56 protein-coding genes, 1 pseudogene and 1 riboswitch (1 of these 58 cut by a window edge) are annotated in these 54,254 nt (G+C 73.4%); of the genes and pseudogenes, 32 read left to right on the top strand and 25 right to left on the bottom strand.

What is annotated here, in order from left to right:
• Positions 1–70: 70 nt before the first annotated feature.
• From ACFRAC_RS04140 to ACFRAC_RS04130, 3 genes are all read right to left on the bottom strand, one after another.
• A complete protein-coding gene (locus tag ACFRAC_RS04140; RefSeq protein WP_382920329.1) occupies positions 71–256 on the bottom strand; it encodes a hypothetical protein in 186 nt (61 codons plus the stop codon).
• A gap of 58 nt (positions 257–314) precedes the next feature.
• Entirely contained in the window at positions 315–749 is a 435-nt protein-coding gene (locus ACFRAC_RS04135; protein WP_382920327.1) for a substrate-binding domain-containing protein, read from the bottom strand.
• 204 nt (positions 750–953) lie between these two features.
• Positions 954–3,461, bottom strand: coding sequence for a SpoIIE family protein phosphatase (locus tag ACFRAC_RS04130; RefSeq protein WP_382920324.1), 2,508 nt, complete (start codon positions 3,459–3,461; stop codon positions 954–956).
• 416 nt (positions 3,462–3,877) lie between these two features.
• On the opposite strand from ACFRAC_RS04130, the gene ACFRAC_RS04125 reads away from it, so the two are divergent.
• From ACFRAC_RS04125 to ACFRAC_RS04100, 6 genes are all read left to right on the top strand, one after another.
• On the top strand, positions 3,878–4,972 hold the full coding sequence (locus ACFRAC_RS04125) for a substrate-binding domain-containing protein (RefSeq protein ID WP_382920321.1): 1,095 nt from the start codon (positions 3,878–3,880) through the stop codon (positions 4,970–4,972).
• A 51-nt stretch (positions 4,973–5,023) separates the two neighbouring features.
• A complete protein-coding gene (locus tag ACFRAC_RS04120; RefSeq protein ID WP_382920318.1) occupies positions 5,024–5,797 on the top strand; it encodes an ATP-binding cassette domain-containing protein in 774 nt (257 codons plus the stop codon).
• Positions 5,791–7,074 carry a sugar ABC transporter permease gene (locus ACFRAC_RS04115; RefSeq protein WP_382920315.1) on the top strand — a complete coding sequence of 428 codons (1,284 nt, stop codon included), beginning with the start codon at positions 5,791–5,793 and terminating at the stop codon, positions 7,072–7,074. The genes ACFRAC_RS04120 and ACFRAC_RS04115 overlap by 7 nt, the downstream gene beginning before the upstream one ends.
• Before the next feature lie 40 nt (positions 7,075–7,114).
• Positions 7,115–7,747, top strand: a complete 633-nt coding sequence (locus ACFRAC_RS04110; RefSeq protein ID WP_382920312.1) for a DedA family protein — start codon at positions 7,115–7,117, stop codon at positions 7,745–7,747.
• Between the two features lie 56 nt (positions 7,748–7,803).
• Positions 7,804–8,166 carry a DUF779 domain-containing protein gene (locus ACFRAC_RS04105; protein ID WP_382920309.1) on the top strand — a complete coding sequence of 121 codons (363 nt, stop codon included), beginning with the start codon at positions 7,804–7,806 and terminating at the stop codon, positions 8,164–8,166.
• 72 nt (positions 8,167–8,238) lie between these two features.
• Positions 8,239–9,477 (top strand): phosphodiester glycosidase family protein, encoded by a 1,239-nt coding sequence (locus ACFRAC_RS04100; protein WP_382920307.1) that lies wholly within the window; start codon positions 8,239–8,241, stop codon positions 9,475–9,477.
• A gap of 3 nt (positions 9,478–9,480) precedes the next feature.
• Here the strand turns inward: ACFRAC_RS04100 and ACFRAC_RS04095 are convergent, their stop codons facing one another.
• The 6 genes from ACFRAC_RS04095 to ACFRAC_RS04070 form a co-directional block, all read right to left on the bottom strand.
• Positions 9,481–9,675, bottom strand: coding sequence for a hypothetical protein (locus ACFRAC_RS04095; RefSeq protein WP_361346019.1), 195 nt, complete (start codon positions 9,673–9,675; stop codon positions 9,481–9,483).
• A gap of 125 nt (positions 9,676–9,800) precedes the next feature.
• Positions 9,801–10,664: a phosphatidylinositol-specific phospholipase C/glycerophosphodiester phosphodiesterase family protein gene (locus ACFRAC_RS04090; RefSeq protein ID WP_382920304.1), complete on the bottom strand. Its 864-nt coding sequence runs from the start codon at positions 10,662–10,664 to the stop codon at positions 9,801–9,803.
• A 183-nt stretch (positions 10,665–10,847) separates the two neighbouring features.
• Complete coding sequence (locus ACFRAC_RS04085) at positions 10,848–11,930, bottom strand: acyl-CoA dehydrogenase family protein (RefSeq protein ID WP_382920301.1); 1,083 nt, start codon at positions 11,928–11,930, stop codon at positions 10,848–10,850.
• On the bottom strand, positions 11,927–13,144 hold the full coding sequence (locus ACFRAC_RS04080; RefSeq protein WP_382920299.1) for an acyl-CoA dehydrogenase family protein: 1,218 nt from the start codon (positions 13,142–13,144) through the stop codon (positions 11,927–11,929). The genes ACFRAC_RS04085 and ACFRAC_RS04080 overlap by 4 nt, the downstream gene beginning before the upstream one ends.
• Positions 13,141–14,118, bottom strand: coding sequence for an NADPH:quinone oxidoreductase family protein (locus tag ACFRAC_RS04075; RefSeq protein WP_382920296.1), 978 nt, complete (start codon positions 14,116–14,118; stop codon positions 13,141–13,143). The genes ACFRAC_RS04080 and ACFRAC_RS04075 overlap by 4 nt, the downstream gene beginning before the upstream one ends.
• A gap of 88 nt (positions 14,119–14,206) precedes the next feature.
• Positions 14,207–14,782, bottom strand: coding sequence for a helix-turn-helix domain-containing protein (locus ACFRAC_RS04070; RefSeq protein WP_382921120.1), 576 nt, complete (start codon positions 14,780–14,782; stop codon positions 14,207–14,209).
• A 92-nt stretch (positions 14,783–14,874) separates the two neighbouring features.
• Here ACFRAC_RS04070 and ACFRAC_RS04065 point away from each other — a divergent pair, with 92 nt between their 5' ends.
• From ACFRAC_RS04065 to ACFRAC_RS04045, 5 genes are all read left to right on the top strand, one after another.
• A complete protein-coding gene (locus tag ACFRAC_RS04065) occupies positions 14,875–15,807 on the top strand; it encodes an NAD(P)/FAD-dependent oxidoreductase (RefSeq protein WP_382920293.1) in 933 nt (310 codons plus the stop codon).
• Positions 15,808–15,913: 106 nt separating this feature from the next.
• Positions 15,914–17,452, top strand: coding sequence for an ATP-dependent DNA ligase (locus ACFRAC_RS04060; RefSeq protein ID WP_382920291.1), 1,539 nt, complete (start codon positions 15,914–15,916; stop codon positions 17,450–17,452).
• Complete coding sequence (locus ACFRAC_RS04055; protein WP_382920288.1) at positions 17,449–17,922, top strand: NUDIX domain-containing protein; 474 nt, start codon at positions 17,449–17,451, stop codon at positions 17,920–17,922. The genes ACFRAC_RS04060 and ACFRAC_RS04055 overlap by 4 nt, the downstream gene beginning before the upstream one ends.
• A 75-nt stretch (positions 17,923–17,997) precedes the next feature.
• Positions 17,998–19,392: an NADP-dependent succinic semialdehyde dehydrogenase gene (locus tag ACFRAC_RS04050; protein ID WP_382920286.1), complete on the top strand. Its 1,395-nt coding sequence runs from the start codon at positions 17,998–18,000 to the stop codon at positions 19,390–19,392.
• Between the two features lie 25 nt (positions 19,393–19,417).
• The gene (locus ACFRAC_RS04045) at positions 19,418–19,654 is read left to right on the top strand and encodes a DUF6213 family protein (RefSeq protein WP_382920283.1); all 237 of its coding nucleotides are present in this window, start codon (positions 19,418–19,420) and stop codon (positions 19,652–19,654) included.
• A gap of 97 nt (positions 19,655–19,751) precedes the next feature.
• Here the strand turns inward: ACFRAC_RS04045 and ACFRAC_RS04040 are convergent, their stop codons facing one another.
• Positions 19,752–20,978: an acyl-CoA dehydrogenase family protein gene (locus ACFRAC_RS04040; protein ID WP_382920280.1), complete on the bottom strand. Its 1,227-nt coding sequence runs from the start codon at positions 20,976–20,978 to the stop codon at positions 19,752–19,754.
• Positions 20,979–21,162: 184 nt separating this feature from the next.
• Between ACFRAC_RS04040 and ACFRAC_RS04035 the strand changes: the two genes are divergently transcribed.
• Positions 21,163–21,807, top strand: a complete 645-nt coding sequence (locus ACFRAC_RS04035) for a TetR family transcriptional regulator (RefSeq protein WP_151782850.1) — start codon at positions 21,163–21,165, stop codon at positions 21,805–21,807.
• Between the two features lie 20 nt (positions 21,808–21,827).
• Here ACFRAC_RS04035 and def read toward each other — a convergent pair whose 3' ends face one another.
• The gene (gene def, locus ACFRAC_RS04030) at positions 21,828–22,373 is read right to left on the bottom strand and encodes a peptide deformylase (RefSeq protein ID WP_382920277.1); all 546 of its coding nucleotides are present in this window, start codon (positions 22,371–22,373) and stop codon (positions 21,828–21,830) included.
• Between the two features lie 113 nt (positions 22,374–22,486).
• Here def and ACFRAC_RS04025 point away from each other — a divergent pair, with 113 nt between their 5' ends.
• The 5 genes from ACFRAC_RS04025 to ACFRAC_RS04005 all read left to right on the top strand — a co-directional run bounded on the left by ACFRAC_RS04025 (position 22,487) and on the right by ACFRAC_RS04005 (position 26,949).
• Positions 22,487–23,725 (top strand): MurT ligase domain-containing protein, encoded by a 1,239-nt coding sequence (locus ACFRAC_RS04025; RefSeq protein WP_382920274.1) that lies wholly within the window; start codon positions 22,487–22,489, stop codon positions 23,723–23,725.
• Positions 23,726–23,750: 25 nt separating this feature from the next.
• Positions 23,751–24,479 carry a type 1 glutamine amidotransferase gene (locus ACFRAC_RS04020; RefSeq protein ID WP_382920272.1) on the top strand — a complete coding sequence of 243 codons (729 nt, stop codon included), beginning with the start codon at positions 23,751–23,753 and terminating at the stop codon, positions 24,477–24,479.
• Between the two features lie 165 nt (positions 24,480–24,644).
• The gene (locus tag ACFRAC_RS04015; RefSeq protein WP_382920269.1) at positions 24,645–25,670 is read left to right on the top strand and encodes a 6-phosphofructokinase; all 1,026 of its coding nucleotides are present in this window, start codon (positions 24,645–24,647) and stop codon (positions 25,668–25,670) included.
• A 112-nt stretch (positions 25,671–25,782) separates the two neighbouring features.
• Positions 25,783–26,733 (top strand): cytochrome c oxidase assembly protein, encoded by a 951-nt coding sequence (locus ACFRAC_RS04010; protein ID WP_382920266.1) that lies wholly within the window; start codon positions 25,783–25,785, stop codon positions 26,731–26,733.
• A 45-nt stretch (positions 26,734–26,778) separates the two neighbouring features.
• On the top strand, positions 26,779–26,949 hold the full coding sequence (locus ACFRAC_RS04005; protein ID WP_382920263.1) for a hypothetical protein: 171 nt from the start codon (positions 26,779–26,781) through the stop codon (positions 26,947–26,949).
• A 3-nt stretch (positions 26,950–26,952) separates the two neighbouring features.
• Here ACFRAC_RS04005 and ACFRAC_RS04000 read toward each other — a convergent pair whose 3' ends face one another.
• Genes ACFRAC_RS04000 through ACFRAC_RS03985 form a run of 4 tightly spaced genes read right to left on the bottom strand, consistent with a single transcriptional unit; the run spans position 26,953 to position 31,054 of the window.
• A complete protein-coding gene (locus tag ACFRAC_RS04000) occupies positions 26,953–28,173 on the bottom strand; it encodes a sensor histidine kinase (protein WP_382920262.1) in 1,221 nt (406 codons plus the stop codon).
• Positions 28,170–29,882 (bottom strand): cation acetate symporter, encoded by a 1,713-nt coding sequence (locus ACFRAC_RS03995; protein ID WP_382920259.1) that lies wholly within the window; start codon positions 29,880–29,882, stop codon positions 28,170–28,172. Before ACFRAC_RS03995 ends, ACFRAC_RS04000 begins: the two co-directional genes overlap by 4 nt.
• 54 nt (positions 29,883–29,936) lie before the next feature.
• A complete protein-coding gene (locus ACFRAC_RS03990) occupies positions 29,937–30,302 on the bottom strand; it encodes a hypothetical protein (protein ID WP_382920256.1) in 366 nt (121 codons plus the stop codon).
• Between the two features lie 2 nt (positions 30,303–30,304).
• Positions 30,305–31,054 (bottom strand): LytTR family DNA-binding domain-containing protein, encoded by a 750-nt coding sequence (locus ACFRAC_RS03985; RefSeq protein ID WP_361346059.1) that lies wholly within the window; start codon positions 31,052–31,054, stop codon positions 30,305–30,307.
• An 88-nt stretch (positions 31,055–31,142) separates the two neighbouring features.
• Between ACFRAC_RS03985 and ACFRAC_RS03980 the strand changes: the two genes are divergently transcribed.
• From ACFRAC_RS03980 to ACFRAC_RS03955, 6 genes are all read left to right on the top strand, one after another.
• On the top strand, positions 31,143–31,655 hold the full coding sequence (locus ACFRAC_RS03980) for an Lrp/AsnC family transcriptional regulator (protein WP_382920251.1): 513 nt from the start codon (positions 31,143–31,145) through the stop codon (positions 31,653–31,655).
• A gap of 117 nt (positions 31,656–31,772) precedes the next feature.
• Positions 31,773–32,585, top strand: coding sequence for a dimethylargininase (gene ddaH / locus ACFRAC_RS03975; RefSeq protein ID WP_382920248.1), 813 nt, complete (start codon positions 31,773–31,775; stop codon positions 32,583–32,585).
• Positions 32,582–33,799 carry an ornithine--oxo-acid transaminase gene (gene rocD / locus ACFRAC_RS03970; protein WP_382920246.1) on the top strand — a complete coding sequence of 406 codons (1,218 nt, stop codon included), beginning with the start codon at positions 32,582–32,584 and terminating at the stop codon, positions 33,797–33,799. Before ddaH ends, rocD begins: the two co-directional genes overlap by 4 nt.
• A 166-nt stretch (positions 33,800–33,965) precedes the next feature.
• Positions 33,966–36,422 carry a SpoIIE family protein phosphatase gene (locus ACFRAC_RS03965; protein ID WP_382920243.1) on the top strand — a complete coding sequence of 819 codons (2,457 nt, stop codon included), beginning with the start codon at positions 33,966–33,968 and terminating at the stop codon, positions 36,420–36,422.
• An 87-nt stretch (positions 36,423–36,509) separates the two neighbouring features.
• Positions 36,510–37,736 carry a PP2C family protein-serine/threonine phosphatase gene (locus ACFRAC_RS03960; RefSeq protein WP_382920240.1) on the top strand — a complete coding sequence of 409 codons (1,227 nt, stop codon included), beginning with the start codon at positions 36,510–36,512 and terminating at the stop codon, positions 37,734–37,736.
• A 305-nt stretch (positions 37,737–38,041) separates the two neighbouring features.
• Positions 38,042–38,767 (top strand): lysophospholipid acyltransferase family protein, encoded by a 726-nt coding sequence (locus ACFRAC_RS03955; RefSeq protein WP_382920238.1) that lies wholly within the window; start codon positions 38,042–38,044, stop codon positions 38,765–38,767.
• Here the strand turns inward: ACFRAC_RS03955 and ACFRAC_RS03950 are convergent.
• The 7 genes from ACFRAC_RS03950 to ACFRAC_RS03920 form a co-directional block, all read right to left on the bottom strand.
• Positions 38,760–39,542 carry an urease accessory protein UreD gene (locus tag ACFRAC_RS03950; RefSeq protein ID WP_382920235.1) on the bottom strand — a complete coding sequence of 261 codons (783 nt, stop codon included), beginning with the start codon at positions 39,540–39,542 and terminating at the stop codon, positions 38,760–38,762. The genes ACFRAC_RS03955 and ACFRAC_RS03950 overlap by 8 nt on opposite strands.
• Positions 39,530–40,207 (bottom strand): urease accessory protein UreG, encoded by a 678-nt coding sequence (gene ureG, locus ACFRAC_RS03945; protein WP_382920232.1) that lies wholly within the window; start codon positions 40,205–40,207, stop codon positions 39,530–39,532. The genes ACFRAC_RS03950 and ureG overlap by 13 nt, the downstream gene beginning before the upstream one ends.
• Positions 40,208–40,245: 38 nt before the next feature.
• Entirely contained in the window at positions 40,246–40,920 is a 675-nt protein-coding gene (locus ACFRAC_RS03940) for an urease accessory protein UreF (RefSeq protein ID WP_382920230.1), read from the bottom strand.
• Between the two features lie 12 nt (positions 40,921–40,932).
• Positions 40,933–42,654 (bottom strand): urease subunit alpha, encoded by a 1,722-nt coding sequence (locus ACFRAC_RS03935; RefSeq protein WP_382920228.1) that lies wholly within the window; start codon positions 42,652–42,654, stop codon positions 40,933–40,935.
• Complete coding sequence (locus ACFRAC_RS03930; RefSeq protein ID WP_062668074.1) at positions 42,647–42,958, bottom strand: urease subunit beta; 312 nt, start codon at positions 42,956–42,958, stop codon at positions 42,647–42,649. The genes ACFRAC_RS03935 and ACFRAC_RS03930 overlap by 8 nt, the downstream gene beginning before the upstream one ends.
• Before the next feature lie 8 nt (positions 42,959–42,966).
• Entirely contained in the window at positions 42,967–43,269 is a 303-nt protein-coding gene (locus ACFRAC_RS03925; RefSeq protein WP_361346079.1) for an urease subunit gamma, read from the bottom strand.
• Between the two features lie 115 nt (positions 43,270–43,384).
• A complete protein-coding gene (locus ACFRAC_RS03920; protein ID WP_382920223.1) occupies positions 43,385–44,032 on the bottom strand; it encodes a TetR/AcrR family transcriptional regulator in 648 nt (215 codons plus the stop codon).
• 107 nt (positions 44,033–44,139) lie between these two features.
• Between ACFRAC_RS03920 and ACFRAC_RS03915 the strand changes: the two genes are divergently transcribed.
• From ACFRAC_RS03915 to ACFRAC_RS03905, 3 genes and pseudogenes are all read left to right on the top strand, one after another.
• Positions 44,140–45,159 (top strand): ABC transporter permease, encoded by a 1,020-nt coding sequence (locus ACFRAC_RS03915; protein ID WP_382920220.1) that lies wholly within the window; start codon positions 44,140–44,142, stop codon positions 45,157–45,159.
• Positions 45,160–45,601: 442 nt separating this feature from the next.
• A pseudogene (locus tag ACFRAC_RS03910) lies at positions 45,602–45,894 on the top strand (hypothetical protein).
• 339 nt (positions 45,895–46,233) lie between these two features.
• A riboswitch (cyclic di-AMP (ydaO/yuaA leader) is annotated at positions 46,234–46,441 on the top strand.
• Between the two features lie 3 nt (positions 46,442–46,444).
• Complete coding sequence (locus ACFRAC_RS03905) at positions 46,445–46,918, top strand: C40 family peptidase (protein ID WP_382920218.1); 474 nt, start codon at positions 46,445–46,447, stop codon at positions 46,916–46,918.
• Between the two features lie 159 nt (positions 46,919–47,077).
• Here ACFRAC_RS03905 and ACFRAC_RS03900 read toward each other — a convergent pair whose 3' ends face one another.
• Positions 47,078–47,536: an ATP-binding protein gene (locus ACFRAC_RS03900; RefSeq protein WP_382920216.1), complete on the bottom strand. Its 459-nt coding sequence runs from the start codon at positions 47,534–47,536 to the stop codon at positions 47,078–47,080.
• Between the two features lie 213 nt (positions 47,537–47,749).
• Here ACFRAC_RS03900 and ACFRAC_RS03895 point away from each other — a divergent pair, with 213 nt between their 5' ends.
• The gene (locus ACFRAC_RS03895) at positions 47,750–48,616 is read left to right on the top strand and encodes a helix-turn-helix domain-containing protein (RefSeq protein ID WP_382920213.1); all 867 of its coding nucleotides are present in this window, start codon (positions 47,750–47,752) and stop codon (positions 48,614–48,616) included.
• A 9-nt stretch (positions 48,617–48,625) separates the two neighbouring features.
• Positions 48,626–48,853, top strand: coding sequence for a DUF397 domain-containing protein (locus ACFRAC_RS03890; protein WP_382920210.1), 228 nt, complete (start codon positions 48,626–48,628; stop codon positions 48,851–48,853).
• 54 nt (positions 48,854–48,907) lie between these two features.
• Here the strand turns inward: ACFRAC_RS03890 and ACFRAC_RS03885 are convergent, their stop codons facing one another.
• Positions 48,908–50,035 carry an 8-amino-7-oxononanoate synthase gene (locus ACFRAC_RS03885; protein ID WP_382920208.1) on the bottom strand — a complete coding sequence of 376 codons (1,128 nt, stop codon included), beginning with the start codon at positions 50,033–50,035 and terminating at the stop codon, positions 48,908–48,910.
• A gap of 146 nt (positions 50,036–50,181) precedes the next feature.
• Here ACFRAC_RS03885 and bioB point away from each other — a divergent pair, with 146 nt between their 5' ends.
• The 4 genes from bioB (at position 50,182) to ACFRAC_RS03865 (ending at position 54,188) form a co-directional block, all read left to right on the top strand.
• Positions 50,182–51,393, top strand: a complete 1,212-nt coding sequence (gene bioB, locus ACFRAC_RS03880) for a biotin synthase BioB (RefSeq protein ID WP_382920206.1) — start codon at positions 50,182–50,184, stop codon at positions 51,391–51,393.
• The gene (locus ACFRAC_RS03875) at positions 51,386–52,675 is read left to right on the top strand and encodes an adenosylmethionine--8-amino-7-oxononanoate transaminase (protein WP_382920204.1); all 1,290 of its coding nucleotides are present in this window, start codon (positions 51,386–51,388) and stop codon (positions 52,673–52,675) included. Before bioB ends, ACFRAC_RS03875 begins: the two co-directional genes overlap by 8 nt.
• A 1-nt stretch (position 52,676) precedes the next feature.
• Positions 52,677–53,393 carry a dethiobiotin synthase gene (gene bioD / locus ACFRAC_RS03870; RefSeq protein ID WP_382920202.1) on the top strand — a complete coding sequence of 239 codons (717 nt, stop codon included), beginning with the start codon at positions 52,677–52,679 and terminating at the stop codon, positions 53,391–53,393.
• A 93-nt stretch (positions 53,394–53,486) separates the two neighbouring features.
• Positions 53,487–54,188 (top strand): class I SAM-dependent methyltransferase, encoded by a 702-nt coding sequence (locus ACFRAC_RS03865; RefSeq protein ID WP_382920199.1) that lies wholly within the window; start codon positions 53,487–53,489, stop codon positions 54,186–54,188.
• Between the two features lie 5 nt (positions 54,189–54,193).
• Here the strand turns inward: ACFRAC_RS03865 and ACFRAC_RS03860 are convergent, their stop codons facing one another.
• A protein-coding gene (locus ACFRAC_RS03860; protein ID WP_382920197.1) for a fic family toxin-antitoxin system, toxin component crosses the window boundary here: on the bottom strand, positions 54,194–54,254 show its 3' portion. Its footprint extends 314 nt past the window's final position; the window shows 61 of its 375 coding nt (coding positions 315–375); its start codon lies off the right edge, out of view; its stop codon occupies positions 54,194–54,196.

The raw sequence follows: 54,254 nt of genomic DNA, 5'->3' as shown, positions 1-54,254 counted from the left end.
TGGGGGAACGGAGTTGACCGAGCCTTGCATGAGCCGTGCCGAGCTGTACACCCACGTGGGCGATGTTCATTCACCTGAACGTCTGAGGATCCCTGACGTCGTCCCGTTCGCCCTCCGCCTGGGACGGCTCCGTCCTCGGGACCTCCGGGTGCTGCTCCGCCGCTGTGCGCTCCGCCGGTTCGTCGCGTTCCCCCTCGGCCTGGGACGGGGTGTGCGAGTACAGCCAGCGGTCGTAGTACGAGGCTCCGCTCTTCATGGCCGACCTCCCTCGACGGTTGTCTCCATGCTCCCCCCGGTGCGGCCGGCCGACCAGCTCAGCGGGTGATCCCCAGGCGGGCGCAGGCGGCCCGCAGGTCCGGGACGCAGATCTGCCCGACGGTGCACACGCCCGGGCGCACCAGGGTCCGCTCCACGTTCGCGGCGGTCACCTCGGCCGGGGTCAGCAGGACGGCCGGAATGTCCCGGCGGGTGGCGCTGCCGACCGTGATGGTGGCCACGTCCATGGCGGACTCGCCCCAGCCGAGGGCCACGGCCATGGCGGCGGCCGCGGCGGCCTCCTTCCCGAACGGCTTGTACACGGTCATGTACTGCTCGCCGGCGACGACGCGGCGTACGGCCTCCGGGTCGGCGTCCTGCCCGGTGACCGGCGGCGGCTTGTCGACCCCGGCCTTCTTGAACGCGAAGACCACTCCGGCGGCGATGGCGTCGTGGGCGGCCAGGCCCCCGCTGATGCGCTCCGCGCCGAGCACCGAGCGCCGAGATCGCGGCGGACATGTCCGCGTGCTCCCAGCGCGGGGTCACCCGGTTCGGGAGCAGCAGGCCGACGGTGAAGCTCTCCCTGCCGGCGTGGTCGTCCGAGCCGCACCCGGCCAGGGCCACCGTCAGCAGTCCCGCGACGAGTGCCGCGGCGACGTGCAGCGCGCGGGTGCGCACCGCGGCTTCCCTCGCCGCGTTCAGGACGCGCGGCCGGCGGCGGCGCGGCCCGGCACGACGACCTCGCTCCACACCTGCTTGCCGCCCGCCACCGGGAACGATCCGAACGACTCCGACACCGCCTCGACCAGCAGCAGGCCCCGGCCGCCGGTCGCCTCCCAGTCCACGATGACCGGTTTGGCGGGGGCGCGCGGCGAGGAGTCGGTGACACAGACGCGCACCCGGTCGCCGCGCAGGACCAGATCGAGCCGGACCGCGCCCTGGGTGTGCACGAGGGCGTTGGTGACCAGTTCGGAGACGACGAGCAGCACCGCGTCGGCCGCGTCCTCGACATGCCAGCGGCGCAGGGTGCGCGCGGTGAACCGGCGGGCGTGCATCACGGCGTCGGGCAGCCGCCACACCACCCAGCCGGCCCGGATCGGCTTGGTCCGCGTGCCGTCGTAACGCAGGAGCAGCAGCGCCACGTCGTCCTCGCGCGGGCCGCCGTCGCCGAGCAGCTGGTCGGCGGTGCGGGGCAGGTCGGCCGGGTCGGCGGCGGCCAGCGCGGCGCGGGTGCGTTCCATGCCGACGTCCAGCGGGAGGTCGGCGGCCTCCACGAGGCCGTCGGTGACCAGCGCGAGCACGGAGCCGGTGCTCAGCGCGACCGCCGTCATCGGGAACTCCGCGTCCGCGAGGACCCCGAGCGGGGGGCCGCCCTCGACCAGCACCTCCTCGGTGGTGCCGTCCGGGTGGCGCAGCAGGGGCGCCAGATGCCCGGCCCGTACGAAGAGGAAGTTGCCCTCCTCCATGTCCAGTTCGACATAGCAGCAGGTGGCGAAGAGGTCGGTCTCCATGCCGGTCAGCAGGCGGTTGGCGTGGGCCACCACGACGTCGGGAGGGTGCCCCTCGACGGCGTAGGCCCGCACCGCCGTCCGCATCTGACCCATGATCGTGGCGGCTCCCGCGCTGTGCCCCTGCACATCGCCGATGACGAGGGCGACCCGGTCGTCGGACAGCGCGATGACGTCGTACCAGTCGCCGCCGACCTGCAGGCCCCGCCGGGCGGGCAGATAGCGGGCGACGGCCGTGCCGCCGGGCAGCTCGGGCAGGCGACGCGGCAGCAGGCTGCGCTGGAGCATGGTCGCCAGCTCCTGCTCGGCGTCGTGCGCGTGCGCCCGTTTGAGGGACTGCCCGACCAGCGCGGCGGTGGCGGTGAGCAGGGACCTCTCCTCGGGGGTGAACTCGTGCGGCCGCTCCCAGCCGACCAGGCACACCCCGGCGACGCTGCCCTTAGCGGGCAGCGGCAGCACGGCCAGACCGCCGGAGCCGATGCCCGCGAGCGCGGGCTCCAGGGGGGTTCCGGCGGGCCAGAGGTCCATCCGGCCGTCGCGCAGGGCGAGCTGCAGGGTGGGCACGGCGCCGATCGGGGCGTCGGGCCACTCCGAGCGCCACTGCGCCCGCCACACCTGGGGCCAGGCCGACGGTTCGGGCGGGTCGAGCAGGGTCACGACGAGCCGGTCGTCACGGACGTCGGCCAGTGCCACCCGGTCGGCGCCCAGCGGCTCGCGCAGCGCGGTGACGGCGACCCGGCCGACGTCCTGGACGGTCACGGCGTCGTCGAGCGCGGCGGTCAGCCACTGGATGCGGGACACGTCGTCGGTGGTGCCGTGCTCCAAGGAGGTGGCCGTGACCACGCCCAGCACCTCCTCGGACCGGTCGCCGGAGGCGGGCCGCACCCGGCAGCTCAGGCTCAGCCAGCGCAGCTCGCCGGAGGGACGGCGGACCCGGAACTCCAGTTCCCTGCGGACGGGGGCCTGCGCGTTCGGTTCGAGCACGGGCATCAGCGCGGGCATGTCCTCCGGGACGGCGTGCCCGAGCAGGGAGTCCACCTTGCCGTCGAAGACCTCCGGGGTGATGCCGACCAGCTCGAGCAGCGTCTCGTCCGCGTCGATCAGGCCGGTCTCGGGGACGAGGACGAAGGAGCCGGCGCGCATGGCCTGCAGGGCGCGGGCGAGCAGATGAGGGGGCGCGGTGCCGGCCCGTTCGGCGCCGAGCAGACGGCCGACGTTGTCGGCGTAGCACTCCAGGAAGCGCTGCTGTCCGGCGTCGAAGCCGTCCGCCGAGGTGCCGACGACGACGAGGCAGCCGAGCCCGCCGTCCGGGCCGCGCAGGGGCAGGGCGCCGAGGGAGCTGCTGCGGGCACGGGGCGGCGTGGGCGCTCCCTCGGGGTAGGAGGCCAGGGCCGCGGCGTTCAGCCACAGCGGGCGGCCGGTGCGGAAGGCGTGGGCGGCGGCCGAGCCGCCGGTCGCGGACAGGACGGGCGGCAGCCGGTGCTCCGCGGAGTGCAGCCCGGCCGAGTCGAGCAGCCGCAGCTCGGGTTCGTCCGGGTCGGCCGCGTAGACGGCGGCCAGCGCCGTCCCCGCGAAGGCCAGCGCCCGGCCGCCCGAAGCGGCCTGTCCCGCCGTGAGCGCCGCACCCGTGCCCGTGATTCCGGCCTCCGGTGCGTCCGGCTCCGGAACTCCGGTCCGGGCACGGCCGTCATGAGGCATGTCCGCAACCTTCCTCCCGTCCCTGCCGGAGGTGCTGGGGGAGATCGGGGGCGCCCTCACGCGGGAGGCGCACGGGAACCCGGGACACCAGAATCGCATATCCGGATGACCCGGACATATTTGTTTCACCGCCCGACTTCGTCCGCTGCTGGGGAGCGCTGTCACTGCGCTCGCCGATCGACCGGGCCGGTGTCAGACTGACCAGGTGGTCGTCCGGCCGCCGCCACGGAGCACGCACCGGCCAGGTGCCGGCGCGCGGCCGCACGGTCGGCCCGCCTACCACCGCCCGGCCCGGCGCATGGCACCTGAGCCGCCCGGCGGATGGGTGCGACCGCCGCCCCGTACCGGCTTCGCCGACGCTCCACGGCACCGCCGGCCCGGAGGTGCCGCCCCGGCACGCTCGGGAGGTCTTCCGTATGAGAGCTCGCGTACGGGACACCGCCGTCGCCCTCGTGGCGGCTTCCACGGCCGTCGCCCTCGGGGCCTGCGGGTCGGACGGCGGGGACGGTGCCGGCGACGGGCACGGGAGCGGACCGAAGATCGGGATCCTGCTGCCGGACAACACCACGGCCCGCTGGGAGACCCAGGACAGACCGCTGCTGGAGAAGGAGATCGAGAGGCGCTGCGGCGACTGCAGGGTGGCGGCCGCCAACGCCAAGGCGGACGTCGCCGCGCAGCAGCAGCAGATGGACTCGATGATCGCCAACGGGGCCGACGCCCTGGTGCTGGTGGCGGTGGACGCCCGGTCGATGGCCTCCGCGGTCCGCAAGGCGGAGATGGCCGGCGTCCCCGTCATCGCCTACGACCGGCTCGCCGACGGACCGATCGCCGGGCACGTCTCCTTCGACGCCGAGGAGGTGGGCAGGCTCCAGGGCACGGCCCTGCTCAAGGCGATGGGCGACGAGGTGCCGGGCGGCCAGATCGTCATGATGAACGGCGACCTCAGCGACCCCAACGCCGTGCTGTTCAAACGCGGAGCCCTGTCGGTGCTGCGGGGCAAGGTGAAGATCGGCAAGGCGTACGACACGCTGCAGTGGCGGCCCGAGGCGGCCAACCAGAACATGTCCGCCGCCATCGCGGCCCTCGGCGCCGACGGTATCGACGGGGTGTACGCCGCCAACGACGGACTGGCCGCCGGCAGCATCTCCGCGCTCCGGGCGAACCAGGTCCGTCCGCTCCCCCCGGTCACCGGACAGGACGCCGAACTCGGCGCCGTGCGGCGCATCGTGAAGGGCACGCAGTACATGACCGTCTACAAGCCGTTCCTCCCGGAGGCGACCGCGGGCGCCGAGATGGCCGTGGCGGCGGCCCGCGGCGAGAACCTGGACCGGGTGGCCGGCGACGAGGTGACGACCCGCGACGGGCACGAGGTGCCGACGGTGACGCTCGAACCCGTGTCCGTGACCGTCGACAACGTCAAGGAAACCCTGGTGCGGGGCGGCCTGTACACGGTCCGCCAGATCTGCGTCCCCGACCTCGCCGCCGCGTGCCGTACGGCCGGACTGACCTGACCACCGCCCCGGCCCGGCCCGGCCGGACGCCACGGGAAGGAGATCGTCTCCGTGTCCTCTCCCCCACTGCTGGCCCTGCACGGCGTGAGCAAACGCTACGGCGCCGTGGAGGTCCTGACCGACATCGACCTGGAGATCCGGGCCGGCCAGGTCGTCGCGCTCCTCGGCGACAACGGCGCCGGCAAGTCCACGCTGGTCAAGGTGATCTCCGGGGTGTCACCGGCCGACCGGGGCGTGATCGAGTGGGAGGGGCGCGCCGTCCAGATCCGGCGCCCCGCCGACGCCCGCGCGCTGGGGATCACGACCGTCTACCAGGACCTCGCCCTGTGCGGAAACCTCGACGTCGTCGGCAACCTGTTCCTCGGCCGCGAGATCCTCCGGTACGGCTTCCTCGACGAGATGGAGATGGAACGCCGCACCCTGCACCTGCTGGAGCGCCTGACCCGGGGCGTCCCCGATCTGCGGGCCCCCGTCGTCTCGCTGTCCAGCGGCCAGCGGCAGACGGTCGCCCTCGCCCGCTCGCTCCTCGGCGACCCGCGGCTGATCCTGCTGGACGAGCCCACGGCGTCGCTGGCGTTCCGGCAGAGCACCGAGGTCATGGACCTCGTCGACGAACTGCGCGACCGGGGCATGGGGGTGCTGCTCATCAGCCACAACATGGGTGACGTCAAGGCCCTGGCGGACCGTGCCGCCGTCCTGCGGCTGGGCCGCAACAACGGCTTCTTCGACGTGAACACCGTCACGCAGGAACAGGTCATCTCGGCCATCACCGGCGCGGCGGAGAACACGCCCCGCCGGCCGGCGCACCGGGAGGCGGCGTGGTGAGAGGGACCCGCGCCGTGGCGGACGACCGGCGCACCGGGACCGCGGCGCCCCCGGCCGGGAACGGCCGCGGCCCCCGCGGGCGGGTCGTGGCCGATGCCGTGGAACGCTGGACGGCCGTCACCCGCCGCAGGCTGCGGGCCGGTGAGGTGGGCTCGCTGCCCGTCGTGGTCGTGCTCGCCGTCGTCTGGATCACCTTCCAGTTCCTGAACGACAACTTCCTCTCGCCCCGGAACCTGTCCAACCTGAGCGTGGACATCGTGGGCACCGGCCTGATCGCCGTCGGCATCGTCTTCGTCCTGCTGATCGGGGAACTCGATCTGTCCGCCGGTTCGATCAGCGGGCTGGCGGCGGCCGTCTTCGCCGTGCTGAACGTGCAGCACGGCGTCCCCGAATGGCTGTCCCTCGTCATCGCCGTCCTGGCCGGCACCGTCGCGGGCGCCGTGCAGGGCTACTCCTTCGCGAGAACCCGGGTGCCGGCGTTCGTCGTCACCCTCGCCGGACTGCTCACCTGGAATGGCCTCATGCTCTACGTCCTCGGCGCCAGCGGCACCATCAACCTCGACGAGAACGGGCTGGTGGCCCATCTGACCAGCTACTACTTCGACGAGGACGCCGTCGCCTACGCCGTGGCCGCGCTGGCGGTGGGACTCGTCCTGCTGGCGTCCTGGCTGGACAGACGGCGCCGGGTGGCCGCCGGAATGCCGCACCGGTCGCTGCAGGTGATCGTCGGGCGCGCCGGCGGGCTCGCGGTCATCGCGTTCACGACCGCGTACCTGCTCAACCGGTTCCAGGGGCTGCCGCTCGCGTTGCTGATCTTCCTCGTGGTGGTGGCCGGCCTCGACATCGTGCTCCGGCGCACGCGCTACGGGCGGCAGGTGTACGCCCTCGGCGGCGGGGTGGAGGCCGCCCGCCGGGCCAGTCTCGGCGTGACCCGGGTGCAGACGGCGGTGCTCGCGGTCTCCGGCACCATGGCCGCGATCGGCGGGCTGTTCCTGGCCTCGCGCATCACCTCGGTGAGCCAGAGTTCGGGCTCGGGGGTGCTGCTGCTCAACGCGATCGCGGCGGCCGTGATCGGCGGGGCCAGCCTGTTCGGCGGGCGGGGTTCGACCTGGTCGGCGGTGCTCGGCATCCTCGTCATCCAGTCGATCGCCTCGGGCATGGCCATCACGGACACCCCCGCGGCCGTCCAGTTCATGATCACCGGAGGGGTGCTGTTCGCGGCGGTGGTCATCGACGCGCTGTCCCGCCGTTCGCAGGAAGCCCACGGCCGCGCGTGACCCCGCGAGCGCGGCGCCGGGCGGGCGGGAGGTGAGGGCGTTGCTCACCGTGAACCCGATGAACGGTGACGCGGTCCTGGCCACCTTCGGCGCCCTCGGCGTCCTCGTGGTGACCTTCGCCGAGTCCGGTCTGCTCGTGTTCGGCTTCTTCCTGCCCGGCGACACCCTGCTCCTGCCGGCCGGAGTGCTGTGCGCCGCCGGTGCCGACCGGGGGCCGAGGCTGATCCTCTGGCAGGTGCTGCTGTGCGCGGCCGCCGGGGCCCTGCTCGGCGGCCAGGTCGGCTATCTGATCGGGCGCCACGGCGGCCGGGCGCTGCTGGCCCGCACCTCCAGAGCGCGCGTGCGCGAGGCGGCGGCCCGCGCGGAGACCCTGCTCGCCCGCTACGGCTACGGCAAGGCGCTGGTGATCGGCCGCTTCGTGCCGCTGGTCCGCACGGTCCTGCACCCGGCGGCCGGCGCGCTCGGCGTGCCCGCGCGGACGTTCACGCTCTGGCAGATCGTCGGCGGACTGCTCTGGACCCAGAGCCTCGTCCTGGCCGGGTACGTGCTCGGGCACTCCGTCCCCGACATCGACGCCTATCTGTTCCCCCTGATCGCCGTCGTCGTGGTGATCTCCCTGCTGCCCGCCCTGACGGTCCTCGCCCGGGCCCGCCGCGGGCGCCGCGACCGCTGAGCACGGCGGAACGCGCTGCAACCCCCTCGCAACCTTGCGTGTGGTGCGCTGGACGCATGTATGAGGAGACCCCGCGCGTCGAACTCACCCCCGCGGCCGCCGATCTGCTCCGCCGGCTGCACGCCGCCCACGGGCCGCTGATGTTCCACCAGTCCGGCGGCTGCTGCGACGGCAGCGCGCCCATGTGCTACCCGGAGGGCGAGTTCCGCACGGGCGGTTCCGACGTGCTGCTCGCCGAGCTGGCGGTCGAGGGGGTGGCGGAGCCGGTGACGTTCTGGATGTCACGCCCCCAGTACGAGGCGTGGCGGCACACCCGTCTGATCGTCGACGTGGTCGAGGGACGGGGCAGCGGATTCTCCCTGGAGGCACCCGAGGGAGTGCGTTTCCTCATCCGTTCCCGCGTCGTCGGCGCTCAGTGACGTCGCAGGTCGTCGTCGTCTGGTGCACTTCCCCTGAGTCCTGCCACATTTGACGTGACCTCAGGGGGGATCGTGACGCTTCGTCGGAGGAGATTCGGCACGGCCCGGGCGGCGCTCGCGCTGCTCACGGCGTTCGGCGCGCCGGCCGGTGCGGCCCTGACGGGGGCGGCACCGGCCGGCGCCGTGCAGCGGGGCACCCTGATCGCGCCGGGTGTGGTCTACGACGAGTTCGACATCGCGGCGGCGAAGGGCACCGCGCACGCCCATGTCCTCACCGTCGACCTGCGGGAGCGGCGGGTCCGCCTGGGCCTGCTGCACCCCGGGGCGGTGGCCGCGCGGGCGCCGGTCTCCCGGCAGGCGGCCGCGCTGGGGGCCGTCGCCGGGGTGAACGGCGACTTCTTCAACATCAGCGAGACCCAGCACCCCGGTGTCCAGGCGACCGGTGCGAGCGTGGGCCCGGCGATCGCGCGGGGCCGGGTGCTGAAGGGCGCGGTGCCGGACGGCCAGCGCTTCGGCCCGCCGCTGCCGCCCGGCACGAGCACCGAGGACGTCTTCGGCGTGGGCACCGACCGCCGGGCCCGGCTGGACCGGCTGCGCCTGACCGGCTCCGTCCGCACCCCCGGGGGTGTGCTGCCGCTGCGTGGCCTGAACCAGTACGCGCTGCCGGTCGGTTCGGTCGGGGCGTTCACGGCGGCCTGGGGCAGCGCGTCCCGGGTGCGCGCCACCTGCGGCACCGACACCGACCGGGCGGCCCCGTGCAGCACGGACACCTACGAGGTGACGGTCCGCCGCGGCCGGGTCGTGGCGGCCTCGGACACCCCCGGCGGCGGTCCGGTGGCCGCGGGCACCACCGTCCTCGTCGGCCGGGAGGAGGGGGCGCGGCGGCTGCGGAAGTTCTTCGTGGGCGAGCGGGTGACGGTACGGCACCGGCTGGTGGCGGCGTCGTCACGGGTCCCGTACCGCTTCGCGCTCGGCGGCTATCCGGTGCTGGCCGGCGGACGGCCGTTGCCCGGTCTGGAGGACCGGACGTCGGCGGTGCGTACCGCCGTCGGCGTCGCGGACGGCGGCCGGCGCGTGGTGCTGCTCGCGCTGGACGGCGCACCCGCGTACCGCACGGGCCTGACCGTGGCGGAAGTGGCGACGGTCATGCGGGAGTTGGGGTCGGTGCGTGCCTTCAGCCTGGACGGCGGCGGCTCCTCGACCCTGGTCGCCCGTGAGCCGGGCGCGCCGGCCGTCTCCGTGCGCAACCATCCGTCCGACGGGACGGAGCGGCCGGTCGCCAACGGCATCGGGGTGTTCTCGACGGCCTGAGCCTCATGGCCTCAGACTGCTGACGATGTCCGCCGTGGCGGTCAGGCCGCTGCTGATGGTCGGCGCCATGCTGGTGCTGGCCAGGTAGAAGCCGAGCAGCAGACAGACCAGGGCGTGGGTGATCTTCAGTCCGCCGCTGCGGATGAAGATCACCGCCAGAATGAACAGCAGCAGTACCACCGAGATGGAAATGGCCATCGTCAACCTCCTCCGCCACGCCGCATCGCCCGGTTCACGGCGTTCGGCCGCAAGTGTGGCGTAGCGGAGGGTTCGTCCGGGCGGCTGACCTGTCCTCCGAACGTGTGATGTTCGGGGTCGTACGGCTAGCCGCGGTGCCGGCCGTCCAGGAACGCCTCCAGGCCGGCGAGGTCGTCGGTGTTGAGGTGGTCGACACCGGCGGCGAGCAGTTCGGTCCAGAGGGCGTCGCGGGCGGGGCCCGGTGTGTCCGGGGTGGCCCAGAACCGGACCCGCTGACCGCGCGAGTGGGCCGCGTCGGTGAGTGTGCGCAGCCTGCGCCGCTCGGCGTCCGGGAAGGGGCCTGAACCCAGCCAGGTGAAGTTCAGCGTCCAGTTGTCGCTGATCAGCGGGATGAGGGAGGCGGGCGCCGCGCTGCCGAGGTCGGTGAGACGGCCGTCGTAGAAGGCGTGGCGGACCTGCTGGGCCTCCATCGGGGCGCGGGCCGCGCGGTCGCCGGAGACCACGGCGGTGACCGGACCGGGGTGCACCCGGCCGTGGGCGCAGGTCGTGAACAGGTGCCGGTAGCGGGCGAGACGCCGGTCGAGTGCGAGGTAGGTCGAGGCGCCCTCGGTCTTGATGTCGATCAGCAGCTGGAACGACCGGTGACGGCCGGGATGCACCCGGCCGTGATGGGCCCGGACGCGGGCGGCGAGCGGGTCGAGGTACAGGGCCTCCAGCGTGCGTGAGGGGTCGAGGTCCTCGGGGCCGTGCGCCACCAGGAGCCGGCCGTCGACGAGGTGGATGTCGGCTTCGACGCTGCCGAAGCGGTGGTCGAGGGCGTCGAGGAGGGGTCGCGGGTGCTCGTAGTCGTTGTGGGCGTGGGCCCGCCACAACGGGCGCCTGTGGTACGGGGGTTCACCGGCCTGGGCGCGGGCCGCGGGGAGGGCGGCCGCGCCGGCGAGGGCGGCGCCGAGGGTGGTGAGGGCTCTGCGACGGGTGGTGGGTGCCATGCTTCGCCTCCGTGTCGGGCCGGACGGGACCGCAGCGAGTATGCGATCCCGAGGGGCCCGAACAGCAGGGGCCGGGGCGGGAATTGGCCGAACCGCCGCCCCTCGTTCACCTCACCCGCGCACGACGCACGGAGAAGCCCGCCCCTGCTGGGGCGGGCTTCTCCCGGGTTTTGCCCGGGTGCCTCAGGGAGCGCGCAGGTCGACGAGTTCGGCCAGCGCCTCACGATGGGCGCCCGCCGTGCCGTAGGCGAGCGAGTCGGCCTTGGCCCGCTTGAGGTACAGATGGACCGGGTGCTCCCAGGTCATGCCGATCCCGCCGTGCAACTGCAGGGCCTCCTCGGCGGCGTGGACGGCCACCGGGGACGCGTAGGACTGCGCGACGGCGACCGTCACGTCCGTGTCCTCGCCGGTCGTCAGCGCGTCGGCGGCCGCGCGGGCGGCGGCGCGCAGGTTGACGACCTCCAGCCACAGCTGGGCGAGCCGGTGCTTGAGGGCCTGGAAGCCGCCGACGGGGCGGTTGAACTGCTTGCGGTCCTTCAGGTAGCGCACCGTCTCGGTCAACGTCCATTCGGCGAGCCCGAGTTGCTCGGAGGCGAGCAGCCCGGCGCCGGCGCGCAGCGCGCGTCGTACGGCGGGCTCGGCGTCGCCCAGCAGGCGGCCGGGAGCGCCGTCCAGGGTGACCGTGGCCACGGGCCGGGTCAGATCCAGGGACGGGCGCGGCGTGACGGTCACGGCGTCGGCGTCGACCGCGTAGAGCCCGCCGTCGTCGGCCGGGACGAGCAGGACGTCGGCGATCACGGCGTCCGCGATGCCGGTCAGCTCGCCGTGCAGGGCGCCGCCTTCGCGGCGGACGACCTGGTGGGCGCCGCCCGCGGTGGTGTTCAGGGAGAGCGCGAGCGCGGCGACGGTCGTCGCGGACGCCAGCCGGCCGAGCAGGTCGTCGTCCCCGCACTCCAGCAGGGCCTCGGTGGCCACGACCGCGCTGGTCAGATACGGCACCGGGGCGACGGCCCGCCCCAGCTCCTCCAGGACGACGGCGGCTTCGCGGTGCGTGGCGCCCTGTCCGCCCAGCTCCTCGGGGATGAGCAGGCCGGCGAGCCCCATGCCGCCGGCGAGCGCCTTCCAGGCCGCGATGTCGTGCGGCGCGCCGGACTCGGTGCGGGAGATGACACCGGGGGCGTCGCAGTGGTCGGCGAGCAGGTCCCGTACGGCGGCCCGCAGCGCCTCTTCCTCCTCGGAGTACAGCAGATCGGGCTGTGTGCTCATCGGGCGAGGTCCTTCCAGGCGACGTCCTTGTCGGTGCGCGGCTCGGCGGGCAGGCCCAGGACGCGCTCGGCGACGATGTTCAGCAGGACCTCGCTGGTCCCGCCCTCGATGCTGTTGCCCTTGGAGCGCAGGTACCGGTACCCGGCGTCACGGCCGGTGAAGTCCACCAGCTCCGGCCGGCGCAGGGTCCAGTCGTCGTACAGCAGGCCCTCCTCGCCGCGCAGTTCGACCTCCAGGCCGCTGATCTCCTGGTTGAGGCGGGCGAAGGCGAGCTTCATGCCGGCGCCCTCGGGGCCGGGCTGCCCGGCGACGAGCTGCTGGCGCAGCCGCTCGGCGGTGAGGCGGGACACCTCGGCGTCCACCCACAGCTTCAGCAGCCGCTGGTGCAGGTCGTGGGTGCGCAGTTCGGGGCGTTCGCGCCAGGTCTTCGCGACCGGGCCGATCATGCCGCCCTCGCGGGGCAGCCGCATGCCGCCGATGGCGACGCGCTCGTTGTTCAGGGTGGTCTGGGCGACCCGCCAGCCGTCGCCGACGGCGCCGAGCCGACGGGAGTCCGGGATGCGGACGTCGGTCAGGAAGACCTCGTTGAACTCGGCCTCGCCGGTGATCTGGCGCAGCGGGCGGACCTCGACGCCGGGGTCGGTCATGTCGCACAGGAAGTACGTGATCCCCGCGTGCTTGGGCACGTCCGGGTCGGTGCGCGCGATGAGGATGGCCCAGCGGGCGAGGTGGGCGCTGGACGTCCACACCTTCTGCCCGTTGACCACCCAGTCTCCCCCGCTCCCGGCTTCGCCCGGGCGGGAGGTGCCCCCGTCCTCCCGGACGGCACGGGTGCGAAGCGCCGCCAGGTCGGAGCCGGCGCCGGGCTCGCTGAAGAGCTGGCACCAGACCTCCTCGCCGGTCCACAGGGGCCGCAGGAAGCGCTGCTTCTGCTCCTCGGTGCCGTACTTGAGGATGGTCGGCGCGGCCATGCCGAGGCCGATGCCGATGCGCCGCGGCTCGTTGTCGGGGGCTCCGGCGGCGTCCAGTTCGGCGTCCACGACGGCCTGGAGGGAGCGGGGCGCGCCGAGGCCGCCGAGGCCCTCGGGGTAGTGGACCCAGGCGAGGCCCGCGTCGAAGCGGGCGCGCAGGAAGTCCAGGCGGCCGGTCGTGGCCGGTGGGTGCGCGGCCAGCAACTCCTGGGTCCGGCGGCGCAGTTCGGCGGCGTCGGTCATGCCGCTCCTCCTTCGGTGAGTCCCGGGAGCACGGCGACACGGCCGGTGGTGACGCCGTCGGCGACCCGCTGGACGGCGGCCGCCGCCCCGCTCAGCGGGACGCGCTCGCTCACGAGCGGCTTGACGGCGCCCCGCGCGGCCAGCTCGGTGAGCCGTTCGTGGCAGTGCCGGACCAGCTTGGGGTTCTTGGTGTTGTACAGGCCCCAGTGCAGGCCCAGGATCGAGTAGTTCTTCACCAGGGCGTGGTTGAGGGCGGGGCTCGGGATGGTGCCGCTCGCGAAGCCGACGACGACGATCCGGCCCTCGAAGGCGACGGCCTTGGCGGACTGGGTGTAGGCCGCGCCGCCGACGGGGTCGTACACGACGTCGGCGCCCCGGCCGCCGGTCGCCTCCTTGACGGCGGCGACGACGTCCTCGGTGTGCCGGTCGATCACCACGTCGCAGCCGAGCTCGCGGGCCACGGCCGCCTTGGCGGCACCGCCCACCACCCCGATGACCCGGGCGCCGGCCGCCTTGCCGAGCTGGACGGCGGCGCTGCCGACCCCGCCCGCTGCCGCGTGGACCAGCAGGGTCTCGCCAGCTTCGAGCCCCGCGCGGCGGTGCAGGCCGAACCAGCCGGTCTGGTAGCCGATGTGCAGGGCGGCGGCCTCGGCGTCGTCCAGGGCGTCGGGCGCGGGCAGCAGGGCGGCGGCGTCCGCGACGGTGTACTCGGCGAATCCACCGTGCGGCAGCGCGGGGGTGGCGAGGACGCGGCGGCCGTCCTCGGTCTCGCCGCAGATCTCCACACCGGGCGTGAACGGCAGCGGGGGGCGCACCTGGTACTGGCCCCGGCACAGCAGCGCGTCGGGGAAGTTGACGTTCGCGGCACGCACCTTCAGCAGGACCTGGCCGTCGCCGGGCGTGGGCGGTTCGATCTCGTCGAGTCGCATCACCTCGCCCGGTTCGCCGTTGCGGTGCACTTGCCATGCCTGCATGCGGAGCCTCCACGGGGGACTGTGTCGTCGGTCCGGGTCGGTTCGCATACTAAGCGGTCGCTTGCCGATCAGGGAACCGTCGGACGCGTCACGTATGCCGAGGCCGTGCCCGTACGTGCATCCGCTCACCCTGCGGCCCGAACAGGCTCAGGAACTCCACGGGCCCCTCCCCCGTCGAGCCGAACCAGTGCGGGACCCGCGTGTCGAACTCCGCGGCCTCCCCGGCGGTGAGCACCACGTCGTGCTCCCCCAGCACGAGCCGCAGCCGGCCGGACAGGACGTACAGCCACTCGTAGCCCTCGTGGGTGCGCGGCTCCGGAGGGCAGCGGCGCTGCGGTTCGAGCACCTTGAACGCCTGCAGGCCGCCGGGCTGTCGGGTGAGCGGCCAGTGCTTGCGGCCGTAGCGCTCGATCGGCTCGGTCACGCGCACCCTCGGGTCGCCGACGGCCGGGTTGCCGACCAGCTCGTCCAGCGGCACCTGGTGGGCGCGGGCGATCGGCAGCAGCAGTTCCAGGCTGGGCCGGCGCAGACCGGACTCCAGCCGGGAGAGCGTGCTCACCGAGATGCCGGTGGCCTCGGACAGCGCGGAGAGCGTCACCTCGCGCTCCTTGCGCATCCGGCGCAGCCTGGGGCCCACACCGGCAAGGACGTCGTCGTCACTCATGCCTTCGTCCGTCATGGGGTCATTGCAGTTTCGGCAAACATGTTTGTCAATCCCGCAGTGCGCACCGCAGGGTTCCGATGGAGGTGGTCATCGTGACCGATACGTACGAAGTGATCGTGGTCGGCGGCGGCGCGGCCGGGCTGTCCGCCGCGCTCGGCCTGGGCCGCGCCCGCCGCCGCACCCTGGTCGTGGACGCCGGGGAGCCGCGCAACGCGCCCGCCGCCCATATGCAGGGCTATCTGACCCGCGACGGCATGCCGCCCGCCGAGTTCCTGGCCGTGGGCCGGGAGGAGATCGCGCGGTACGGGGTGGAGCTGGTCCGGGACCGGGCGGTGGACGTCTCCCGCGACGGGGAGGCCGGCGACTTCGCGGTCGAGCTGGCGAGCGGCCGGACCGTGCGCGCCCGGCGCCTGATCGTCGCCGCCGGCCTCAAGGACGAGATGCCGGCGGTCCCCGGCGTCGCCGAGCGCTTCGGCGCGGACGTGCTGCACTGCCCGTACTGCCACGGCTGGGAGGTCCGCGACCGGGCCTTCGGCGTCCTGGCGACCACCCCGCTCGGCGCCCACCAGGCGATCATGGTGTCGCAGTGGTCGAAGGACGTGACCTTCTTCCTGCACGAGGTCGCCGAGTCCGACCTCACCGACGACGATGTGCGCAGGCTGGCGGCGGCCGGGGTGAAGGTGGTCCCGGGCGAGGTGGCCGGGCTGGTGGTCGAGGACGACCGGCTCACCGGCGTCCGGCTGGCCGACGGCGGCCTTCACGCGCGCGAGGTGCTGTTCGTCGCCCCGCGCGCGGTGCCGCGGACCGGCCTGCTGGAGAGGCTGGGCGCCGAACTCCACGAGACCCCGTTCGGCTCCTACCCGGTGGTGGACGCCACCGGCCTGACCTCGGTACCGGGCGTCTGGGCGGCCGGCAACGCGGCGGGCTTCTCCGAACAGGTGGTCAACGCCGCCTCAGCCGGCTACCGAGCAGCGGCCACCCTCAACGGAGAACTCCTCTTCACCGACCTCGACGCGCGGCGGTAGCGGTCACGTCGAACGCCGCGACCGCACACGCCCTCAGGGGCGCGGCGGACCACACACCCGCGACGTCCAGGTGTAAACCCGCGGGGCGCGTCGCAGGATGGTCTGCATGCTGCTGACCCGTCTGGCCCGCGTGTCCCAGGAGGTCGCCGCGACGTCGGCGCGGTCCCGGAAGATCGCTCTGCTCGCGGAGCTCTTCCGGGACGCCGAGGCGGACGACGTGCCCATCGTCATCCCGTACCTGGCGGGCCGGCTGCCCCAGGGACGGCTCGGCGTCGGCTGGAAGGTGCTGAGCCGTCCGGTTCCCCCGGCCGCCGAGCCGACCCTGACCGTCCATGAGGTGGACGCCCGGCTCACCGCGCTCGGCAAGGTGTCCGGCTCCGGCTCGCAGGCCGAACGCACCCGCCTCGTGGGCGAGTTGATGGGCGCGGCGACCGAGGACGAGCAGCGTTTCCTGCTCGGCCTGATCACCGGCGAGGTACGCCAGGGCGCGCTCGACGCGGTGGCGGTGGAAGGGCTGGCGCAGGCCACCGGCGCACCGTCCGCGGACGTACGGCGGGCGGTCATGCTCGCCGGCTCCCTCCAGGGTGTCGCGCAGGCCCTGCTCGCGGACGGCCCGGAGTCGCTGGCCCGCTTCCGGCTCACCGTCGGCCGCCCGGTGCTGCCGATGCTGGCGCACACCGCGTCCTCGGTGTCCGAGGCGGTCGGCAAGCTCGGCGCCTGCGCGGTGGAGGAGAAGCTGGACGGCATCCGCGTCCAGCTGCACCGCGACGGCGACACCGTGCGGGCGTACACCCGCACCCTGGACGACATCACCGACCGGCTTCCCGAAGTCGTCGCGGCGGCACGGGAGTTGCGGGGCGAGCGGTTCATCCTCGACGGCGAGGTCATCGCGTTCGACGCCACCGGGCGGCCCCGCTCCTTCCAGGAGACCGCGGGCCGCGTCGGCTCCCGGGTGGACGTCGCGACGGCCGCCCGGGAGATCCCCGTCTCCCCCGTCTTCTTCGACGTCCTGTCCGTCGACGGCCGCGACCTGCTCGACCTGCCGTTCACCGAGCGGCACGCGGAGCTGGCCCGGCTGGTCCCGGAGCCGATGCGGGTGCGCCGCACCCTGGTGTCCGGCCCCGACGACCTGCCGCGCGCCGAGGAGTTCCTCGCGGAGACCCTGGAGCGGGGCCACGAGGGCGTCGTCGTCAAGGCGCTCGACGCGTCCTACAGCGCGGGCCGGCGCGGCGCGTCCTGGCTGAAGGTCAAACCGGTGCACACCCTGGACCTGGTGGTCCTGGCCGCCGAGTGGGGACACGGCCGCAGGACCGGCAAGCTCTCCAACCTGCACCTGGGCGCACGCACCGCGGACGGCGGGTTCGCCATGCTGGGCAAGACGTTCAAGGGCATGACGGACGCGCTGCTGACCTGGCAGACCGAACGGCTCCAGGACCTCGCCGTGCGCGACCACCCCTGGGGGGTGACCGTGCGCCCCGACCTGGTCGTCGAGATCGCGTACGACGGTCTGCAGCGCTCCTCCCGCTACCCGGCCGGGGTGACGCTCCGCTTCGCGCGCGTGCTGCGCTACCGCGAGGACAAGCGCCCGGAGGAGGCGGACACCGTCGAGTCACTGCTGGCCGCGCACCCCGGAGTGCGGCCGTGAGCGCGGCCCGCGAGCGGCGCAGCGCCGGCCTGCTGCTGTTCCGCCGTACCGGCGCCGGCCCGGAGGTGCTGCTCGGCCATATGGGTGGCCCGTACTTCGCGCGGCGGGACGCCGGGGCGTGGACGGTCCCGAAGGGCGAGTACCCGCCGGACGAGCCCGCGTGGGACGCGGCCCGCCGCGAGTTCCAGGAGGAGCTGGGGCTGCCGCCGCCGGACGGGGAGGCCGTCGCGCTGGGCGAGGTCCGGCAGGCGGGCGGCAAGACCGTCACCGTCTGGGCGGTCGAGGCCGATCTGGACCCGGCGGCCGTCGTGCCCGGCACGTTCACGATGGAGTGGCCGCCGCGCTCGGGCCGTACGCAGGAGTTCCCGGAACTGGACCGGGTGGCCTGGCTCTCCCTCGACCGGGCGCGCGAGCTGATCGTCAAGGCGCAGGCCGCGTTTCTCGATCGGCTGGCGGAGCACTCGTCCTGAGCAGCAGCACGCGTTGCGGGACCCACCGCGGCGCGGGAAGGTCGAAGCAACAGGTCGCTCCCCAGGAGGTCGGTCATGCCCATCGCGACGGTCAACCCGGCGAACGGCGAGACGCTCAGGATTTTCGAGGCCATGGGCGAGGAGGAGGTCGAGCGCCGGCTCGAGCTCGCCGAGGCCACGTTCCGCACGTACCGGACCACCGGTTTCGCCGACCGCGCGCGGCTGCTGAACCGCGCCGCGGACCTCCTCGACGAGGACCAGGGTGACGTCGCCCGGACGATGACCACCGAGATGGGCAAGCCCCTCGGCCAGGCCCGCGCGGAGGCCGCCAAGTGCGCCAAGGCGATGCGCTGGTTCGCCGAGCGCGCCGAGGGGCTGCTGGCCGACGAGGAGCCCTCCGACGACGACGTGAAGGACTCGGGTGCCTCCCGGGTGCGGGTCCGCTACCGCCCGCTGGGTCCCGTGCTCGCCGTGATGCCGTGGAACTTCCCGCTGTGGCAGGTGATCCGGTTCGCCGCGCCCGCGCTGATGGCGGGCAACGTGGGCCTGCTCAAGCACGCCTCCAACGTCCCCCAGACGGCCCTGTACCTGGAGGACCTGTTCCATCGGGCGGGCTACCCGGAGGGCTGTTTCCAGACCCTGCTGATCGGCTCCGCGCAGGTCGACGGCGTCCTGCGCGACGACCGGGTCAGGGCGGCCACCCTGACCGGCAGCGAGCCCGCGGGCCGCGCGGTCGCCTCCACCGCCGGCGAGATGATCAAGAAGACCGTGCTGGAACTGGGTGGCAGCGACCCCTACGTCGTCATGCCGTCGGCCGACCTCGACCGGGCCGCGAAGGTCGCGGTGACGGCGCGGGTGCAGAACAACGGGCAGTCGTGCATCGCCGCGAAGCGGTTCATCGTGCACACGGACGTCTACGACGCCTTCTCGGAGCGGTTCGTGGCGGGCATGAAGGCGCTGGTGGTCGGCGATCCGATGCAGGAGGGCACCGACGTCGGCCCGCTCGCCAGCGAACAGGGCCGCACGGACCTGGAGGAACTGGTCGACGACGCCATCCGCAGCGGGGCGACCGCGCTGTGCGGCGGGCACCCGCTGCGCCGGCCCGAACTGCCGGGCTGGTACTACCCGCCGACCGTGCTGACCGGCGTCACCCGCGAGATGCGCATCCACCGGGAGGAGGCGTTCGGGCCGGTCGCCACGCTGTACCGGGCGGCGGACCTGGACGAGGCGGTGCTGATCGCCAACGACACGCCCTTCGGGCTGAGTTCGAACGTGTGGACGCGCGACGACGCCGATGTGGACCGATTCGTACGGGATCTGGAGGCCGGGAGCGTGTACGTCAACGGCATGACGGCGTCGCATCCGGCGTTCCCGTTCGGCGGCGTGAAGCGGTCCGGGTACGGGCGTGAGCTGTCCGGGCACGGAATCCGCGAGTTCTGCAACATCACTACCGTTTGGCAGGGTGCGTGAGCGGAGCGCGACTACGATCCCGGGTGTGAACCGCGAAGTTACTCTGCCGCTGATCGTCGACGATCGGGGGACCTTGCAGGTGGCCGCCGCCGACGTGAGCAAGCTGCTGCGCACGCTGGGCGGCCGGTGGCTGCACCTCGTGGAGGCAGGCGCGGACGGACTGGACGAGGACACGGTCGCGGCGCTGGCCATCGAGCTGGCCAAGCTCGCGGACCGGATCGACGTGGCCTGCATCGCCCACAGCAGCGGCACCACGCCGTAGGGGCCCGCGCGGCGCGCGGGCCCCGTCCACCGCTCCACGGGTTGTCTCGTCGATCACGCCGGGCTCCCGGCGTCCGGCCTGATCGACAAGACAGCTCCTAGCGGATCGACATGCCCGACAGCGTGCGGGCGATCACCAGCCGCTGGATCTCGCTCGTCCCTTCGAAGATCGTGTAGATCGCCGAGTCCCGGTGCATGCGCTCCACGGGGTACTCCCGGGTGTAGCCGTTGCCGCCCAGGATCTGGATGGCCTGCGCCGTGACCTTCTTCGCCGTCTCGCTTGCGAACAGCTTCGACATCGACCCCTCGGCCGCCGTGAACGGCTTGCCGTTGATCGCCATCCAGGAGGCCCGCCACACCAGCAGCCGCGCCGCGTCGACCTGGGTGCGCATGTCGGCGAGCTGGAAGGCGACGCCCTGGTTGTCGATGATCGGGCGCCCGAACTGCTCACGCGTCGTCGCGTAGTCCAGGGCGACCTCGTAGGCGGCGCGGGCGGTGCCGACCGCCATCGCGCCGACCGCAGGCCGGGACGCCTCGAAGGTGGCCATCGCGGCGTTCTTCACGCGCTCGCCACCCTTCTTGGCCCGCTCACGCGCCCGCGCGAGGCGCTCGTCCAGCTTCTCCTTGCCGCCGAGCAGGCAGGAGCCGGGGACGCGCACGTTGTCCAGGATGACCTCGGCGGTGTGCGAGGCGCGGATGCCGTGCTTCTTGAACTTCTGCCCCTGGGACAGGCCCGGCGTGTTCGGCGGGACGATGAAGGAGGCGTGGCCCTTGGAGCCGAGCTCGGGGTCGACGACGGCGACGACGACGTGGACGTTGGCGATGCCGCCGTTGGTCGCCCAGGTCTTGGTGCCGTTGATCACCCACTCGTCCTTGGCCTCGTCGTAGACCGCGCGGGTGCGCAGGGAGGCGACGTCGGAGCCGGCGTCGGGCTCGGAGGAGCAGAACGCCGCGAGCTTGACGTCGTTGGCGTCGCCGTACATCTGGGGCACCCAGGTGCCGATCTGCTCCTCGGTGCCGTTGGCGAGGACGCCGACGGCCGCGAGGCCGGTGCCGACGATGGACAGGGCGATGCCGGCGTCACCCCAGAACAGCTCCTCCATCGCCATGGGGATGCCGAGGCCGGTCTGGTCGAAGTACTGCTGGGCGTAGAAGTCGAGCGAGTAGATGCCGACCTTCGCGGCCTCCTGGATGACCGGCCAGGGAGTCTCCTCACGCTCGTCCCATTCGGCGGCCGCGGGGCGGATCACGTCGGCCGCGAAGCCGTGCAGCCAGTCCCGGACCTCCTTCTGTTCGTCGTTGAGCTCCATGGTGAACTCGGCCATGACCCCTCCAGCGGCGTACGCGCATGCCCGCTGCATGCTTGTTACTAGCGGTAACCCTAGTTTGTTACTCGTCGGTAGGTAAAGTCAACCCGCGATGCTCGCTCGGCAGCCCGTTCGATGGTCACGCCTGGTTGAGTGTTACTTTGCGCAGGCGTCACCGAACCAGTACGGGTGGGGAGAGCTCATGGACACCACGCAGCGGACGGATCAGCAGCGGTCCGCCGATCGCCGCCGGCGCGAGCTGCTGGAGGCCGCCGACAGAGTGGTGCTGCGGGACGGCCCGCAGGCCTCGATGAACGCCATCGCGGCCGAGGCCGGCATCACCAAGCCCATCCTGTACCGGCACTTCGGTGACAAGGGCGGGCTGTACGCGGCGCTGGCCAAGCGGCACACGGACGCCCTGCTGGACTCGCTGCGGGCCGCCCTGGACGCGCCCGCCGACCGGCGCGAGCGCGTCGAGTCCACCCTCGACACCTATCTGGCCGCCATCGAGGCACGCCCCCAGGTGTACCGGTTCCTGATGCATCCGGCGGAGGGCGGTCACGCCGGCGACCAGGGGTTCGACGTCGGCAAGCACTCCGCCCCGCTGCTGCGGCGGATGGGCGAGGAACTGGCCACCGTCATCGAGGAGCGCCTCGACCTCGGTCCCGGCAGCCAGCAGCTGGCCCGGGTCTGGGGCCACGGCATCGTCGGCATGATGCACGCGGCCGGGGACTGGTGGCTCGGCGAGCGGCCGTGCTCGCGGGCGGAGTTGGTGCGCAGCCTCGCGGATCTGCTGTGGGGCCGGCTCGCCGCGGCGGGCGACAAGATGGGCGGCCCCGGCTTCTGACGGCCGCCTTCCGCGGGCGGTCAGCCGGACCGGCGCCAGGGGGCCCGGGCCACCTGGCGCATCAGCCGCCGGTGGCGCAGGCCGCCGAGCCGGTCCGCGTACACCCGGCCCTGAAGATGGTCGTACTCGTGCTGCAGGCAGCGGGCGAAGAAACCGGTGCCGTGCACGGTGACCGGCTCACCCGTCATGGTGAACCCCTCGATCACCGCGTGGTCGTACCGCTCCGTGCCCGCCTCCAGCCCCGGCAGCGACAGACAGCCCTCCGGGCCCCGGACCACCACGCCGTCCGCCTCGACCAGCCGCGGGTTCACCACGTGCCCGAGATGGCGGACGTCCTCGTCGTCCGGGCAGTCGTAGACGAACACCCGCAGGGACTCCCCCACCTGGTTCGCCGCCAGGCCCACGCCGCGCGCCGCGTACATCGTGGCGAACAAGTCCTCCACGAGGGCCGCGAGTTCCGGGCCGAAGCCGGTGACCTCCGCGCAGGGGGTGTGCAGGACGGGGTCGCCGAGCAGGGTGAGGGGCCGGACTCGCCCTCGGGTGCCCGGAATGGAGCTGTTGCGCATGGCCGCAAGGGTACGGCGATTCGGGAGTGCGATTGGATCTCGAATAGGCTGACCACCACCACGTTGCCGTAGGGCTTCAGGCGCGGCGCGTACGCAAGGAGGATCGAGATCTGATGGCAGGCAACTCGGACCCGCTGACGCCGCGGGCCAAGCTCGCCGTGACCGCGGGCAAGGCGGTCGCGGCTGCATCACGCGCCGCAGGGCGTGGCAGCGGTTCGGTGATCGGCGGCCGGGTGGCGCTCAAACTCGACCCCGACCTCCTCGCCCGGCTGGCGCAGAACCTGGACGTGGTCCTGGTGTCGGCCACCAACGGCAAGACGACGACGACCCGGCTGATCGCGGAGGCGCTGCGGGCCGCGGGTCCGGTCGTCTCCAACGCGCTCGGCGCCAACATGCCGGCCGGTATCACCTCGGCGCTCGCCGGCGGCTCGGAATCCCGCTACGGCGTCATCGAGGTCGACGAGAAGTACCTCGCCGGAGTCGCCCGGGACACCGACCCGAAGTGCATCGCGCTGCTCAACCTCTCGCGCGACCAGCTGGACCGGGCCGCCGAGACCCGGATGCTCGCCGAGAACTGGCGGGAGGGCCTGGCCGGTTCCAAGGCCGTGGTCGTGGCCAACGCCGACGACCCGCTGGTGGTGTGGGCCGCGTCCTCCTCCCCGAACGTGATCTGGGTCGCAGCCGGGCAGATGTGGAAGGACGACGCCTGGTCCTGCCCGTCCTGCGGCGGTGTGATGCAGCGGCCCGGCGACGACTGGTTCTGCGGCGAGTGTGGCTTCCGCCGGCCGACGCCGAGCTGGGCGCTCTCCGGCGACCACGTGCTCGACCCGCACGGGTCGGCGTGGCCCATCCGGCTGCAGCTGCCCGGCCGGGCCAACAAGGCCAACGCCGCCTCCTCGGCCGCCGTCGCCGCCGTGTTCGGCGTCCCCCCGCAGGTCGCCCTGGAGCGGATGTACTCCGTGCAGGCCGTGGCCGGCCGGTACGACGTCGTGCAGTTCATGGAGCGGGACCTGCGCCTGCTGCTCGCGAAGAACCCGGCGGGCTGGCTGGAGACGTTCTCGCTGATCGACCCGCCGCCGACCCCGGTGATCCTCTCGGTGAACGCGCGCGGCGCCGACGGCACCGACACCTCCTGGCTGTGGGACGTCGACTACACGCGGCTGACCGGCCACCCGATCTGCGTCGTGGGTGACCGCCGGCTCGACCTCGCGGTGCGCCTGGAGGTCGCGAACCAGCAGTTCCAGGTGTTCGACACCCTCGACGAGGCCGTGCGGGCCTGCCCTCCGGGGCGGATCGAGGTCATCGCCAACTACACCGCGTTCCAGGACCTGCGCCGCCGCGTCGGCAACTGAGCCAAGAGACTTCAGGGGACTTCAAGTGAGCGACAACCAACTGCGGGTCGTCTGGATCTACCCGGACCTGCTCAGCACCTACGGCGACCAGGGCAACGTCCTCGTGGTGGAGCGCCGGGCGCGCCAGCGCGGTCTCGACGTGGCCCGCCTCGACGTGCGCAGCGACCAGCCGATCCCGACCTCCGGGGACATCTACCTCATCGGCGGCGGCGAGGACCGGCCGCAGCGGCTCGCGGCCGAGCGGCTGCGCCGGGACGGCGGGCTGCTCCGGGCCGTGGAGAACGGCGCCATCGTGTTCTCGGTGTGCGCGGGCTACCAGATCCTCGGCCACGAGTTCATCAACGACCTCGGCCAGCGCGAGCCCGGTCTCGGGCTGATCGACGTGGTGTCCGTACGCGGTGAGGGCGCGCGGTGCGTCGGCGACGTGCTCGCGGACATCGACCCGCGGCTCGGCCTGCCCCCGCTGACCGGGTTCGAGAACCACCAGGGCGTCACGCACCTCGGCCCGACCGCCCGCCCGCTGGCCCAGGTCCGCTTCGGCAACGGCAACGGCACGGGCGACGGCACGGAGGGCGCGTACAACGACACCGTCTTCGGCACGTACATGCACGGCCCGGTCCTCGCGCGCAACCCGCAGATCGCCGACCTGCTGCTGAAGCTGGCGCTCGACGTCAACGCGCTGCCGCCGACCGACGACCGCTGGTACGAGGCGCTGCGCACCGAGCGCATCGCGGCCGCCCAGCAGCCCGCCTGAACCGGGTCACGAAGCCCGTCTGACGGCGTCTCCGCACAGGTGAGCGGGGCCGTCCAGCAGGCGGACGCACGGTTCGGCCCCGCCCCCCGATGCCGCTAGGGTGGCGGGGATTCGAGCCGGACAGCGTGGTCCGGTCCCGGCCCACGTGGAGAAGGTTTTCGGGCTATGCGCATTGGTGTCCTCACGTCCGGCGGCGACTGCCCGGGCCTGAACGCCGTCATCCGGTCCGTCGTGCACCGCGCCGTCGTCGACCACGGCGACGAGGTCATCGGCTTCCGGGACGGTTGGAAGGGCCTCCTGGAGTGCGACTACCTCAAGCTCGACCTCGACGCGGTGGGCGGCATCCTCGCCCGCGGCGGCACGATCCTCGGTTCCTCCCGCGTCCAGCCCTCCCATCTGCGGGACGGCGTGGAGCGGGCCAAGGGCCACGTCGAGGAGCTGGGCCTGGACGCGATCATCCCGATCGGCGGCGAGGGCACGCTCAAGGCGGCCCGGCTGATGTCGGACAGCGGCCTGCCGATCGTCGGGGTGCCGAAGACCATCGACAACGACATCGCGGTCACCGACGTCACCTTCGGCTTCGACACCGCCGTGACCGTGGCCACCGAGGCCCTGGACCGGCTGAAGACCACCGCCGAGTCCCACCAGCGCGTCCTGGTCGTCGAGGTCATGGGCCGCCACACCGGCTGGATCGCGCTGCACTCCGGCATGGCGGCCGGCGCGCACGCCATCGTCGTCCCCGAGCGGCCCTTCGACATCGACGAGCTCACCCGGCGGGTCGGGGCCCGGTTCGAGGCGGGCAAGCGCTTCGCGATCGTCGTCGCCGCGGAGGGGGCCAAGCCGGCGCCCGGCACGATGGCCTACGACGAGGGCGGCAAGGACGTCTACGGCCACGAGCGCTTCGCGGGGATCGCCCGCCAGCTGTCCATCGAGCTGGAGCACCGGCTGGGCAAGGAGGCGCGGCCGGTGATCCTCGGGCATGTGCAGCGCGGCGGCACGCCCACCGCGTACGACCGGGTGCTGGCGACGCGGTTCGGGTGGCACGCCGTGGAGGCCGTGCACCGCGGCGAGTTCGGGCACATGACGGCGCTGCGCGGCACGGACATCGAGATGGTGCCGCTGGCGCGGGCCGTGGAGACGCTCAAGACGGTCCCCGGGGACCGCTACGAGGAAGCCGAGTGCGTCCTGTAGACGACACCGCGCGGATCTGACGAGTCTGCCCCCGGCCGCGAGCGCGGCCGGGGGCAGTTCTAGTCTGTGTGCGGACAGAATTGCACAACCCCCACGAAACAGGAGCCGTCGGATGGATCACAGCGGGCACGGCACGATGACGGATCTGCCGCCGTTCACGCTGGGGCGAGGGCTCGCGTGGTCCACGGACCCGTTCTTCCTCATCGCCTGCCTCGTGGGGCTCGGACTGTACGCGTGGGGGGTCGTGCGGCTGCGGCGGCGCGGCGACGCCTGGCCCGTGGCCCGTACGGTGTCGTACGTCGCCGGCGTGCTGACCGTGCTGCTGGTCATGTGCACCGGACTGAACGACTACGGCATGGTCATGTTCAGCGTGCACATGGTGCAGCACATGGTCATCAGCATGCTGTCGCCCATCCTGATCCTGCTCGGGGCGCCCGTCACCCTGGCGCTGCGCGCGCTGCCGCCCGCGGGGCGGGGCCGCAAGGGGCCGCGGGAGCTGCTGCTGGCGCTGCTGCACAGCCGGTACATGCGGATCGTGACGCACCCGGCATTCACCATCCCGATGTTCGTCGCCAGCCTCTACGCCCTGTACTTCACGCCGCTCTTCGACTTCCTGATGGGCTCGAAGACCGGGCACATCGCGATGATGGTGCACTTCCTCGCGGTCGGCGTGGTGTTCTTCTGGCCGATCATCGGCGTGGACCCCGGGCCGCACCGGCCGGGCCACCTGATGAGGATGCTGGAGCTGTTCGCCGGCATGCCGTTCCACGCGTTCTTCGGCATCGCGCTGATGATGGGCTCCGTTCCCCTGGTGGAGACGTTCAGGAACCCGCCCGCCTCCCTCGGCATCGACGCGCTCTCGGACCAGGGCGCGGCCGGCGGCATCGCCTGGGCCTTCAGCGAGATCCCGTCCGTGCTCGTGCTGATCGCGCTGCTGTTCCAGTGGTACGGCTCGGAGCAGCGCCAGGCCCGCCGCCAGGACCGCGCCGCGGACCGGGACGGCGACAAGGAGCTGGAGGCGTACAACGCCTATCTCGCCTCATTGCACGCACGCGGGAACTGAAGTCGGGGCACCATGGAGGGAACCGAACCTTAGGAGGGTGTCGCGATGCCCGGTTCTGCGGACGGTTCCACCAAGACGATGGGGGCGCTCACGGTCGGCGGTCTGGTGATGGTGACCGCGTACACGGTGGCGCTGGGGAGCAACGGCTGGCTGTGGTTCGGGTGGGTGGTGCTGGGCCTGATCACGCTGGGGATGGTCGTCAGCCGCAGCACATGAGCCTCAGGGTGCGGTGAGCCGCCCGGCGGAGTGCACCCCCGGCTGGTACTTCGGGAGCCGCGCGGTGATCTTCATGCCCGCGCCCGGGGCGGTCTCGATGACGAGCCCGTAGTCGTCGCCGTACACCTGCCGCAACCGGTCGTCGACGTTGGACAGGCCGATGCCCCCGGACGGGCTGCCCTCGCCGGCGAGGATGCGGCGCAGCGCGTCGGGGTCCATTCCGGCGCCGTCGTCCTCGATCACGACGAGGGCCTCGGCGCCGGAGTCCTGGGCGGTGATGCCGATATGGCACTTCGCGGCCGCCGACGACGCCCCCTTGCCCTCCAGGCCGTGCTTGACGGCGTTCTCCACGAGTGGCTGCAGGCACAGGAAGGGCAGGGCCACCGGCAGGACCTCCGGGGCGATCTGGAGGGTGACGTCGAGGCGGTCGCCGAAGCGTGCCCGCACCAGCGCCAGGTAGTGGTCGATGGCGTGCAGCTCGTCGGCGAGGGTGGTGAAGTCGCCGTGCCGGCGGAACGAGTACCGGGTGAAGTCGGCGAACTCCAGCAGCAGCTCACGGGCGCGCTCGGGGTCGGTGCGCACGAAACTGGCGATGACCGCGAGCGAGTTGAAGATGAAGTGCGGGGATATCTGGGCGCGCAGCGCCTTGATCTCGGCCTCGATGAGCCGGGTGCGGGACTGGTCGAGGTCGGCCAGCTCCAGTTGCACCGACACCCAGCGGGCGACCTCGCCGGCCGCCCGTACCAGCACCGCGGACTCGCGCGGCGCGCAGGCGACGAGGGCGCCGTGCACCCGGTCGTCGACGGTGAGCGGGGCGACGACCGCCCAGCGCACCGGGCAGTCGGGGCTGTCGCAGCTGAGCGGCAGCGCCTCGCCGCGGCCGGACTCCAGGGGCCCGGCGAGGAGTTCCATGATCTGGGTGCGGTGGTGCTGGCCGACGCCGTCCCAGACCAGGACGTCGGTGCGGTCGGTCAGGCAGAGCGCGTCGGTGCCGAGCAGGGAGCGCAGGCGGCGGGCGGACTTGCGGGCGGCCTCCTCGGTGAGCCCGGCGCGCAGCGGGGGCGCGGCGAGGGTCGCGGTGTGCAGGGTCTCGAAGGTGGCGTGCTCGACGGGTGTGCCGAGGTCGCCGAGGCTCTGCGGGCGGGCGGTGCGCCGGCCGAGCCAGAAGCCGGCGGCGAGCAGGGGCAGGATGGCCACGCACAGGCCCGCGACGAAGCCGCTCATGCCTTGACCTCCGCTCTGAGTTCCTCGGGCAGATGGAAGCGGGCGAGGACCGCCGCGGTGCCGGGGGGCACCCGGCCCGGGGTGGCCAGGGACACCAGGATCATGGTGAGGAAGCCGAGCGGCACCGACCAGAGGGCGGGCCAGGCGAGCAGCGCGTGCAGGGCGCCGGCCTTGGGGAAGCCCGCCATGGTGGCGGCGACGGCGAGCAGGGCGGACCCGCCGCCGACGAGCATCCCGGCGGCCGCGCCGGGCGGGGTGAGCCGGTGCCACCAGATGCCGAGGACGAGCAGCGGGCAGAACGAGGACGCCGAGACGGCGAAGGCGAGGCCCACCGCGTCGGCGACGGGCAGGCCGCCGACCGGGACGCTCGCGGCCAGCGGGACCAGCATGGCGAACACGGTGCCGAGCCGGAAGTGCCGCACGCCCCGCGAGGGCAGGACGTCCTGGGTGAGGACGCCCGCGACGGCCATGGTGAGGCCGGACGCGGTGGACAGGAACGCGGCGAAGGCACCGCCCGCGACGAGCGCGCCCAGCAGCTCCCCGCCGACGCCGCCGATCATGCGGCCGGGCAGCAGCAGCGCGGCGGCGTCCGCGTCGCCGGTGAGGGTGAGCTCGGGGGCGTAGAGCCGGCCCAGGGCGCCGTAGACGGGGGGCAGCAGGTAGAAGGCGCCGATCAGGCCGAGCACGGCGACGGTGGTGCGGCGGGCGGCGACGCCATGGGGGCTGGTGTAGAAGCGGACGACGACGTGCGGCAGCCCCATGGTGCCGAGGAAGGTGGCGAGGATCAGCCCGTACGTGGCGTACAGCGGGCGTTCGCCGCGGCTCTCGGCCTGCGAGGGGGACAGTCCGCCTCCGGTGCCGTGGTCCCGGACGGGGACCTCGTCGCCGCGGGCGAAGGTCAGCCGGGTGCCGTTCTCGATGTGGTGCGCCCCGGCGTCGAGCCGTACCCGGCTGCCCTCGTGGGCGCGGCCGTCGACCGTGCCGTCCACGGTGACCGTCAGGGGGCTGCGCAGCTTGACCGTGATGGTGTCGTCGACGCGGACGACGCGCTGCTCGCGGAAGGCCGCGGGCTCGTCGAAGGCGTGACGGGGGGCACCGTCGCCCTGCCAGGCGAGGACGAGGAAGAAGGCGGGGACGAGCAGCGCGGTGAGCTTGAGCCAGTACTGGAATGCCTGCACGAAGGTGATGCTGCGCATGCCGCCGGCGGCGACGATGGCGACCACCACGGCGGCGACGACGAGGCCGCCGAGCCAGTCGGGCGCCCCGGTGAACACGGTCAGGGTGAGTCCGGCGCCCTGGAGCTGGGGCAGCAGATACAGCCAGCCGGTGCCCACGACGAAGGCGCCGGCGAGCCGCCGCACCGCCTGCGAGGAGAGCCGTGCCTCGGCGAAGTCGGGCAGCGTGTAGGCGCCGGAGCGGCGCAGCGGGGCGGCGACGAAAAGCAGCAGGACGAGGTATCCGGCGGTGTAGCCGACCGGGTACCAGAGCATGTCGGGGCCCTGGACGAGGACCAGCCCGGCGATGCCGAGGAAGGAGGCGGCGGACAGGTACTCGCCGCTGATGGCGGCGGCGTTGAGGCGGGGGCCGACGGTGCGGGAGGCGACGTAGAAGTCGGAGGTGGTGCGGGAGATGCGCAGGCCGAAGGCGCCGACGAGCACGGTCGCCAGGGCCACGAGGGCGACGGCGGGGACGGCGTAGCTGGAGTTCACGGCCGGATCGGTTCCTGGTCTCGGTCTGCGGGGGCGACGGGCTGGTGGGCTGGTTCAGCGGTCCTCGACGAGGCGGACGAAGTCCCGTTCGTTGCGTTCGGCGCGGCGGACGAACCAGCGGGCCAGCAGCACCAGGGGCGCGTACAGGCCGAAGCCGAGGACCGCCCAGACCAGCTGGCGGGCGTCCGGCATCGCCGCGAAGAGCAGGGGCAGCGGGCCGACGAGCAGGCCGAGGACGGCGAGGACGGCGAGGGCGGTGCGCAGTTGGGTGCGCATCAGGGAGCGGACGTAGGTGTGGCCGAGGGTGGTCTGCTCGTCGATCTCGGTGCGGGGCCGGTAGTAGCCGGAGACGCGGCGGGTCCGGGTGCGCCGGGGCGGGCCGGTGACGACGACGCGGCGGTCGGCGGGGCTGCTGGGCATCGTCATGGCCTCCGCATCAGCAGGTCCCGCAGCTCGCGCGCGTGGCGGCGGCTGACCTGGAGTTCCTCGGAGCCGACGACGACGCTCACGCTGCCCGCGTCGAGGCGGAGTTCGCCGATGTGGCGCAGGGCGACGAGGTGGCGGCGGTGGATGCGCACGAAGCCGCGGGAGCGCCAGCGCTCCTCCAGGGTGGACAGCGGGATGCGGACGAGGTGGCTGCCCTTGCCGGTGTGCAGGCGGGCGTAGTCGCCCTGGGCCTCGACGTGGGTGATGTCGTCGACGGGGACGAAGCGGGTGACGCCGCCGAGTTCGACGGGGAGGTGGTCGGGGTCGGGTTCGCTGACGGGTATCCGCGGGGTGGCGCCGCGCTGTTCGGCAGCCCGGCGGACGGCTTCCGCGAGGCGTTCCTTGCGGACCGGTTTGAGCACGTAGTCGACGGCCTTGAGGTCGAAGGCCTGGACGGCGAAGTCCTCGTGCGCGGTGACGAACACGACGAGCGGCGGTTCGGCGAAGCCGGTGAGCAGCCGGGCCAGGTCGAGGCCGTCGAGGCCGGGCATGTTGATGTCCAGGAAGACGACGTCGATGGCCTCCGCTCCGCCGGGGCCCGACTCCAGCGCGCGGTTGATGCGGCGCAGCGCCTCGGTGGCGTCGCCGGCGCCCTCCGCGCTGCCGATCCGCGGGTCCGCGTTCAGGAGGTACAGCAGTTCCTCCAGCGAGGGGCGTTCGTCGTCGACAGCCAGGGCGCGCAACATGAACGGGAGTGTAGGAGCAACGGGCGCCGCTGGACACGTGCCGGGTGGGGAGGTTCGCGCTGGGTGCCCGGGCGCTTACAGTGCCCTCATGAACAGCGGCGCGGCTTCTTTCGACGAGCTCGACCGGAAGATCATCACCGCTCTGATGGCGAACGCCCGGACGAGTTTCGCCGAGATCGGCCTGAGCGTCGGGCTGTCGGCGACGGCCGTCAAGCGGCGGGTGGACCGGCTGCGGGAGACGGGGGTGATCACCGGGTTCACGGCCACCGTCCGGCCGTCGGCGCTGGGCTGGCGCACGGAGGCGTACGTCGAGGTGTACTGCGAGGGCGCGGCACCCCCGCGGCGCCTGGCGGAGGTGGTCCGCAACCATCCGGAGATCACCGCGGCGATGACGGTGACGGGGGGCGCGGACGCGCTGCTGCACGTCCGGGCGCGGGACGTGGAGCACTTCGAGGAGGTGCTGGAACGCATCCGTGTGGAGCCGTTCATCCGCAAGACGATCAGTGTCATGGTGCTGTCGCACCTCATCCCGGAGAGTCCGGAGGCGGGCGCCACCCAGCCGGCGCCGACCGACGCAGGAGTGCTGCGTGGACCGGTCTGAAGACGCAGCATTGCTGCGTGGACGCGCAATTCCCGTTTCTTGTCGCTCGTCGTGGTCGGTTTCTACCGTGGAGTCAATCCTCATCGACACCGTAGTAGGAAGCGGAGGAACCCCTTCGTGCCCGAAACCCGTGTGCCGCGCCGGCGGCGCTTCCTCGTCTGCGAACCCAGACACTTCGCCGTGCAGTACGCGATCAACCCGTGGATGCGACCGGACGTCCGGGTCGACGTCGATCTGGCGCACGAGCAGTGGCACGCGCTGATCAGCGCCTACCGTTCGCACGGCCACGCGGTCGACGTGGTGGAGCCGGTCGCCGGCCTCCCCGACATGGTCTTCGCCGCGAACTCGGCGGTCGTCGTCGGCGGCCGTGTCTTCGGATCCCTCTTCCACGCGCCCGAGCGGCGCCCGGAATCCACCCACTACGCCCAGTGGTTCACGGCGGCGGGCTTCGACGTCCACCGCCCGGAGTCGGTGTGCGAGGGTGAGGGCGACCTGGTCTGGACGGGCCGCTACGTGCTCGCCGGGACCGGTTTCCGCACGACCCGGGAGGCGCACCGCGAGGTCCAGGAGTTCTTCGGTCACCCGGTGATCAGCCTGACGCTGGTGGACCCGTACTTCTACCACCTGGACACCGCGCTGTTCGTGCTGGACGACGACAACATCGTCTACTACCCGGAGGCGTTCTCGGCCGGCAGCCGCGAGGTGCTCGCGCGGCTCTACCCGGACGCGGTGCTCGCCACCCGGGAGGACGCGTCCGCGTTCGGGCTGAACTCGGTGTCCGACGGCCGTCACGTCTTCATCGCGCCGCAGGCCGAGGCCCTGGCGGCCCGGCTGGACGACCGCGGCTATGTCCCCGTCCCCGTCGACCTGTCGGAGTTCCGCAAGGCCGGCGGGGGCATCAAGTGCTGCACCCAGGAGATCCGCTCATGACCGCGCCCGCGCAGACCCGTTCGTCCGCCGATCTGATCCGCGCCGAGGAGCCGGTCCTGGCGCACAACTACCATCCGCTGCCGGTGGTCGTCGCCCGTGCCGAGGGCAGCTGGGTCGAGGACGTGGAGGGCCGCCGCTACCTCGACATGCTGGCCGGCTACTCGGCCCTGAACTTCGGCCACCGCCACCCGGCGCTGATCGATGCCGCGCACCGCCAGCTGGACCGGCTGACGCTGACCTCCCGCGCCTTCCACAACGACCGGCTCGCCGGTTTCGCCGAACGCCTGGCGGCCCTGACCGGCCAGGACATGGTGCTGCCGATGAACACGGGCGCCGAGGCCGTGGAGAGCGGCATCAAGGTGGCCCGCAAGTGGGCGTACGACGTGAAGGGAGTCCCCGCCGACCGGGCGACGATCGTGGTCGCGGCGGACAACTTCCACGGCCGGACGACGACGATCGTGTCGTTCTCCACCGACGAGTCCGCGCGGGCGGGCTTCGGACCGTTCACGCCGGGCTTCCGGATCGTGCCGTACAACGACCTGCCGGCGCTGGAGGCGGCGGTGGACGAGACGACCGCGGCGGTGCTGCTGGAGCCGATCCAGGGCGAGGCCGGTGTCGTCATCCCGGACCAGGGCTATCTGGCCGGGGTGCGCGAGCTGACCCGCCGGGCGGGCTGCCTGTTCATCGCGGACGAGATCCAGTCGGGCCTCGGCCGCACCGGGCGCACGCTGGCCGTGGAGCACGAGCCGGTCGTGCCGGACGTACTGCTGCTGGGCAAGGCGCTCGGCGGCGGCATCGTGCCGGTCTCGGCGGTGGTCGGGCGCCGGGACGTGCTCGGGGTGCTGCGGCCGGGCGAGCACGGCTCGACGTTCGGCGGCAACCCGCTGGCGGCCGCCGTCGGCACGGCGGTGGTGGAGCTGCTGGAGACGGGTGAGTTCCAGCGCCGGGCCGACGAGCTCGGCGTGGTCCTGCGGGACGGTCTGGCGGCCCTCGCCGGCAAGGGCGTCGTCGGGTTCCGCGCGCGCGGGCTGTGGGCGGGGGTCGACATCGACCCGGCGTTCGGCACCGGCCGGGAGATCAGCGAGCGGCTGCTGGGCGAGGGCGTGCTGGTCAAGGACACCCACGGCTCCACGATCCGGCTGGCGCCGCCGCTGACGATCACGGCGGACGAGCTGACGGGCGCGCTCGCCGCCCTGGAGAAGGTCCTGGCCTGATCCGATCGGTCCGCGATCCGCACCGGCCGCCCGGGGAGTCCGTCCCGGGCGGCCGGTGCGGCGTAGTCCCCACACTCCCGGCCCCCGCGGAGAGGCAAGGGTACCCGGAAGGGCGAAGATGGGGACAAGTGGTGGTAGACCGCTCTCAGCGACAGAGAGGTCGGCCGTGGGCTCACAGGACGAGCGGAGCGTGGCCCGGCAGGGGTTCGACGTGGCGGACGCCGTGCCTGTACTGCTCGACGCCCAGGGCGTGGTGACCGGCTGGACCCGGGAGGCCGAGCGCCTGCTGGGCTACCCCGCCGCCCGGGTCGTGGGGCACGGTGTCGCGGAGGTGCTGGCCGCGGACGACGCGGGCCGGGTGCCGGAGCTGATGGACCGGTGCCGCGGGGAGGGCGGCTGGGTGGGGCTGCTGACCGCGGTGTGCGACGACGACACCCGGCTGCGGCTGATGGCCCGGATCACGCCGGCCCTGGACGACGGCGGCCCCGCGCGGCGGCTGCTGCTCCTGTCGGAGCTCGCGGGGGCGCCGGGCTGGGACATGAGCCGGCAGGTGCTGGAGCAGATGGTCACCCGCTCCCCCGTCGGCATAGCCGTCGTCGACACCGAGCTGCGGTTCGTCTGGTCCAATCCGGCGCTCACGCAGTTCGGCGGCGGACCGCCGAGCAGCAGGCTGGGGCTGCGGCTCGCGGACATCCAGCCCGGTCTGGACGCCGAGAACATCGAGGCGCAGATCCGCCAGGTGCTGCTGACCGGTGATCCCGTCGTCGGCTACGAGCACGTGGGGCAGGTCCGGTCCGCTCCGCTGCGGGAGACCGCGCACATGATGTCGTTCACCCGGATCGACGACGGGCACGGCAACCCCATGGGGGTGTACTACACGGTCGAGGACGTCACCGACCGGCACCGCACCCGCCAGCGCCTGGCCCTGCTCGACCGGGCCGGCGAGCACATCGGCCGCACGCTCGATGTCACCCGCACCGCGCAGGAGCTGGTCGACGTGGCCGTGCCGGGGCTCGCCGACGTCGTCGCCGTGGATCTGCTGGAGTCGGTGCTGAGCGGCGGTGAGCCGTCCGACGAGCCGCTGAGCGGCACGGACCGGGTGCCACTGCGGCGCGCCGGGTACGGGTCGGTCAGCCGGCGGGCGCCGGAGGCGGTCGTCGGCATCGGCGAGGTGGTCACCTACCCGGCCGGGTCGCCCCCGGTCCGGACACTCAGGACGGAGCGGTCCTGGCGGGAGCCGCGCCTGGACCCGCTGGGCGAGGCGTGGGCGGAGCACGAGCGCGGCGGAGGGGCCGCCGTCTTCCTGGAGCTGGGACTGCGGAGCGCGATGATCGTGCCGATCCGCGCGCGGGGCGTCACCCTCGGCCTGACCACGTTCTTCCGGCGGCACCGCCAGGAGCCCTTCGAGGCGGGCGACCTCAGTCTCGCCGAGGACCTCGTGTCCCGGGCGGCGGTCTGCATCGACAACGCCCGGCGCTACAGCCGGGAACGCGACGCGGCGCTGGTCCTCCAGCGCAGCCTGCTGCCGCACCGGCTGCCCGAGCAGGACGCCCTGGAGGTGGCCGCGTGCTACCGCCCGGCCGACGAGCTGACCGGGCTGGGCGGCGACTGGTACGACGTCATCCCGCTGTCGGGGGCGCGGGTGGCCCTGGTGGTGGGCGAGGCCACGGGACACGGCATCGACGCGGCGGCCGCGATGGGGCGGCTGCGGACCGCCGTACGGACGCTGGCCGCGCTGGATCTGCCACCCGACGAGGTGCTGGCGCATCTCGACGACCTGGTGGCGCGGTCGGCGCGGGAGGAGGGCGTCGACCCGGGCGCGGCGGGGGCCGACAACACGCTGGGGGTGGGGGCGGGCTGCGTGTACGCGGTGTACGACCCGGTGGACGGGACGTGCACGATGGCGGCGGCGGGGCATCCGGCGCCCGCGGTGGTGATGCCGGACGGGCACGTCGCCTTCGTCGACCTGCCGCAGGGACCGCCGCTGGGAGTGGGCGGCCCGCCCTTCGAGTCGGTGGAGATGGCGCTGGCGGCCGGCAGCACGCTGGCCCTGTACAGCGACGGACTGATGGCCGGGGCGCAGTGGGCCGCGGACGCCGACCGGCAGCGGCTGCGGCAGGCACTGGAGAAGCGGGCGGAGTCCCTGGAGCTGCAGTGCCGGGCGGTGGTGGACGCGCTGGTGCCGGACCGGCCGTACGACGATGTGGCCCTGCTGCTCGCGCGCACCCAGGTACTCGGGGACGAGCAGGTCGCCGAGTGGGACCTGGCCGCCGACCCGGCCGGGGTGGCCGAGGCGCGCCGGACGGCGTCCCGGCAGCTGGCGGAGTGGGGGCTCGACGAGCTGGCCTTCACGACGGAACTCGTGGTCAGCGAGCTGGTCACCAATGCGATCCGGTACGCCACGGGCCCCATCAGACTGCGTCTGATCAAGGAGCGCGCGCTGTTCTGCGAGGTCTACGACGGGGGTGCGACCGCCCCGCATCTGCGCCATCCCCGCACCACCGACGAAGGGGGTCGCGGGCTGCTGCTGGTGTCGCAGTTCACCCAGCAGTGGGGGACCCGGTTCGTCCCCGAAGGGAAGATCATCTGGGCCGAGCAGTCACTCACGGACGCACCGCCCTGACCTGCCGGAGCGCCCTCTTCGCAGGACAGCGGTACAGATGACGTATAGCGTGCGAAACTGGTCAGATCACGGCGTGAGGCAGGTGCCATGGGCGAGATCGACTACGAGGCGGTCTTCCAGGCGCTGCCCGGCATGGTGGCCCTGCTGGACACCGACCTGGTCTACGTCGACGCCAACGAGGACTTCCAGCGGCTGTCCGGGCGCAGCCGGGAACAGCTCGTCGGCCGCAACATCTTCGACGTGTTCCCGGACAACCCGGACAACCCCGCCGCGACCGGGACGCGCAACGTGCGGGCGTCCATGCTGCGCGTGGCGGCCACCGGCGAGCGCGACGCCATGGCGCTCCAGCGCTACGACGTGGAGGACACGGGCAACCCCGGCCACTGGGAGGAGCGCTACTGGAGCCCGATCAACGCCCCCGTGACCGGTCCGGACGGGAAGGTCGCGTTCGTGCTGCACCGGGTGGAGGAGGTCACCGAGCTCATCCGGGTGCGGGGCGGGGCGGGCCACGACAGCCGGGCGGGCGTCCTGGAGGCGGAGCTGTACACGCGTGCCCGGGAGCTCCAGGAGCTCAACGAGCGGCTGCGGCTGGCCCACGCCCGCGAGCGCGAGGTGGCGCTGGCCCTGCAGGAGGCGATGCTGCCCGCGAGCCGGCAGGTGGGCGACCACCGCACGGCGGTGCGCTACCGGCCGGCGGTCGGCGCGCTCAACGTGTGCGGGGACTGGTACGACCTGGTCGACCTGGTCGGCGGGAACCGCATCGGGGTGTCCGTGGGCGACGTCGTCGGGCACGGCCTGCGGGCGGCCGGCGTCATGGGGCAGCTGCGCAGCGCGCTGAGCGCCTCGTCACGGGTGGCCGCGGGTCCGGCGCAGGCGCTGGACGTGCTCGGGCGGTACGCGCACGTCGTCGACGGGGCCGAATCGGCCACCGCGGTCACCACGTTCATAGACTTCGACGCCCGGACGATCACCTACAGCAGCGCCGGCCATCCCCCGCCGGTCCTGGTGCACGCCGACGGCCGGGTGGAGTTCCTCGACCAGGCCACCGACACACCGCTGGACGCCCGTCCCGACCCGATACGCCGGCCGCAGGCCGCCACCGCTTATGACGAGGGCGCGACGCTCGCGCTGTACACGGACGGGCTGGTCGAGCGCCGGCGGGAGGACATCGACGTCGGTCTCGGCCGGCTCGCGCACGCGCTGGTCGAGCACCTCACCGCCACCCCGGAGGACCTGGCCGACGCCGTCCTGCTGCAGCTGCTGCCGCCGGGCGGCGCGACGGACGACACGGCCCTGGTCATCGTGCGGCTGTGATGCGAGCGGGGCGGCTCCGTACGGGCGGGCGGCCTCCCCGTCCGGGCCGCCGTGATCACGCCAAACCCGAAGACCGGCTTGCCGCGCACCGGCCCCGGGGACGAGGCTGGACCGGCGGCCCTCCCCACCCGCAACACCCGCCACCCGTCCGTCGCCTGACCTGCCGTCAGGCAGGTGGAGGCCAGCGGTCCGCGCCGGTTCCGGCGATCGGGCCCTGCGCCTACACTGACACCCCCACGGCACACTGGCTGACCTGCCAGAACTTGGCGGCCCGAGCTGATCCACCCGAGTGAGGAGCGCCCCCTTTGTTCTACTACGTCCTCAAATACGTGTTGTTGGGCCCCCTCCTGAGGCTGGTCTTCCGGCCCCGTATCGAAGGTCTGGAGCATGTGCCGGCCACGGGCGCGGCCATCGTCGCCGGCAACCACCTGTCGTTCTCGGACCATTTCCTGATGCCCGCGATCCTCAAGCGGCGCATCACCTTCCTCGCCAAGAAGGAGTACTTCACCGGCCCCGGCATCAAGGGCCGGCTGACCGCCGCGTTCTTCCGCAGCGCCGGGCAGATCCCGGTCGACCGCACGGGCAAGGAGGCCGGCCAGGCCGCGATCCGCGAGGGCCTCGGGGTGCTGCGCAAGGACGAGCTGCTCGGCATCTACCCGGAGGGCACCCGCTCGCACGACGGCCGCCTCTACAAGGGCAAGGTCGGGGTCGCCGTGATGGCGCTCAAGGCCGGGGTGCCCGTGGTCCCGTGCGCGATGATCGGCACGTTCGAGGCCCAGCCGCCGGGCAAGGTCATCCCGAACATCCGCCCGGTGACCATCCGCTTCGGAGAGCCGCTGGACTTCTCCCGCTACGCCGGGATGGAGAACGAGAAGACGATCCTGCGGGCCGTGACCGACGAGATCATGTACGCCATCCTGTCGCTGTCCGAGCAGGAGTACGTCGACCAGTACGCGGCCGTCGCGAAGGCCGAGGAGGCCGCCGCCAAGGCGGAGCAGGGCCGCCGGTACCCCCGGCTGCCCCTCAGGTGACCGGGGCCGCCGCACCGACGAGGGTCAGCGCCTCGTCGAGCGTCGCACGCAGCCGCCGCGCGTCCGGCGCGACCGCGCTGACGAGCACCGCCGGCCCCGCCAGGGGCAGCACGGCGGCGCCCTCCCCCAGCATCCGGGGTGCGACCGGAGCGCCCGCGAACTCGGGACGCACGACGAGGAGCTGCCCGACGGCACGGTGGCCGCCGAGCCCGGCGGGACCGTCCCAGCCGCCCGGCGCACCCGGCCCGCAGACCAGTTCCTGATCGAGGACGAGCCGCCCCGCGATCCTCACGCGCAGCCGGCTCGCCAGCCGCCCCGGCTCCTCCCCCACCCGTCCGAGCACCTGCTCCTCGCGCAGCACGAGCCGTCCACCGGCGCCCGCCTCGACCTCGGTCGTCACGGTCAGGTCGCTGCCGCACGCCGAGATCAACGGCTCCGGCAGCCAGTGCAGTTCGGCGTCGTCGGCCACCGAGAGACGGACGTCGTAGCGGGCCCCGCTCTTGTCCTGCCCCGGCAGCGCGAGGGTGGCCGCCGCCGATCCGGCGCGCAGCCGGGCGCCGCGGAGCACCTCCGCCTCGACGGTGAAGTGGTCGCCGCCGAGCGGCCCGCTCATCGCTCCCACGAGCAGGACGTTCGCCTCGCCCGCGGCGCCGCGGGTCCGCCGTGGCGCGAGCGGCCCGTGGCCGTCGAGGACGGGCAGCGCGGTGCCGCCCCGCCCGTCCGGCCGGGCGACGATCCGGGCGCGGGCCCGCACCCCGGAGGTCACGCCGTCCACGCGGCCAGCCGCGCCCGTACCCAGTCGGCGACGTCGCGCACGCCCGGCTCGCTCCTGAGCGACTGCAGGACGACGGGCAGTTCGGCCCGCTGCGCCTTGGCGTCGGCCGCCATCCGCGCCAGGTCGGCGCCGACGTACGGGGCGAGGTCGGTCTTGTTGACGACGAGGAGGTCGGCGGTGGTGACCCCGGGGCCGCCCTTGCGGGGGATGTCGTCCCCGCCCGCCACGTCGATCACGAAGATCTGGGCGTCCACGAGCCCCTTGGAGAAGATCGCGGTGAGGTTGTCCCCGCCGGACTCCACGAGGATCAGGTCGAGCGGTCCGACCTCGTCCTCCAGGTCCTCGACCGCCTCGAGGTTCGCGGAGATGTCGTCCCGGATCGCGGTGTGCGGGCAGGCGCCCGTCTCCACGGCCGCGATCCGCTCCGGGGGCAGCACGGCCTCGCGCAGCAGGAACTCGGCGTCCTCGCGCGTGTAGATGTCGTTGGTGACGACGGCGAGGGACAGCTCCTCCCGCAGCGCGCGGCACAGGGCGGCGACCGTGGCGGTCTTGCCCGAGCCGACAGGGCCGCCGAGACCGATGCGCAGGGCCCGTCGTGATCCGTCGGGACGGCGGGCGTCCGCGCTGAGGGCGGCGGGGCCGTCGTGGGTGTGGTCGAGGTGCATGGGACACGGCTCCTGTGGGTGGACGGTGAGGAACGGGGTCAGGATGCGAAGAGGCGCACCGGCCAGCCCGCGTGCGCCTGCGCCGAGATCTCCAGCAGGGGCGCGGAGGCGGCGGGCAGCGCCTCGGTCCCTTCGCGGGCCGCGCGCCGGGCCGCTTCCACCGCCCGGTCGGCGACGCGGTCCAGCTCCGGGGCCAGCCGTGCCAGTACGGCGGTGGCCTCGAAGGGGTCGAGGCCGAGCAGCCGCACCACCGCCGTCGCGGGCCCGCTGACCGACTCGTACGCCGCGCAGTGCGCCGCGTCGAGCGCTCCGAGTCCGGCGACCCGGGCGACGGCTCCGAGGACCACGGGCTGGTGCGCGCCCTTGGCGAACCCGGCGGCGAGGACGTCGAGTTCGGGGGACGGCCAGGTCCCGCGGGCCGCCCGCAGCAGTTGCCGGCCCAGCTTGCGCGCGGTGGTCCGCAGCGCCGGCGACGGCGTCCGGGCGTCGGCCGCGGCGTCCAGGACGGCCGGGTCGAGGCCGGCCGCGGCCGCCGCCGCGAGCGCGGCCGACACGAGGCCGGCCGTGTGCAGCCGGCCCCGGCAGAAGTCCTCCAGGCTCGGGGCGTCCGTGATCCGCCCGGCCCGGACGGCCGCCTCGGCCCCGCCGGAGTGGGCGTGTCCCCCGGCGGGGAAACGGCCGTCGGCCAGGACGAGCAGCGTGGCCCGTGTCATCTCCGGCCGCCCTCAGAAGAGGAAGTAACGCTGGGCCATGGGCAGTTCGGCGGCGGGCGTGGCCTCCACCAGCTCGCCGTCGATGTGCACGGCGAAGCTGTCGGGGTCGACGCGCACCTCGGGCCGCGCGTCGTTCTCCCGCATGTCGGCCTTGGTGACCCCGCGTGTCGACTCGATGGCCACGAACCGCTTGCCCAGCCCGAGCCGTTCCGGCAGCCCGTCCTCGATGGCAAGCTGCGCCACGAAGTTGACCGAGTTCGCGGCCGGCGCCCGGCCGATCGCGCCGAACATCGGGCGGGGCAGGATCGGCTGGGGCGTGGGTATCGACGCGTTGGCGTCGCCCATCTGCGCGTAGGCGATCTGCCCGCCCTTGATGACGAGGTGCGGCTTGACGCCGAAGAAGGCCGGCTCCCACAGCACCAGGTCGGCGAGTTTGCCGGTCTCCACGGAGCCGATCTCGCGGCCGAGACCCTGCGCGAGCGCCGGGTTGATCGTGTACTTGGCCACGTAGCGGCGCACCCGGTGGTTGTCGGCGCGTCCGTCGCCGGGCAGCGGGCCGCGGCGCCGCTTCATCACGTGGGCGGTCTGCCAGGTGCGCAGGACGACCTCGCCGACGCGGCCCATGGCCTGGGAGTCCGAGGAGATGATGGAGATGGCGCCGAGGTCGTGGAGGATGTCCTCGGCACCGATGGTGGACGGCCGGATCCGGGACTCGGCGAAGGCCAGGTCCTCCGGCACGGCCGCGTTGAGGTGGTGGCACACCATCAGCATGTCGAGGTGTTCCTCGGCGGTGTTGACGGTGAACGGCCGGGTCGGATTGGTGGAGCTGGGCAGCACGTGCGGCTCGGAGACCACGGTCATGATGTCCGGCGCGTGCCCGCCGCCCGCGCCCTCGGTGTGGTACGCGTGAATGCCGCGGCCCGCGATCGCCGCGAGGGTGTCCCCGACGAAGCCGGCCTCGTTCAGGGTGTCCGTGTGGATGGCGATCTGCACGCCGGTGCGGTCGGCGACGGTCAGCGCGGCGTCGATGACGGCCGGGGTGGAGCCCCAGTCCTCGTGCAGCTTGAGACCGAGCGCGCCACCGCGGATCTGGGAGAGCATCGCCTCCTCGGAGACGGTGTTGCCCTTGCCCAGCAGACCGAAGTTGACGGGGTGTCCCTCCATCGCCTCCAGCATCCGGGCCAGATGCCAGGGGCCCGGGGTGACGGTGGTGGCCTTGGAGCCCTCGGCCGGGCCGGTGCCACCGCCGACGAGCGTGGTGATGCCCGAGGCGAGCGCCTCGTCGGCGATCTGGGGGCAGATGAAGTGGACGTGGGCGTCGATGGCTCCGGCGGTGAGGATCCGTCCGTTGCCCGCGATGATCTCCGTCTCCGGGCCGATGACCAGGTCCGGGTGCACCCCGTCCATGGTGTCCGGGTTGCCGGCCTTGCCGATGCCGGTGATCCGGCCGTCGCGGATGCCGAGGTCGGCCTTGACGATCCCCCAGTGGTCGACGATCACGACCCCGGTGACGACGGTGTCCGGGGTGCCGTCGGCACGGGTGGCCCGGGACTGGCCCATGGACTCGCGGATGACCTTGCCGCCGCCGAACACGGCCTCGTCACCGGCGCGTCCGGGGCCGCCGGAACGATCCTCCTCGATCTCGATGAGCAGATCGGTGTCGGCGAGCCGGACGCGGTCACCGGTGGTCGGCCCGAACAGGTCGGCGTAGGCGGCGCGGGAGATCTCAGGCATCGAGGGCACCTCCGGTCTCGCCCCGCAGGCCGGGCACCACACGGGCGCCGGCGAGGGGGACGAGTTCGACGTCGACGGGGATGCCGGGCTCGAAGCGCACCGCGGTGCCGGCCGCGACGTTCAGCCGCTTGCCGCGGGCCGCGGCACGGTCGAAGCGCAGGCCGGGATTGGCCTCGGCGAAGTGGTAGTGGGAGCCGACCTGGACGGGCCGGTCGGCGGCGTTGAGGACGGTCAGCCGGGTCACCTCACGGCCCTCGTTGTATGCGATCGGGCCCTCGGCGAACAGGACTTCTCCGGGAATCATGGCCGCCCTCAGACGATCGGGTCGTGGACGGTGACGAGCTTGGTGCCGTCGGGGAAGGTCGCCTCGACCTGGACGTCGTGGATCATCTCGGCGATGCCCTCCATGACGTCGTCCCTGGTGAGCAGGGTCCGGCCGGAGGACATCAGCTCAGCGACCGTACGGCCGTCACGGGCGCCCTCGAGGATGTGCGCCGTGATGAGGGCGACGGCCTCGGGGTGGTTCAGCCGGAGCCCGCGGGCCCGGCGCCTCTCGGCGACGTCGGCCGCCACATGGATGAGCAGCCTCTCCTGCTCGTGCGGGGTCAGTTGCACGGCGTCCCACCTCACAGTCCTCGCTCCGGACCGTGCGGGGTCCGGTTGCCGCCGCCGTCGGGCGAAGGCCCGGTGGCGTGGGTGGGCAGGCTAGTTGGGCCGCGTTTCGGGCGCGTTAACCCCGCGCGGGGCCGGCCGGGCCCGGGTCGCCGTCCCGCATGCTCATCAGGGCGCGCAGCCCCTGCTGCAGGACCTCGACGGGCGCGGGCCCGAACAGGGACTGCTGGGCGATGAAGCCGAGCACGGAGGCGATCATCGTGCGGGCGACGTGGTCCGGGTCCACGTCCGTGCGCATCATCCCGGCGTCCTGGTACCCCTCGACGATCCGCGCCCAGGCGCCGCGCACCGAGCCGTAGCCCTCCCGCAGGACGGCGGCCAGCTCGTCGTTGCGCAGGGTCTCCGCCCACACCTGGATGACGAGCCGGGGGAAGGCGGGCCTGCCGTCGACGACCAGGGACGCGCGCTCGGCGAGGGTGCGGCCGAGGACGTGGGCGAGGAGCTCGTCCGGCGGTGGGGGCGGGCTCTGCCGCGCGGCCTCCTCGAACGCCGCGTGGACCGAGCCGAGCACCTCGGCGACGATCGCGCCGATCAGCTCCTCCTTGCCCTTGAAGTAGCGGTAGACGGCCCCCGCCGAGAGGTCGACCTCCTTGAGCACGTCCTGCATCGAGGTGGCGTGGAAGCCGTTGCGGGCGAAGCAGAGCGCGGCGCCGTCGAGGATCTGGCGGCGGCGTGCGTCGAGGTGTTCCTGGGATACGCGGGCCATGCCCTCAACGTAAAACGAACATTCCTTCTTGACAAGCACCGGCCGCCGCGAGCACGGTGGAACTAAGAAAAACGAACGATCCTTCTTTTTAGATCACGGGAGCTCCCATGTCCTCGCCGTCCGCCACCACACCGCCCAGGAAGGCCGCATCCCGGCGCCTGGTCGCGGTGGTCGTGCTCGTCCCCGTGCTGGCCGCCCTCGCCCTGTGGGCGTTCGCCTGGCCGGCCGCCCGCACCGCGCCGCGCGACCTCCCGCTCGGGGTGGCGGGCCCCGCGTCGGCCGTGACGCAGGTGGAGCGGCAGCTGTCCGCCCACGACGGCGCGTTCGAGGTGCACCGCTACGCCGACGAACCGGCCGCCCACCGCGCCATCCAGGACCGGGACGTGTATGGCGCGGTCGTCGTGACACCCCAGGGCCCCCGGCTGCTGACCGCGTCCGCCGCGAGCCCGGCCGTGGCCCAGCTGCTGCGGCAGGCGGTGGCCGGGCAGGCGGCCGCCGAGGGGACGCGGGTGGAGACCGTCGACGTGGTACCGGCGCCCGAGACGGACCCGCGCGGGGCGGCGCTGAGCTCCAGCGTGCTGCCGCTGGCCCTCGCGGGCATCGCGGCGGGTGCCGGGGTCACCCTGCTGGGGCTGCGCGGCCTGGGCGCCGCGGGCGCCCTCGTGGGCACGGCCGCCCTGACCGGCCTGGTCGCGGCCACGCTGGCGCACAGCTGGCTGGGTGTCCTCACGGGTGACCGGTGGGCGGAGACCGGGGTGCTCACCCTGATGACCCTGGCCGTCAGCGCCGCCGTCGCCGGGCTCGGCGCCCTCCTCGGACCGGCCGGCACAGGTCTCATGGCCGCCACCGTCATGCTCATCGGCAACCCGTTCTCCGGGGCGGCGTCGGCACCGCGGATGCTGCCGGAGCCGGTCGGCACGATCGGCCAGTGGCTGCCGCCGGGCGCGGGCGCGACCCTGCTGCGCTCGGTGTCCTTCTTCGACGGCGCCGCGTCGGCCGGCCCCGCCCTCACCCTGACCTGGTGGGCCGCACTGGGCCTCGGCGCGGTCCTGCTGGGCGCCCGCCTCAAGGCGAACGCGACCACGACGAGCCCTGCCCCGGCCCGCCGGCCCGCCCCCGTCGGCTGACCCGCCCGCGTCGGCGGAACCACCGAACCGGCCGTGCGCCCCCGCCGGAGCGGACGGGGGCGCACGGCCTCGACGCGTCCGAGACGTGACAGGCGGCAGGGGACGACCCGGCCCGACCTTCACCCGGGGGCCACCCGGGGACTCAGGAGGGCTTCGGCCCCCGGTGCTCCGCCGTGAGGCCGAAGCGGTGGGGTGCGCGGGGGGCGGACGCGACCTCGCCAGGCAGACCCAGGAGCCGGCCCGCGTGCGGTCCCGGACGGAGGGAACGCCCGCCGGGCACACCGGCCGCCCGCGCGCCCGGGTGGCGCCGATCTCGAGCGCGAGACCGTACGCGTCACCCAGGAGGCGCCGCGGGACGGGCTGGTGGACCGCGTCGCCCCGGACCGCGCGGCCGCGACCGCCCCGGACGAGGGGCGGTGACCGGAGGACGCCGCCACCCGGGTTGCCGCCCCTTCCCGCGCCGACGCGCACGGAGGCGGAGCTGATCGACCGTTACCCGGAGTCGTGGGCCTGCTGGGCCCTAACAACCCGGCGAAGGACGGCGACACCTACCGGGGCCCGCGCGCCGCCCAGGCGCTCGCCGGCAAGGCGGTCGCGCTCCGGGACGCGCCGGCGCTGATGCACTGTCGGGGCGAGACGGAGCCGCACGCCCGCACGCTGGAGCGTGCGCTGCGCGTCCTGGCCAGGGAGCGCCGCACGGCCCGCGTCACGCCGCCGCCGCGCTCCGACAGTTGACGGCGCCACAGCCGCGATCCGGACCCGCGGCCCGCCGCCGCGACGTCCGCCGCCACGCCGAAACGGACCGAACGGCGTACCCCCCATCGGCGTATTCCGTACTCCTTCCGTGCGCGCGTACGGCTTGCGTCACGGGCGGGACGCACAGCCGGATTTGAGCCTTCCGCCGCTGGTCCGGGGCTCGTCGGGCACCTGGCCACTTCCTCGAACGCAGTAGCGTCCACCCGAACGGGTGAGTGGTGAGTAACACCACAAATCCCCGGTTCCGTTGGGATTTTCGTTCTTCCGTGCGCCAAGATCCCTGACTGACGACAAGCCCCCGCCGCAGCGGCGGGGCGATCCGGGCGGACGCCGAGTCCTGCCGCCGCCCGGATGACCGGTCGACAGGAGTGGATCGGCAGGAGTGGAGGACCCGAGCAAGACGGGTCGCCGGTACGGACGTTCGTTCGAATCGAGCAACCCTTGGGGTGAAGCCGCGACGCGGCCGGGCAACTTCGCCAGCCCGAATCCGACAGGTCATCCTTCACAGGCGGCTGACGAAGGGTTGCGCATGACTGCGCTCAATCGTGTCCCGTCGCTCATGGCCAGGGCCGGTACGGCCTCGGCCCTCACTCTCGCCGCGGTGGGCGGCTCGATCGTGACGCCCGGTCTCACCTCGGAGGCGGAGGCCGCCACACCGGCGACGAAGGCACTTCGGATCGCCGCCTCGAAGAAGGGGTCGCCGTACAAGTGGGGCGCCACCGGCCCGAACCGGTTCGACTGCTCCGGGCTCACGCTGTACTCGTTCAAGAAGGCCGGCAAGAAGCTGCCCCGCACGGCGGCCCAGCAGTACAACAAGACCCGCCACATCTCGGCCTCGCACCGCAAGGCCGGTGACCTGGTGTTCTTCCACTCGGGGTCGTACGTCTACCACGTGGGCATCTACGCCGGTAAGGGCAAGATCTGGCACTCCCCCAAGAGCGGTGACGTGGTCAGGTTGCAGAAGATCTGGACCAGGAGCGTCTGGTACGGCCGGGTCAAGTGACCCGCGGGGCGCCTACGGCGCCCCCACCCCCGCCGGCGCCCTCCCGGAGCGCGGAGGGCGTCCGGCACGGGCCGGGCCCTCCAGCGCCTCCGGGGCCTCCCGGGGCCGGCGGGGGCGGAACGCGCCGCGCGGCGCGTCGTGCGGCGCCACGCGGCGCTCCTACGGCTCCTGCGGCGCCGCGACCGCGACCGGCGAGGCCGGTACGGTCCACGGCAGCTCGATGGAGACCGTCTTGCCGCCCTCGCGGGTCGGCCACACCCGGATCCGGCCGCCGCACTCGGCGGCCAGCCAACGAATGATCACCATGCCTCGGCCGTTGTCCTGCTGGACGGCGGCCGGCAGCCGTTTGGGGAACCGCGGATGGCTGTCGGTCACCCCGATGCGCAGGTGCTCGTCGCGGTCGAGCTCGAGGTCCACGGTGAAGGTGGGCGACTGCCCGAGGGTGTGCTGGACGGCGTTGGTGGCGAGTTCGGAGACGATGAGCCGGATGGTCTCCGCCGCCTCCGTGTCCGACGGCAGCCCCCACTCGGCGAGCGTGGTGATGACGTAGGACCGTGCCGCGGAGACCGAGGCGGGATCGCTCGGCAGAGTGACGGATGCTTCCAGATGGTCTGCCATGGCGACGTCGTCCCTTTCCGACGGGACCGCAGTCCGACACGGAGCGGAGGGTTCGAGTACGGTCCCGGACTGGTGCTTCGCCGCCAGACTGCCATCACCACGACGGTCACGGGTGCCGATCCGCCAAGATGTGCATATATCTGTCGCTCGAAGCGGTGAACTCTGCGACGGCAGACCGTATTCGGGCGGCCCGGTCGGAGTAAGGAGTTGCCCATGCAGCACGGCCCGGCGGTCCGCCGCCGGAAACTGGGCGCGGAACTGCGTGCGGTGCGCGCCGGGACCGGGCTCACCAGTGGTGAGGCGGCCCGCCTGGTGGGCTGGCACCAGTCCAAGGTGAGCCGCATCGAGACGGGCGCCAGCGGGGTGAAACCGGCCGATGTGCGATTACTGCTCGACGCCTACGGCGTACGGGACGCCCGGCTGCGGGAGGTGCTGCTGGCGCTGGCCGGTTCCGACGCGGCGGGCCGGCACCACTGGTGGCACGCCTACCGCGGGGTCCTGCCGCCGACCTACCGGGACTTCATCAGCCTGGAGTCCCAGGCGAGCGCGATGCGCACGCTGGAGACCTCCGTGGTGCCGGGGCTGCTGCAGACGCCCGAGTACGCGCGGGCGGTGACCCGGGCGGCGACGGGCGGGACGGACGACGGCGCCGACGACCGGCTCGACGCGCTGGTCGCGGTCCGGCTGGCCCGGCAGGAGGTGCTGCGGGCCGATCCGCCGCTGCGGCTCAGCGCCGTGCTGGACGAGGCGGTGCTGCGCCGGGAGGTCGGCGGCCCCGAGGTGATGCGGCGCCAGATGGAGCGCCTGCTGGAGGCGGCGCGGCTGCCCCAAGTGAGCCTGCAAGTGCTGCCGTTCACGGCCGGTGAGCATGTCGGCATCACCGGGCCTTTCGTTATCTTCTCATTTTCGAGCACTTCTGATCTGGACGTTGTGGTTCTCGACCACTTGACGAGTAGCCTCTATCTCGAACGGAAAGAAGACCTCCAGGCCTACACGGAGGCCTTCGACACCCTTCGGCTCCACGCCCTTTCGCCCGAGGAATCGCTGGATCTCATCGCCGCGATAGGTGGCGGCGCGTAAGGAGGCACCATGACCGCACTGCCTCGGAACCTCAGGTCGAGTACCGAACTACCGGACGCCCGTTGGCTGCGCAGCAGCTACAGCACGGGCGCGAACAACTGCGTCGAGACGGCCCGGCCGCGCTCCGGTCCCTGGACCGGGCTGCTGGCCGTGCGCGACTCCAAGGATCCGGCAGGACCCGCGCTGCTCTTCTCCCCCGAGAGCTGGGCGGGTTTCACGGCCGCGCTCCAGACCTGACCGTTTCTGATCACTTCTGCCCGCTCCGGTGCCGCCCGGCCGTGTCACGCCGACTCATGGTCGTGTCGTACCGATGACCCGTACAGCGCGTTCGATCTGCCCCTCGGAGAGGTCCGCCCGGGCGGTCAGCCGCAGCCGTGAGACGCCGTCCGGTACGGAAGGCGGACGGAAGCAGCCCACGGCGAGACCCGCCGCACGGCACTCGGCCGCCCACCGCACGGCCCCCTCCGGGGACGGCGCCCGCACGGAGACGACCGCGGCGTCCGGACGCACCGCCTCCAGACCCGCGGCCGTCAGCCGGGTGTGCAGCTCGCCCGCCACCGCGCGGGCCCGCGCCGCCCGTTCCGGCTCACGGCGCAGCAGCCGCAGGGCCGCCAGGGCGGCGCCCGCCGGCGCGGGAGCCAGCCCCGTGTCGAAGATGAACGTCCGGGCGGCGTTGACCAGGTGCTCGATCACCCGGGCCGGGCCCAGCACGGCACCGCCCTGGCTGCCGAGCGACTTGGACAGCGTGACGGTCACGACGACGTCCCGCGCGGCCGCGAGACCGGCCGCGTGCGGAGCCCCCCGGCCGCCGTCCCCGAGGACGCCGAGGCCGTGCGCGTCGTCCACGACCAGCCCGGCCCCGTGCTCCCGGCACGCCTCGGCGTAGGCGGCCAGCGGGGCGGCGTCGCCGTCGACCGAGAAGACGGTGTCGGAGACGACCACCGCGGGACCGTCGTGCGTGCGCAGCGCCTTGCGCACGGCGTCCGGGTCGGCGTGGGCGGCGACCTGGGTGGTGCCGCGGGCCAGCCGGCAGCCGTCGATGAGCGAGGCGTGGTTGCCCGCGTCGGAGACGATCAGCGAGCCGTGCGGTGCCAGCGCGGTGACGGCGGCGAGGTTGGCCGCGTAGCCGGACGAGAAGACGAGCGCCGCCTCGAAGCCGCAGAAGGCGGCCAGCTCCCGCTCCAGCTCCGCGTGCAGTTCCGTCGTACCGGTGACGAGCCGGGAGCCGGTCGCGCCGCCGCCCCAGGTCCGCGCGGCGCGCGCCGCGCCCTCGACCACTTCGGGGTGCCGGGCCAGGCCCAGGTAGTCGTTGCTCGCGAGGTCGAGGAGCGGGGAGTCGGCGGGGCGGGGGCGCAGGGTCCGTACCAGGCCGGCGCGGCGGCGCTGGTCCGCCTGTTCGTCGATCCAGCCGAACGCCATGGCTCCTCCGGGCTTTTGTAGGCAGTGCACAGACACTAGCGGCCGGGCCCGTCGCCCACGGTGTGGCAATACCCACACATCGAATCGACAGGGTTGTGCAAACTCACCTTGGCTCGGGCCCCCTCCGTACGTCAGGATCACCTCCCATGGACCTGCTGAACACGCTGGTGGACAAGGGGCTTCGGCGCGAGCTGCCGACCCGCGAGGAAGCACTCGCCGTTCTCGCCACTTCCGACGACGACCTGCTCGACGTGGTGGCCGCGGCCGGCAAGGTGCGCCGGAAGTGGTTCGGCCGGAGGGTGAAGCTGAACTATCTGGTCAACCTCAAGTCGGGCCTGTGCCCGGAGGACTGCTCGTACTGTTCGCAGCGGCTCGGCTCCACCGCCGGCATCCTCAAGTACACCTGGCTGAAGCCGGACGAGGCCTCCCAGGCCGCGGCCGCCGGGTTGGCGGGTGGCGCCAAACGGGTGTGCCTGGTGGCGTCCGGGCGCGGTCCGACCGACCGTGACGTGGACCGGGTCTCCGAGACCATCAAGACCATCAAGGACCAGAACGACGGCGTCGAGGTGTGCGCCTGCCTCGGGCTCCTCTCGGACGGGCAGGCGGAGCGGCTGCGCGAGGCCGGCGCGGACGCCTACAACCACAACCTCAACACCTCGGAGTCCACGTACGGGGAGATCACGAGCACCCACACGTACGCCGACCGGGTGGACACGGTGAACAAGGCGCACGCGGCCGGTCTGTCCGCCTGCTCCGGGCTGATCGCGGGCATGGGCGAGAGCGACGAGGACCTGGTCGACGTCGTCTACGCGCTGCGTGAGCTGGACCCGGACTCGGTGCCGGTCAACTTCCTGATCCCGTTCGAGGGCACCCCGCTGGCCAAGGAGTGGAACCTCACCCCGCAGCGCTGTCTGCGGATCCTCGCGATGGTGCGGTTCGTGTGCCCGGACGTCGAGGTGCGCATCGCCGGCGGCCGTGAGGTGCACCTGCGCACCCTGCAGCCCCTCGCGCTGCACCTGGCCAACTCGATCTTCCTCGGCGACTACCTCACCAGTGAGGGCCAGGCCGGCAAGGCCGACCTGGACATGATCGCGGACGCCGGCTTCGAGGTGGAGGGCGCCGACCAGGTGACCCTGCCGGAGCACCGGGCGACCGCGGCCGGGGGCGGCTGCGGATCGCACGGGAGCGCGGGCTGCGGGTCCCACGAGAGCGCCGGGTGCGGATCGCACGCGGACGGCGGGGTGTGCGGTACGTCCGCTCCCGATACGGCCGCTCCCGCGCCGGCCGCCGAGCCGCGCACCGACCTGGTCGCCGTCCGCCGGCGGGGCGCCGGGACGGACCTCGCGCCCAATGCCTGAGCTGCCCGGCCTGGGTGTGCCCGAGCTGCTGGCCCTCGACCGGCGGCACGTCTGGCATCCGTACGGCCCGATGCCGGGCCGCGCCGAACCGCTCGTCGTGGAGTCGGCGAGCGGGGTGCGGCTGCGGCTCGCCGACGGCTCGGGCGAGCTGGTCGACGGCATGTCGTCGTGGTGGTCGGCCATCCACGGCTACAACCACCCGGTCCTCAACGAGGCGGCGCACGAGCAGCTGGCGAAGATGAGCCACGTCATGTTCGGCGGGCTCACGCACGAGCCCGCCGTACGGCTGGCGAAGCTCCTTGTCGACATGTCGCCTGACGGCCTGGAGCATGTCTTCCTGGCCGATTCCGGCTCGGTGTCGGTCGAGGTCGCGGTCAAGATGTGCCTGCAGTACTGGCGTTCGCTGGGACGGCCCGGCAAGCGGCGGCTGCTGACCTGGCGCGGCGGCTATCACGGCGACACGTGGCAGCCGATGTCGGTGTGCGACCCCGAGGGCGGGATGCACGAGCTGTGGGCGGGCGTGCTCCCGCGCCAGGTGTTCGCCGACGCGCCGCCGGCCGAGTACGACGAGGCGTACGCCGAACGGCTGCGGTCGCTGATCGAGCGGCACGCGGACGAACTGGCGGCGGTGATCGTCGAGCCGGTGGTGCAGGGCGCCGGCGGGATGCGGTTCCACTCCCCGGCGTATCTGCGGGTGCTGCGGGAGGCGTGCGACGCGCACGACGTCCTGCTCGTGTTCGACGAGATCGCGACCGGCTTCGGGCGCACGGGCGCCCTGTTCGCGGCGGAGCACGCCGCGGTGACACCGGACGTGATGTGTGTGGGCAAGGCCCTGACCGGCGGCTATCTGACGATGGCGGCGACGCTGTGCACGGCACGCGTCGCGGACGGCATCTCGCGCGGCGAGGTGCCGGTGCTCGCCCACGGCCCGACCTTCATGGGCAACCCGCTGGCGGCCGCGGTCGCCTGCGCGTCGATCGAGCTGCTGCTGGGCCAGGACTGGCAGGCCGAGGTCCGGCGGATCGAGGCGGGGCTGCGGTCCGGTCTGGCGTCCGCGGCGGATCTGCCGGGCGTCAAGGACGTACGGGTCCTCGGCGCGATCGGTGTGGTCCAGCTCGACCACGAGGTGGACATGGGGGCGGCGACGGCGGCCGCCGTGCGCGAGGGAGTGTGGCTGCGGCCGTTCCGCGACCTGGTCTACACGATGCCGCCGTACGTCACGGGCGACGCCGACGTCGCACGGATCGCCCGCGCGGTGTGCGCGGCCGCACGAGAGGGCTGAGATGCCGGTACTGGTGGTCACAGGCACGGGCACGGAGGTCGGCAAGACGGTCACGACCGCGGCGGTGGCCGCGGCGGCGCTGGCCTCGGGCCGTACGGTCGCGGTGCTCAAGGCCGCGCAGACGGGCGTGGGCCCGGACGAGGACGGGGACGCGGCCGAGGTGGCACGGCTGGCCGGTCAGGTGACCACGGCCGAAATCGCCCGCTATCCCGACCCGTTGGCCCCGGCGACGGCCGCGCGGCGGGCGGGCCGGGCGCCTGTCCGTCCCGCGGAGGTCGCCGAGGCCGCCGCGAAGCTGGCCGCCGAGCACGACCTGGTGCTGGTGGAGGGGGCCGGCGGGCTGCTCGTCCGCTTCGACGAGGCGGGCGGCACCCTGGCGGACGCGGCCGAGCTGCTGGCGGCCCCCGTCCTGGTGGTGGCGTCGGCCGGTCTCGGCACCCTCAACACGACGGAGCTGACGGCCCGTGAGCTGCGGCGCCGGCGGCTCGACCCGCTGGGCGTGGTGATCGGCAGCTGGCCCGGCGAACCGGACCTGGCGTCCCGCTGCAACGTGGCGGATCTCCCCGAGGTCGCGGGGGCGCCGCTGCTGGGCGCGGTGCCCGCGGGTGCGGGCGGGCTGCCGTCCGCCGGGTTCCGGGCGGCCGCTCCGGACTGGCTGGCGCCCCGGCTGTTCGGCCGGTGGGACGCGGACGGGTTCCGGGAGCGGACGGCGCGCTGAGGCGTCGCGCGGGGCGGATGCGCGCGGCGGGGGATGCGTCCGCATCGTTCGGGGGAGAATCGGGAGTGAGTCCCGTACTGCCCGGGAGGTCCCATGGCCCTGCGATCCGCCCGTGCGGGCGCCCGCCCACGCGACGCCGTGCACCACCCGGTGTTCGCCCGCTGCTACGCCAAGGTGAGTGTCGGCGCCGAGACCCGGATGGGCATGGCCCGGATCCGGGAGCGGCTGCTGGGAGGGCTGTCTGGCCGGGTGCTGGAGATCGGCGCGGGCAACGGCCTGAACTTCGCGCACTACCCGGCCACGGTCTCCGAGGTGGTCGCCATCGAACCGGAGCGGACGCTGCGGCGGTTGGCGGTGGAGGCCGCGCTGCGCGCCGAGGTGCCCGTGGACGTGGCGCCGGGCACGGCGGAGGCGCTGCCGGTCAAGAGCGAGGGATTCGACGCGGTGGTGCTGTCGCTGGTGCTGTGCAGTGTGCGGGACGTGCCGCGGGCACTGTCCGAGGTGCGCCGGGTGCTGCGGCCCGGCGGGAGCGTGCGGTTCTTCGAGCACGGCCGGGGCGGCGGGCGGGCGATGCTCCGCACCCAGCGCGTGCTGGACCGTACGGTGTGGCCGCTGGTCAGCGGCGGCTGCCATGTCTCGCGCGACCCGGTGGCGGCGCTGCGGGACGCGGGTCTCGAACTCGGCCCCTACCGGCGGGTGATGGTCCCGGAGAACGGTCCGGCCCTGCCGTCGTCTTACTGCGTGCTGGGCACGGCCTGGCGGGCGGCCGAGGGCGGGACGTCACCCGACCGGTAGGGCGCTCACAGGCTCCAGCTCTCCAGTTCCCGCGCGATGTCCTGCACGGACGCCTCGCCGTTGTGC

Source organism: Streptomyces sp. NPDC056628 (genome assembly GCF_042792555.1).
Classification (GTDB): Bacteria; Actinomycetota; Actinomycetes; order Streptomycetales; family Streptomycetaceae; genus Streptomyces.
Note: the sequence above shows the minus strand (reverse complement) of the source record. Positions and strands in the feature narration are given on the sequence as shown.

What these genes read in the sequence shown, in the direction of transcription:
- ACFRAC_RS04140 (WP_382920329.1), bottom strand. Translation starts at nt 256, where the DNA reads ATGAAGAGCGGAGCCTCGTACTACGACCGCTGGCTGTACTCGCACACC.
- ACFRAC_RS04130 (WP_382920324.1), bottom strand. Translation starts at nt 3,461, where the DNA reads ATGCCTCATGACGGCCGTGCCCGGACCGGAGTTCCGGAGCCGGACGCA.
- ACFRAC_RS04125 (WP_382920321.1), top strand. Translation starts at nt 3,878, where the DNA reads ATGAGAGCTCGCGTACGGGACACCGCCGTCGCCCTCGTGGCGGCTTCC.
- ACFRAC_RS04105 (WP_382920309.1), top strand. Translation starts at nt 7,804, where the DNA reads ATGTATGAGGAGACCCCGCGCGTCGAACTCACCCCCGCGGCCGCCGAT.
- ACFRAC_RS04095 (WP_361346019.1), bottom strand. Translation starts at nt 9,675, where the DNA reads ATGGCCATTTCCATCTCGGTGGTACTGCTGCTGTTCATTCTGGCGGTG.
- ACFRAC_RS04090 (WP_382920304.1), bottom strand. Translation starts at nt 10,664, where the DNA reads ATGGCACCCACCACCCGTCGCAGAGCCCTCACCACCCTCGGCGCCGCC.
- ACFRAC_RS04085 (WP_382920301.1), bottom strand. Translation starts at nt 11,930, where the DNA reads ATGAGCACACAGCCCGATCTGCTGTACTCCGAGGAGGAAGAGGCGCTG.
- ACFRAC_RS04080 (WP_382920299.1), bottom strand. Translation starts at nt 13,144, where the DNA reads ATGACCGACGCCGCCGAACTGCGCCGCCGGACCCAGGAGTTGCTGGCC.
- ACFRAC_RS04075 (WP_382920296.1), bottom strand. Translation starts at nt 14,118, where the DNA reads ATGCAGGCATGGCAAGTGCACCGCAACGGCGAACCGGGCGAGGTGATG.
- ACFRAC_RS04070 (WP_382921120.1), bottom strand. Translation starts at nt 14,782, where the DNA reads ATGAGTGACGACGACGTCCTTGCCGGTGTGGGCCCCAGGCTGCGCCGG.
- ACFRAC_RS04060 (WP_382920291.1), top strand. Translation starts at nt 15,914, where the DNA reads ATGCTGCTGACCCGTCTGGCCCGCGTGTCCCAGGAGGTCGCCGCGACG.
- ACFRAC_RS04050 (WP_382920286.1), top strand. Translation starts at nt 17,998, where the DNA reads ATGCCCATCGCGACGGTCAACCCGGCGAACGGCGAGACGCTCAGGATT.
- ACFRAC_RS04040 (WP_382920280.1), bottom strand. Translation starts at nt 20,978, where the DNA reads ATGGCCGAGTTCACCATGGAGCTCAACGACGAACAGAAGGAGGTCCGG.
- ACFRAC_RS04035 (WP_151782850.1), top strand. Translation starts at nt 21,163, where the DNA reads ATGGACACCACGCAGCGGACGGATCAGCAGCGGTCCGCCGATCGCCGC.
- def (WP_382920277.1), bottom strand. Translation starts at nt 22,373, where the DNA reads ATGCGCAACAGCTCCATTCCGGGCACCCGAGGGCGAGTCCGGCCCCTC.
- ACFRAC_RS04025 (WP_382920274.1), top strand. Translation starts at nt 22,487, where the DNA reads ATGGCAGGCAACTCGGACCCGCTGACGCCGCGGGCCAAGCTCGCCGTG.
- ACFRAC_RS04015 (WP_382920269.1), top strand. Translation starts at nt 24,645, where the DNA reads ATGCGCATTGGTGTCCTCACGTCCGGCGGCGACTGCCCGGGCCTGAAC.
- ACFRAC_RS04010 (WP_382920266.1), top strand. Translation starts at nt 25,783, where the DNA reads ATGGATCACAGCGGGCACGGCACGATGACGGATCTGCCGCCGTTCACG.
- ACFRAC_RS04005 (WP_382920263.1), top strand. Translation starts at nt 26,779, where the DNA reads ATGCCCGGTTCTGCGGACGGTTCCACCAAGACGATGGGGGCGCTCACG.
- ACFRAC_RS04000 (WP_382920262.1), bottom strand. Translation starts at nt 28,173, where the DNA reads ATGAGCGGCTTCGTCGCGGGCCTGTGCGTGGCCATCCTGCCCCTGCTC.
- ACFRAC_RS03990 (WP_382920256.1), bottom strand. Translation starts at nt 30,302, where the DNA reads ATGCCCAGCAGCCCCGCCGACCGCCGCGTCGTCGTCACCGGCCCGCCC.
- ACFRAC_RS03985 (WP_361346059.1), bottom strand. Translation starts at nt 31,054, where the DNA reads ATGTTGCGCGCCCTGGCTGTCGACGACGAACGCCCCTCGCTGGAGGAA.
- ACFRAC_RS03980 (WP_382920251.1), top strand. Translation starts at nt 31,143, where the DNA reads ATGAACAGCGGCGCGGCTTCTTTCGACGAGCTCGACCGGAAGATCATC.
- rocD (WP_382920246.1), top strand. Translation starts at nt 32,582, where the DNA reads ATGACCGCGCCCGCGCAGACCCGTTCGTCCGCCGATCTGATCCGCGCC.
- ACFRAC_RS03960 (WP_382920240.1), top strand. Translation starts at nt 36,510, where the DNA reads ATGGGCGAGATCGACTACGAGGCGGTCTTCCAGGCGCTGCCCGGCATG.
- ureG (WP_382920232.1), bottom strand. Translation starts at nt 40,207, where the DNA reads ATGCACCTCGACCACACCCACGACGGCCCCGCCGCCCTCAGCGCGGAC.
- ACFRAC_RS03940 (WP_382920230.1), bottom strand. Translation starts at nt 40,920, where the DNA reads ATGACACGGGCCACGCTGCTCGTCCTGGCCGACGGCCGTTTCCCCGCC.
- ACFRAC_RS03935 (WP_382920228.1), bottom strand. Translation starts at nt 42,654, where the DNA reads ATGCCTGAGATCTCCCGCGCCGCCTACGCCGACCTGTTCGGGCCGACC.
- ACFRAC_RS03930 (WP_062668074.1), bottom strand. Translation starts at nt 42,958, where the DNA reads ATGATTCCCGGAGAAGTCCTGTTCGCCGAGGGCCCGATCGCATACAAC.
- ACFRAC_RS03920 (WP_382920223.1), bottom strand. Translation starts at nt 44,032, where the DNA reads ATGGCCCGCGTATCCCAGGAACACCTCGACGCACGCCGCCGCCAGATC.
- ACFRAC_RS03915 (WP_382920220.1), top strand. Translation starts at nt 44,140, where the DNA reads ATGTCCTCGCCGTCCGCCACCACACCGCCCAGGAAGGCCGCATCCCGG.
- ACFRAC_RS03905 (WP_382920218.1), top strand. Translation starts at nt 46,445, where the DNA reads ATGACTGCGCTCAATCGTGTCCCGTCGCTCATGGCCAGGGCCGGTACG.
- ACFRAC_RS03900 (WP_382920216.1), bottom strand. Translation starts at nt 47,536, where the DNA reads ATGGCAGACCATCTGGAAGCATCCGTCACTCTGCCGAGCGATCCCGCC.
- ACFRAC_RS03895 (WP_382920213.1), top strand. Translation starts at nt 47,750, where the DNA reads ATGCAGCACGGCCCGGCGGTCCGCCGCCGGAAACTGGGCGCGGAACTG.
- ACFRAC_RS03890 (WP_382920210.1), top strand. Translation starts at nt 48,626, where the DNA reads ATGACCGCACTGCCTCGGAACCTCAGGTCGAGTACCGAACTACCGGAC.
- ACFRAC_RS03885 (WP_382920208.1), bottom strand. Translation starts at nt 50,035, where the DNA reads ATGGCGTTCGGCTGGATCGACGAACAGGCGGACCAGCGCCGCCGCGCC.
- bioB (WP_382920206.1), top strand. Translation starts at nt 50,182, where the DNA reads ATGGACCTGCTGAACACGCTGGTGGACAAGGGGCTTCGGCGCGAGCTG.
- ACFRAC_RS03875 (WP_382920204.1), top strand. Translation starts at nt 51,386, where the DNA reads ATGCCTGAGCTGCCCGGCCTGGGTGTGCCCGAGCTGCTGGCCCTCGAC.
- bioD (WP_382920202.1), top strand. Translation starts at nt 52,677, where the DNA reads ATGCCGGTACTGGTGGTCACAGGCACGGGCACGGAGGTCGGCAAGACG.
- ACFRAC_RS03865 (WP_382920199.1), top strand. Translation starts at nt 53,487, where the DNA reads ATGGCCCTGCGATCCGCCCGTGCGGGCGCCCGCCCACGCGACGCCGTG.